The 57671-nt window shown below is 53.4% G+C and carries 38 protein-coding genes and 2 riboswitches (2 of these 40 cut by a window edge); of the genes, 25 read left to right on the top strand and 13 right to left on the bottom strand.

The features are described 5' to 3' along the window. From Q4E40_RS01575 to Q4E40_RS01585, 3 genes are all read left to right on the top strand, one after another. A protein-coding gene (locus Q4E40_RS01575) for a helix-turn-helix transcriptional regulator (RefSeq protein WP_303409648.1) crosses the window boundary here: on the top strand, positions 1 to 454 show its 3' portion. 236 nt of this gene lie to the left of the window's left edge; the window shows 454 of its 690 coding nt (coding positions 237-690); its start codon lies off the left edge, out of view; the stop codon is at positions 452 to 454. 98 nt (positions 455 to 552) lie between these two features. Continuing rightward, positions 553 to 1050: a DinB family protein gene (locus Q4E40_RS01580; RefSeq protein ID WP_303410147.1), complete on the top strand. Its 498-nt coding sequence runs from the start codon at positions 553 to 555 to the stop codon at positions 1048 to 1050. Positions 1051 to 1193: 143 nt separating this feature from the next. Continuing rightward, on the top strand, positions 1194 to 1829 hold the full coding sequence (locus tag Q4E40_RS01585) for a hypothetical protein (protein WP_303409649.1): 636 nt from the start codon (positions 1194 to 1196) through the stop codon (positions 1827 to 1829). Positions 1830 to 1906: 77 nt separating this feature from the next. On the opposite strand, the gene Q4E40_RS01590 is transcribed toward Q4E40_RS01585, so the two are convergent. From Q4E40_RS01590 to Q4E40_RS01610, 5 genes are all read right to left on the bottom strand, one after another. Then, positions 1907 to 6874 (bottom strand): DNA repair ATPase, encoded by a 4968-nt coding sequence (locus Q4E40_RS01590; RefSeq protein ID WP_303409650.1) that lies wholly within the window; start codon positions 6872 to 6874, stop codon positions 1907 to 1909. 257 nt (positions 6875 to 7131) lie between these two features. Then, entirely contained in the window at positions 7132 to 7551 is a 420-nt protein-coding gene (locus Q4E40_RS01595; RefSeq protein ID WP_303409651.1) for a DUF3997 domain-containing protein, read from the bottom strand. A gap of 37 nt (positions 7552 to 7588) precedes the next feature. Beyond that, positions 7589 to 8218 (bottom strand): DMP19 family protein, encoded by a 630-nt coding sequence (locus Q4E40_RS01600; protein ID WP_303409652.1) that lies wholly within the window; start codon positions 8216 to 8218, stop codon positions 7589 to 7591. Positions 8219 to 8343: 125 nt separating this feature from the next. Next, a complete protein-coding gene (locus Q4E40_RS01605) occupies positions 8344 to 10479 on the bottom strand; it encodes a flotillin family protein (RefSeq protein WP_303409653.1) in 2136 nt (711 codons plus the stop codon). Positions 10480 to 10484: 5 nt separating this feature from the next. Continuing rightward, a complete protein-coding gene (locus Q4E40_RS01610; protein WP_303409654.1) occupies positions 10485 to 11111 on the bottom strand; it encodes an OB-fold-containig protein in 627 nt (208 codons plus the stop codon). Positions 11112 to 11282: 171 nt separating this feature from the next. On the opposite strand from Q4E40_RS01610, the gene Q4E40_RS01615 reads away from it, so the two are divergent. Both Q4E40_RS01615 and Q4E40_RS01620 read left to right on the top strand, forming a co-directional pair. Next, complete coding sequence (locus Q4E40_RS01615) at positions 11283 to 11927, top strand: CatA-like O-acetyltransferase (RefSeq protein ID WP_303409655.1); 645 nt, start codon at positions 11283 to 11285, stop codon at positions 11925 to 11927. Positions 11928 to 12097: 170 nt separating this feature from the next. Beyond that, a complete protein-coding gene (locus tag Q4E40_RS01620; RefSeq protein WP_303409656.1) occupies positions 12098 to 13171 on the top strand; it encodes a 3-oxoacyl-ACP synthase III family protein in 1074 nt (357 codons plus the stop codon). A gap of 66 nt (positions 13172 to 13237) precedes the next feature. Here Q4E40_RS01620 and Q4E40_RS01625 read toward each other — a convergent pair whose 3' ends face one another. Together Q4E40_RS01625 and Q4E40_RS01630 are read right to left on the bottom strand one after the other, a co-directional pair. Further along, entirely contained in the window at positions 13238 to 13966 is a 729-nt protein-coding gene (locus Q4E40_RS01625) for a Mut7-C RNAse domain-containing protein (RefSeq protein WP_303409657.1), read from the bottom strand. Between the two features lie 114 nt (positions 13967 to 14080). Continuing rightward, on the bottom strand, positions 14081 to 16546 hold the full coding sequence (locus Q4E40_RS01630; RefSeq protein ID WP_303409658.1) for a TonB-dependent receptor: 2466 nt from the start codon (positions 16544 to 16546) through the stop codon (positions 14081 to 14083). A 322-nt stretch (positions 16547 to 16868) separates the two neighbouring features. Between Q4E40_RS01630 and Q4E40_RS01635 the strand changes: the two genes are divergently transcribed. Beyond that, positions 16869 to 18179, top strand: a complete 1311-nt coding sequence (locus tag Q4E40_RS01635) for an NCS2 family permease (RefSeq protein ID WP_303409659.1) — start codon at positions 16869 to 16871, stop codon at positions 18177 to 18179. A 63-nt stretch (positions 18180 to 18242) separates the two neighbouring features. Next, a complete protein-coding gene (locus Q4E40_RS01640; protein WP_303409660.1) occupies positions 18243 to 21512 on the top strand; it encodes a S41 family peptidase in 3270 nt (1089 codons plus the stop codon). 161 nt (positions 21513 to 21673) lie between these two features. On the opposite strand, the gene Q4E40_RS01645 is transcribed toward Q4E40_RS01640, so the two are convergent. Next, positions 21674 to 21838 carry a hypothetical protein gene (locus Q4E40_RS01645; RefSeq protein ID WP_303409661.1) on the bottom strand — a complete coding sequence of 55 codons (165 nt, stop codon included), beginning with the start codon at positions 21836 to 21838 and terminating at the stop codon, positions 21674 to 21676. Between the two features lie 556 nt (positions 21839 to 22394). Here Q4E40_RS01645 and Q4E40_RS01650 point away from each other — a divergent pair. Beyond that, the gene (locus Q4E40_RS01650) at positions 22395 to 23453 is read left to right on the top strand and encodes an ArsO family NAD(P)H-dependent flavin-containing monooxygenase (RefSeq protein WP_303409662.1); all 1059 of its coding nucleotides are present in this window, start codon (positions 22395 to 22397) and stop codon (positions 23451 to 23453) included. 63 nt (positions 23454 to 23516) lie between these two features. Here Q4E40_RS01650 and Q4E40_RS01655 read toward each other — a convergent pair whose 3' ends face one another. Beyond that, positions 23517 to 24281 carry an oxygenase MpaB family protein gene (locus Q4E40_RS01655; protein WP_303409663.1) on the bottom strand — a complete coding sequence of 255 codons (765 nt, stop codon included), beginning with the start codon at positions 24279 to 24281 and terminating at the stop codon, positions 23517 to 23519. A 252-nt stretch (positions 24282 to 24533) separates the two neighbouring features. Here Q4E40_RS01655 and Q4E40_RS01660 point away from each other — a divergent pair, with 252 nt between their 5' ends. Both Q4E40_RS01660 and Q4E40_RS01665 read left to right on the top strand, forming a co-directional pair. Next, positions 24534 to 25394: a bestrophin family protein gene (locus tag Q4E40_RS01660; RefSeq protein WP_303409664.1), complete on the top strand. Its 861-nt coding sequence runs from the start codon at positions 24534 to 24536 to the stop codon at positions 25392 to 25394. Between the two features lie 94 nt (positions 25395 to 25488). Further along, complete coding sequence (locus Q4E40_RS01665) at positions 25489 to 25719, top strand: DUF3820 family protein (protein WP_303409665.1); 231 nt, start codon at positions 25489 to 25491, stop codon at positions 25717 to 25719. Between the two features lie 8 nt (positions 25720 to 25727). Here Q4E40_RS01665 and Q4E40_RS01670 read toward each other — a convergent pair whose 3' ends face one another. Then, a complete protein-coding gene (locus Q4E40_RS01670; RefSeq protein WP_303409666.1) occupies positions 25728 to 26189 on the bottom strand; it encodes a DUF4268 domain-containing protein in 462 nt (153 codons plus the stop codon). Positions 26190 to 26302: 113 nt separating this feature from the next. On the opposite strand from Q4E40_RS01670, the gene Q4E40_RS01675 reads away from it, so the two are divergent. Further along, entirely contained in the window at positions 26303 to 26950 is a 648-nt protein-coding gene (locus tag Q4E40_RS01675; RefSeq protein WP_303409667.1) for a dioxygenase family protein, read from the top strand. A gap of 130 nt (positions 26951 to 27080) precedes the next feature. After that, on the top strand, positions 27081 to 28547 hold the full coding sequence (locus tag Q4E40_RS01680; protein WP_303409668.1) for a M48 family metalloprotease: 1467 nt from the start codon (positions 27081 to 27083) through the stop codon (positions 28545 to 28547). A gap of 84 nt (positions 28548 to 28631) precedes the next feature. On the opposite strand, the gene Q4E40_RS01685 is transcribed toward Q4E40_RS01680, so the two are convergent. Continuing rightward, the gene (locus Q4E40_RS01685; RefSeq protein ID WP_303409669.1) at positions 28632 to 31451 is read right to left on the bottom strand and encodes an alpha-amylase family glycosyl hydrolase; all 2820 of its coding nucleotides are present in this window, start codon (positions 31449 to 31451) and stop codon (positions 28632 to 28634) included. A 221-nt stretch (positions 31452 to 31672) separates the two neighbouring features. On the opposite strand from Q4E40_RS01685, the gene Q4E40_RS01690 reads away from it, so the two are divergent. From Q4E40_RS01690 to Q4E40_RS01745, 12 genes are all read left to right on the top strand, one after another. Further along, positions 31673 to 32236: an RNA polymerase sigma factor gene (locus Q4E40_RS01690; protein WP_303409670.1), complete on the top strand. Its 564-nt coding sequence runs from the start codon at positions 31673 to 31675 to the stop codon at positions 32234 to 32236. A 144-nt stretch (positions 32237 to 32380) separates the two neighbouring features. Beyond that, entirely contained in the window at positions 32381 to 33415 is a 1035-nt protein-coding gene (locus Q4E40_RS01695) for a FecR domain-containing protein (RefSeq protein WP_303409671.1), read from the top strand. A 17-nt stretch (positions 33416 to 33432) separates the two neighbouring features. After that, positions 33433 to 36726, top strand: a complete 3294-nt coding sequence (locus Q4E40_RS01700; protein WP_303409672.1) for a SusC/RagA family TonB-linked outer membrane protein — start codon at positions 33433 to 33435, stop codon at positions 36724 to 36726. Positions 36727 to 36737: 11 nt separating this feature from the next. After that, complete coding sequence (locus Q4E40_RS01705) at positions 36738 to 38363, top strand: RagB/SusD family nutrient uptake outer membrane protein (protein WP_303409673.1); 1626 nt, start codon at positions 36738 to 36740, stop codon at positions 38361 to 38363. A 75-nt stretch (positions 38364 to 38438) separates the two neighbouring features. Beyond that, entirely contained in the window at positions 38439 to 39479 is a 1041-nt protein-coding gene (locus tag Q4E40_RS01710) for a SusE domain-containing protein (protein WP_303409674.1), read from the top strand. Positions 39480 to 39688: 209 nt separating this feature from the next. Then, complete coding sequence (locus Q4E40_RS01715) at positions 39689 to 41263, top strand: alpha-amylase family glycosyl hydrolase (protein ID WP_303409675.1); 1575 nt, start codon at positions 39689 to 39691, stop codon at positions 41261 to 41263. A gap of 19 nt (positions 41264 to 41282) precedes the next feature. After that, complete coding sequence (locus tag Q4E40_RS01720; RefSeq protein ID WP_303409676.1) at positions 41283 to 42461, top strand: aldose epimerase family protein; 1179 nt, start codon at positions 41283 to 41285, stop codon at positions 42459 to 42461. Positions 42462 to 43208: 747 nt separating this feature from the next. Further along, entirely contained in the window at positions 43209 to 45959 is a 2751-nt protein-coding gene (locus Q4E40_RS01725) for an alpha-L-rhamnosidase-related protein (protein ID WP_303409677.1), read from the top strand. A gap of 116 nt (positions 45960 to 46075) precedes the next feature. After that, positions 46076 to 46321, top strand: coding sequence for a hypothetical protein (locus Q4E40_RS01730; RefSeq protein WP_303409678.1), 246 nt, complete (start codon positions 46076 to 46078; stop codon positions 46319 to 46321). 61 nt (positions 46322 to 46382) lie between these two features. Next, positions 46383 to 47663 (top strand): metal-dependent hydrolase family protein, encoded by a 1281-nt coding sequence (locus Q4E40_RS01735; protein WP_303409679.1) that lies wholly within the window; start codon positions 46383 to 46385, stop codon positions 47661 to 47663. A gap of 62 nt (positions 47664 to 47725) precedes the next feature. After that, positions 47726 to 48631, top strand: a complete 906-nt coding sequence (locus tag Q4E40_RS01740; RefSeq protein WP_303409680.1) for a LysR family transcriptional regulator — start codon at positions 47726 to 47728, stop codon at positions 48629 to 48631. Positions 48632 to 48693: 62 nt separating this feature from the next. Beyond that, on the top strand, positions 48694 to 49896 hold the full coding sequence (locus Q4E40_RS01745; RefSeq protein WP_303409681.1) for a threonine synthase: 1203 nt from the start codon (positions 48694 to 48696) through the stop codon (positions 49894 to 49896). Positions 49897 to 50155: 259 nt separating this feature from the next. Here Q4E40_RS01745 and Q4E40_RS01750 read toward each other — a convergent pair whose 3' ends face one another. After that, positions 50156 to 51517, bottom strand: coding sequence for a RagB/SusD family nutrient uptake outer membrane protein (locus tag Q4E40_RS01750; RefSeq protein ID WP_303409682.1), 1362 nt, complete (start codon positions 51515 to 51517; stop codon positions 50156 to 50158). Positions 51518 to 51530: 13 nt separating this feature from the next. Then, the gene (locus Q4E40_RS01755) at positions 51531 to 54515 is read right to left on the bottom strand and encodes a SusC/RagA family TonB-linked outer membrane protein (protein ID WP_303409683.1); all 2985 of its coding nucleotides are present in this window, start codon (positions 54513 to 54515) and stop codon (positions 51531 to 51533) included. A 474-nt stretch (positions 54516 to 54989) separates the two neighbouring features. Continuing rightward, a riboswitch (SAM riboswitch) is annotated at positions 54990 to 55095 on the bottom strand. 313 nt (positions 55096 to 55408) lie between these two features. Then, positions 55409 to 55507, top strand: a riboswitch (SAM riboswitch). 316 nt (positions 55508 to 55823) lie between these two features. Here Q4E40_RS01755 and Q4E40_RS01760 point away from each other — a divergent pair. Further along, positions 55824 to 57671, top strand: the 5' portion of a protein-coding gene (locus Q4E40_RS01760; protein ID WP_303409684.1) for a M14 metallopeptidase family protein. Its footprint extends 756 nt past the window's final position; the window shows 1848 of its 2604 coding nt (coding positions 1-1848); it begins with the start codon at positions 55824 to 55826; its stop codon lies off the right edge, out of view.

Here is a 57671-nt window from a genome sequence, read left to right on the forward strand (position 1 = left end):
GCTCCTGATGGAGGCCATGGTCTACGGGTTTGCCGACAGGTCGATCCAGGAGCATTATTCCAGTGCCCTGACCAAGGTCAAGAACGTGCTGAAGGCCTCGCAGAAGGAAAAGCTCGAAGCGCTGACCAACAATATCCGGCTACAAATCCCGGCCTGCTTCCAACTCAACTCCGATTACCTGGCCGCCCTGCAGCATGCCATTGCCGCAAAGGTGATGGTGGAACTGGCCTACAAGAACAACAAAGAGGAAGTAAGCGCCCGGTTGGTAGAGCCGATCGGGCTGGTGTTCTACGCGATGAATTGGCATCTGATCGCCTGGTGCCACCTGCGGCACGAGTACCGCGACTTCCGGGTGTCGCGCATCCTGAAGATCAGAAGTACCGAACAGCCTTTTGAGAAGAAAGACCATATCGTGCTGGGCGATTACATGAAGCTGCTGCCGGTCGATTACTAAAAATATTTTCAGCTTCGAAAGTACACTGCCATAGGGTTGTCAGTGGGGCATGGTTTCTTTGTCCTAAACTAAAAGATAAAACTATGACCGTAACCACCATGACCCTAATTGAACTGTTCTCGAAAGAACTGGAACAGGAAGCTCAAACTACCCGCAAAATGCTCGAGCGCGTGCCCGCAGACAAGTACGACTGGCAGCCTCACCCCAAAAGTATGAGCATGATCCGGTTGGCAACACACGTAGCCGAACTGCCTGCCTGGATTAAAATGGCCCTGACGACCGACGAACTGGATTTTGCCCAAAACCCTTACCAACCCGTGAAAATAGCCAACACAGAAGAACTGGTGGCCTATTTCGAAAAATCACAGGCCGAAGGAAAAGCTGCCCTGGCCGAAGCCCAGGAAGAGCAACTGGACCAACCGTGGACCCTCCGGGAAGGCGACCAGATCTACAGCACATCTTCCAAAGCCGACGTCATCCGCATGTCTATTTCGCAGATCATCCACCACCGCGCACAGTTGGGCGTGTACCTCCGTCTGCTCGACATTCCCATACCGGGTAGCTACGGCCCGAGCGCCGATGAAATGGGTTTTTAAAGCATGACTTATAGTATTAGGAAGGCTGGTTCTGTAGCAAGGCCAGCCTTTTGTTTTTTGCTTCATGTATACTTTCAATAATATATAAAATCCAGTATATTCGACTAAATGCTTTCCCAGATTTTTGACGCTTGATTTGCTTGATGATGCAAACTCTACAGAGGCCCCGAATTAAACTTGTACCTGCTAAATGGATCTTTATCAGTGCCCTGCTGATCATGACCGGCACGATCCTCACAGTTTACCTGACAGGATTTAACTCCAGCAGAAGTCTGGTAGAAAATGCGGCCATTTCACTTTCTATACTATCTACTATATGCTTTGGCTTCCTGACTGCAAGCCTGTACTATGGCTTAAAACTGAAGGATGATGTAGGAGACCTGACCAGGAAAGTAAAGTGGTTGAGTAATTCGGCGACGGAGGCCGTAGCGGATGTACCTGATGTGGCTGGCAAATCAGGAGGCAAAGGAAGTATTTTGCCTGACTTAGATATTGGTGATGGTGCAGATGAAATTGCCGCCGCAGTCTTTGCCTGGATAGCAGTAACTATTGCATTCATTGCCTTCCTTTTCCTATTCGAAACAGTTATCTGGGCCTTTGTTCTGTTGATAGCCGCTATGCTGTACTGGGTTTTCTTCAGAGCCGTACGACTGGTGCTGAAGAACAGCCCCAAATGCAGAGGCAATTTCTCTAAAGCTGCCTTATATGGCCTTGGTTATACCTTGCTCTACTCCTCCTGGATGTATGCTATCTTGCTTTGTGTTAAATACCTGAAGTAAGCATAGACCTGAAAATTACTGAAGTGACAGTCCCTGCAGGTTTATACCTGCAGGGACTTTTTTGTAAATGCTATACCTTACAGCTCCTCCGCCGCTTCCAGTCTGCTCGGCTTAAACTGACTCAGCACCTCTTTTATACCTGCCAGTCCGCCGGAGATGTTCTCCATTTCAGACAGCACCTGCCCGACCTGGTTGTTGCCGCCGAAGCCTTTGAGCTTGTTGTTGCGGACGAAGGTGGCCTTGATATCCTCCCAGCGTCGTGCTTCTGTTTCGGTCATGATGCCGATCTGCTGCTTGAACTTGAGCATGTTGGCCTCGGCCCCGGAAGTGAGTGTCTGCGACTCGGCCTCGTAGTGCGACAAAATCAGCGTCTGCAGCTCCTGGTCGTTCATGATCGGCATCACCTTTTCGGCCAGCTTGTTCATGTTGCGGTAAGAGCCCTGCAGCTTAAAAGCCGGCTCGGTGCGGTACTCGTCTGCCTGCGCGGCCGAACGGATGTACTCCAGGTTCACCTTCAGAATTACGTCCTGAATCTTGAGCAATTTCTTCAGCACCAGCACATACTCGTTCAGCTCGGCTGCCGAGTGGTTGCCTTCGAACTCCAACCCTTCGCTGTTGTCGGTTTCGGCGAGTTGTAACAAGGTATAAATGTCTTTCTGACTCTTCGCCGCCAGCTTCGCCAGCACCGTGTTGGAGGTAAGGGAATTTTCAATATAGCTCAGCTTGAACACATCTTCCGTATCGCCGATGATGTCGCCCAGGTTGTAGATATCAGCGCGGTTGGCGAGCATGTCAGGTATGCGGAACTTCTCGCCTGTTTCGGTATAAGGGTTGCCGGCCATCACCACACAGACCTTCTTGCCCCGGAAGTCATAGGTTTTGCTGCGTCCTTTGTACACGCCCTCGATCTTGCGCTGCGCGTCGCAAAGCGAGATGAACTTCTGCAGGAACTCCGGGTTACAGTGCTGAATGTCATCGAGGTAGATCATCACGTTGTCGCCCATCTCAAAAGACAGATTCAGCTTCTCCAGCTCTTCGCGGGCAGCGGCATTAGGAGCCTCTTTCGGGTCCAGCGCCGTCACCTGGTGGCCAATGGCCGGGCCGTTGATCTTCATGAAGATAATGCCCAACCGGTTGGCAATGTACTCCATGATGGTCGTCTTGCCATAACCCGGCGGCGAAAGCAGGAGTAGCATGCCCATCAGGTCGGTACGCTTGCTCTCCCCTGCCGAACCGATCTGCTTAGCCAGGTTCGCCCCGATCAGCGGCAGGTATACCTGGTCGATCAGTTTGTTGCGCACAAACGAAGACAGCACCCGTGGTTTGAACTCACTCAGACGGAGCGCCTGCTCGGCCTGCTGCGTCATGTTCTTTTTGAGCTCCGTGAAAGCTGTAAAAGCGGTCGCTGTGCCGGAGGTATAAGCACGCAGCCGGTGTAGGAAATGGTGGTAGTTCAACTGATAGCTTTGGCCCTGCACCTGCTGGTGCGCGCCCTGCATCCCTTGCAGATTCTCCTTCAGGACCGTGTGCACCACGTGCAGCGGATTATGACTATTGGTAAGCAACAGCGTCGCCACTTCAGCTACATACTCGGCTTTATCGTGCTGACCAGCCTGCGCGATGTAGGCTTTCAGCCAATGCTGAATCAGTTCGAACTGATGAACCACATTTTCCTGCAGTGCTTTTACCGATTCCTCAAAGGTATGGAGCACCTTTCGCTCTGTCAGGAAATGCCTGAAACCGTCATAGAGCACATCTGCCTGGCTATCGATGACGAAGTGGTTGCCACGGGTGAGTTCGTAGAACAGATAGGCACCTGCCTCCGCTGCATTGGCCTCTTGGCATAGCCCCGTCTCCTGCTGGAAGGTATGGAGCTCCTGCTGCAGATCGGCTTTTACGTCGTCAAACTCGTGCGTATCGGGGAACACCTGCAGGATGGTGCTTATCCCTTTGAGCTGGTGGTTGAGTGTTTTCTTTTTCGCTTCCGGCACAAATACTTGCCAGTACAGCTGCGCACAGGCCCTGTCAATGGAGGTATAGCGGAGCAAATCGGCTGTCTTGATCAGGCGAATCAGGGCGCTCAAAATCAATGCTGCGTCATGATCGTGCACGCCTTTCATGTAGCCTTCGTTGAAGCGCACGGCCATGAATTTGTTCACGTACTCGGTCAGCTCCGTTGCGGTGAGTTTGTGCAATTCGTCGACGGTCAGGAGTTTGAGGTTGTTCTCTGATTGCTGGCTTGCTATAGCTGCGTCTTGTGCAGCCTCCAATATTTTAAAGGCCAGGTATTCTGCACGGTATACCTGGTTGTTCTCCGATACCAGCGACTGCTCCCACACCGGGCGGTAGCTTAGGAAAGATTCATCCGTGATCTTCTCGAAGAAGTTAGTACCGGTCAGGTGGTAGTACATGGCGTCGTCGCGGTGCACTACGCTTAGCTCCAATGGCTGGGTGTTGACCGTGAACTGGTGCTTACCGAATTTGAGGATGTTGGCGCCTTCCACAAACAGCTCCTGCTTGTCCTTGAGCTGGCGCACGGCATCTTCCTTCAGCGTTTTGAGACGGCTCTGAATGGTGTCGGCTTTTACCGTGTCACCGATCCTGAGCAACTCCTCCACCGTGCTCCGTACCTTTTCGATCATCAGGTCGGAGGCGAAGTAGCCGTTGATCTCATTCACAGAGGTCAGTTTGCCGGCACGGTTCTGCACGGCTTTCAGGATACGATCGGCTGCCTGTTGCAGACTGTTGGCGCGCTTGTTCTGTGCCTCCTGCAGCTGTACCTTCTTCGATTCGAAGGCGCTGTAGATCTCTTCCCGCTTGACGGTGAGCTGCTCAATAAACTCGTCGAAATCCGGGAAGCGGCCTTCCAGTTCTTCCAACTGCACCATCAACTTGGCCAGGTACTCTTCGCACTTCTGGGGCGAGTCCGACACGTCGAGGTAATTCACCACACTCTGGCTGATCAGCTTGATCTGGGAGTTGAACTCGGCCTTCCCTTCCTGACTCAACAGCTCTTTACGCTTGCGGCGCAGGGTGGCTTTGGTCTGGTTGAAAGTGGCGTAAATAGCCGAAATGGTATCGATGATGCGGGTAGTCTGGGTAGCGTCTTCTATCTTGAGGTTACTCACCACATCGATCAGCATTTCCAGCTCCGCCGAAACCGCTGTGATTTCCTTGTCGGTCGCATCGGCCTCAACTACTTTTGCTATACCTTCGATGGCCGTGTTTATCTCCTTTACCTTTTTCTCGTAAGGTGCGAGTGCATTGGGCTGCAGTAAAAACTCAACGGCTCCGTTGGCTGTCTCCTGGGCAAAAGTCTGCAGCAGCGCTTCATATTTTTCAATGGTTGGCAGGTCGGTATACCGCAATTCTTTGAGCGAGATCACCTCCCCACGTATACCGCGCAGGTGGGACAGGTATAGCACGTAGTCGTTGATGCTCTCTGCCTTCTTGTGCTTCAGCGTCTGGATCAGCGCGTCGGCCTGCCCCAGCACCTGGCTGATCTGCGCCTGCGTGTTCTTCTTGATGCTGAGCACTTTTTCGTACTCCTCTACCGCCGCGGTAGCCGTTTGCCGGATAGCCGAAATAGGGGCTGCCAGGTTGTACGTTTCGGCACGGTTCAGCCAGTGGTAGGCATCCAGTACATCTGTCGTTTTCTTGATCAGATCCAGGTATAGGTTGGCATAGGAATCATCCTTGTGCAGGAGCGACAGCACTTCGTTGCTCTCGGCCATGGCCCGCACAATGTCCTTGTTGCCAATCTTGTAGAGGTAGGACTCCTGCGTAACAGGTATAACAAAGTTTGGCCCGATGTAGGGCGTCTGCCAGATCTGGATGGCGTGGTGCTTCTGCGCCTCTTCGTCCGCCCGGAAATAGCACAGTTCGCCGTTTTCGTAGATGGCGTAGCCGTGGCAGACAATGGGCACTTCGATCTGCTGCGTGATCAGGTTGTAGGACAGCAACAGGTATACGCTGGACTCTTTGTTGTAGAACACATACAGGAAATCCTCGCCGTTCGGGGAGGCGATGCGCTTCTCAAAGAGCATGTCCTGCAGGTTGTTGTCGAATTGCTTGGACTCGCCTGTCTGCAGGTAATAGCCATAGGCATAGATGATGCCCTGTCCGTCCGGCAACAGCACGCAGCTGTGCTCCAGCGCATCGATGCGGCGGGCCTCCTGCAGCTTGATGTTGTAAACGAAGTAACGGTAATTGTTTTCCCGGTAGGGTCGTATTTTGAGGAGAATAATATTGCCCAGGACGGCGTAGTAGATCTCCGAATCGTCCAGTGTCTGGTCCTTGTCTTCGACTTCCTCCGAATAAATGCCCCGGCCGGAATCGGTGTTGTCTTCTACCTTGATGGTGAGGTCGCCGCCCACCGTTTCCACGAACACTTTGTCCTCGATGGACACATGCGGGTGCTTGCCTTTGCGCTGCGCCTCGCGGGTAGTACGCTTCCAGCTGAAATCATGCTGGTTGGGGAACACGTACTCATGGTCGCTGCGATTGTCGACGTAGGTGATCGTATCGCCTTTGAGCAACCACTTAAAGGTCTTGATATCGTTCAGGCCCTTGCCCACCCGGAACACCATATAGAGGTAGTTGCCGATGTGCGCAAACTTAACGAACTGGGTATTCTTGTAGTATTTGTAGAGCTTCTGAAAATCGTCCTGAAAGGTCTTGTCCTGCAGCATGTCGAGCGACTGCTGGTGGAAGCTGTGCCCCTCGTAGATATAGACGCCAAACACATCCGTCAGCTCCACCTCCGACTTCAGCCCAAGGTATACGTTGTAGCCAAACAGCAAGGTATAGCCCACCGGCACCATGTCCCAGGGCACACAGTTGTTCTCGGTCGTAATGCGCTCGGTCGTGATCAGCTGCGTCTCAATGGCTCCGAACACACTCTTCCGTTCCTGGTTCAGCTGCTCGAGCTGCGCACGCAGCTCGGCTCCGCTTTTCTGTAGACGGTTGCGTAGAATTTCATAAGTGCCTCCCTCCAACTGCACGTTTTCGGCAGTTGCGGTAGTGGCGGTATTGGTATCTTCCATGTGGGTGGAGGATTAAGAATTTAAGATTGGATAAAAGTCCGTGTGCTTGTGTATACACTTGGCAAAGTATAACTATGCTAAATCAGCGCCTATCTCGCAACCGTAATTTTACTTCGTAATAGATTATTCTAATATATTTAAGCTTAAACCTCCACAAAAAGACTGCTTTATGGAGGTCATTAACTTTTCCTTTGCTCTAATTGATCATTTAGTACAGCCTCTAATATCTTGCTATAAGTTTCCTTAGGCCGAGATCATTAAAGTTTTAGGTCTATCCCTAATTCCCCCCGTTTTTCTAGAAACTTTTCCTTTGTGAATGGGCCATACCTCTTATCCTGTTTTTTATCAATTATCCAGAATTGCCGAAAGGTACTTTGTTCGAAAATTTTATCTTCTTCAGGTAAAGTGATATTAAGTTTACGATATGTATCTCTTAAAATTACATGCCTCGGCTTTTGCTCAGCGACTATGAAAGTCGAATCAAAATTATACCCTGTAACATGTCCTTCAACAGCATAGACATTTTCATCAGGCCCAAAAATGGCATCATCGCGACTTATGACAGGGTCATAATCAAACCTATATCCATTGCCCAAATCCACAGCACTGCCTTGCGAACAAGAGTATATTAAGAGCATCGTAAATACTCCAATAGCGAGAATAACTTTGTTTTTCATGCTTTGGTTTTAAGCTAACGAGCTGGCAATAACAGTACTACTTCGTGATGAATTGATCAATATTCTCCCTAATATATCTCACCTTTAAATTCGTTAAAGATTCTGATTCTCCTAGTTTATAAAATTTATCATCTAGGTCATTAAGAGGGTTTTCTTTATAGGATGCGCTAAAACTCTCCAGTGTGCCGTCATCAAATTTTTCAAGGTCTTTTTCAATGGAGGCATATACTGTATTTGCTTCTTTCATCAGTTCAGCGAATTTTACTGCCCCAACAGTTTCAAACCCATCAACAGCCATATTTGCGTACTGTCCGCTTGAATTGAAGTAGAATTGGTTGAAACCCCCATTATTTACTTCCGCCTCGACCATCCAAGTAGAGAAAATTGCCTGTTGGCCTTTTGTTAATTTCTGGACTTTCTCGAGTTCATTTTCATAGTCGTCACCAATAATTGCATAAATATTATCAAAAACTGTTTGCTCTAAATCATGATCCGGTACGGATTTTAATATATCCTCTGTCAGTTCCTTATATATAGTCCTATTTATAAATGCTTCAATAGAAGCATCTATAGCTTCCACATCTGATTTTTTGCGCTCTTGTCCGTTGCAACCTAATAGAGATGTTAATCCTAACACTAAGAGTGTCACTGAAAATATTTTCTTCATCTATTATTTTAAATCATACCATTTGCTCAAAATTCAAATTGATTTCATAGCTAGATTCTGTCCTAATGGCCTGAGCGAGTATAAAAACCCCTCTCCTGCTTTCAGAAGAGGGGTTTAGGGTGAGGTTAGTTCAAGGAAACATAAGGCTTGTCCGCTATACCCATGGCCGTAGCCGCAGAAGTCAGCTGCTTCAGGGTATTCAGCGTGCCTTCGTCGGCGCTGCTTTGCATCATCTTCAGCAGGATGGCCGAAACGCTCAGGTTGCGCACGTCGTCGGAGGTCATGCCGAACTGGTTGATGAACTGCTGCAGGTTTTCTCTGAAGTCCACGTGGCCGCTGCCGTTTGCGTGGAAGAAGGTGTCCTTCACCGTGTTCAGCACTTCGCTGTTGCTTACCAGGCGGTCTACCTGCTTTCCTTTAGTGATAGAGCCCACGATCTGGTCGAAGAACATGGTCTCGCCACCCACGATGTCGATCTTCGCTGACTTCAGGGCCTCGGAGATCACTTCAGCCTGCGAGGCAGCAATGTCTTTCTGAATATTGATCTGGGCCAGTTCGATGGCCTTGTCTTTCTCCAGGCGCAGCTTGAACTCTTCGTGCTCTTTGCCCACGCCATCGAGTTTGCGCATGGCATCGGCTTTCTCCTCTATACCTTTGGCATCCACGGTGAACTTCTCTCCGATCACACGGGCCTCTGCCAGACCGCGTTTCTCTTCGGCTGCGGCCAGATTTTCTACCACGGTGGCATTGGCTATACCTTGCTCTTTGGTCACTTTGGCGGTTACCATACCCAGTTTCTCGTCGGCTTCGGCTTGCGCGTTGGCTTTGGCTTTGATCACCAGCGCCTCCGCTTCTCCTTCCTTCTGACGGGCATGGGCTTTGGCTTCCATCACCTGTGCTTCTGACAATCCGATGGCTGCTGCCTGTGCTGCCTCGGCTTCGGCCATGGTCTTGATGGCCTGTGCCCGGTTGTTCGAAGACACCTGCTCTGCCTCGGCATCGATCAGCATCTGCTTGGCACGGAATTCCGCTGCCTGACGGGCTGCTTCGGCACTCTTGATCTCTTTCACTAGTGATTCTTCCGCTTCCTTCTCAGCGTTCTTTATCGCTACTGCTTTCACACGATCTGCTTCAGCAAATGCCTTGGTGTCCTTGATCTTTTCTTCTTCCTCCACTACGGCTTTCTCCACGGTCACGCGCTCGCGGATGATGCCCTGGATGTTCTTGCGCTCTTCTTCGATGGCTTTTTCCTTCTCGATCTGCGCCAGTGCCACGATGCGTTCTTTCTCGTTCGCCTCCAGCAATCTCGCCTGCTCTACGCGTTCTGTTTCAATGGCATCCGTACGCTCTTTGCTGCGCTCAGCTACTAAAATCTGGCGGTCACGGTTCTGCTCGGCAATCTTCACTTCTTCGTCCGTGGCAATGCGGGCTTTCTCTGCTTTCAGGCGCTCTTCGTGGCGCACTTTTTCCATCTCGGCAAACTCACGCGACTTAATGTTGGCAATCTCACGCTTCTGCTTTTCTTCGTTTTCAGCCAGTTGTTTTTCGAGCTCCAGGATCGTTTCCTGCGCCTCCACGTCCTGCTTCTTAATCGTCTTCTGCTTCTCGCGCTCGATCAGGTTGGCCTGTACTTTCTGCCTGGCCGTCAGGTCGATGATCTTCTTGATACCCTCGGCGTCGAGGATGTTGTTTTCGTTCAGGTGGGTCAGGGGCGTTTGCTCCAGGTAGTCGATCGCGCAGTCGTCCAGCACATAGCCGTTCAGGTCAGTACCAATCGTCTGCAGAATCTGGCGCTTGAAATCGTCGCGGCTCTGGTAGAGGTCCACAAAATCAAAGTGCTTGCCCACCGTCTTCAAGGCTTCGGAGAACTTGGCGTCAAACAGGCTTTCCAGCGCCGAGTGGTCAGAGGCACGCTTACAGCCGATGGACTGCGCCACCTGGATCACGTCTTCCGGCGTTTTGTTCACGCGCAAAAAGAAGTTCACTTTGATGTCGGCGCGCAGGTTGTCTTTACAGATCAACCCTTCGGAACCTGTTCTGGAGATCACGATCGTTTTGAGCGTAATGTCCATCACCTCTAGTTTATGGATAACGGGCACCACAAAAATGCCCGAGAACGACACTTTCGTATCGCCCAGGCCGGTGCGCACCATGGCCTCGCCCTGGATGGCTTTCTGATACATTTTGATGACGATGGCGATAAAGCCGATCGCGAATACCGCCAGTATAATGACGATAGACAAGGATAAAGATTCTAGCATGCGAATTAAATGGTTTGGTAAGGTTCTATGAGGTAAAATTTGTTTTCAGCATTGTACTCGAGCACGAGCGCGGTCTCCCCTTTCTGCACGGCGGAGCCCTGGGTCGTTCTGACGTTCAGCAAAAGTGGCGCTCCCGTTGTCTTCACAGCGGCCTGCCCCAGTTCATAGCCGCTGGCCGGCAGGGTAACCGTACAGATCTGCCCGATGACATTGGCGGCCGATTCGTGCTCTTTTTCCATGGCGGCAAATACGCGCACGAAGGGCATGGTCAGGAACTTGGCAACGAACAGCGCGGCCACAAAAGACGGGATCAGGTATAGCCACCCGAGCAGGGTATAGCCGTCGTTGAGGTAGTGGTTGGCCAAGATCGAGAGCACCCAGAAAGGCAGCGCCAGGAAAGTGAGGAACACCATGAAAGGCACCTTGCCGAGGTTGAAGAAGGCCAAAACATTGTTGAGCCAGCTGACGGCCGACACGCCATCGGCATCCACCTCAGGTTCAACGTCCACATCAAAAAAGTCGAGGTCCAGCAAGCCGAAGATAACAGCCAGCCAGTAGAGCAGCACGAAGGCCAGCAGAGCGGTGGGAATGATGTTGACGGCAGAAAAAGTAGCTTGTAAAAGTTCGTTCATAGGCAAAGTGGGTTGGAAAAAGTATTGTGCTATAAATATAAAAGAATATTCATAACAAAGCATATACTTTTGCATTTCGCACCCAGAAAAAATGAGAAATGCGCACCATCTGCTATCTTTGCGTTGTTGTTTACAAATGGCAGTCCACCGATAAACTGCCCTACTTTATACATGCAGAGCCGCTACAGCAAAGAAATTATACCAGTCGAAGGATGGGATCGCGAAGAAACATTCCGGTTTTTCAGCACCTTCACCCAACCGTTTTTCAACGTACACACAGAGGCTGAAATCACCCCGCTTTATCGATATTGCAAACAGCACGGCCTGTCGGTATCGCTCGCTTACATGCACGCCACCGTGCTGGCTGCCCGGCAGGTAGAGAACTTTCTGCTGCGCATCGAAAACGGGCAGGTGGTCCGATATAGCGGACTGGACCTGTCTACTACTATTCTCAAAGACAACAAGCAGATCGCTTTCACCCATTTCCCTTTCCACGAAAAGCTGGCCGATTTCTGTGCCGAGGGTGCCCGCATCATAGCTGCCGTCAAGCAAAGCACGAAGCTTTTCAACGGTCACCAGGGCGTCGACCTGCTGCACATGACCACGCTGCCCTGGTTTACCTTCAAAGGGATGGAGCATGCGTCTACGACCGGCTTCGAAGATCCGGGCGTGCCTAAAATAGGCTATGGCAAACTCGAGATGCGCGGCGACAAGGTATACCTGCCCATCAGCATCGGCCTGCACCACGCCTTGGCCGACGGCTACCACATGCACCTGTTTCTGGAGGAGCTGGCCCATGTGATTGAAAGCTATTGATAGTAGAAAATGGCGTATTAATTGCGCTATACCTGGCAGGGCAACCGAAGCACTCGGTGTCCCAACGTTTTTCGTAAATTTATCTTGCCGTATATAGTGATAACCAATATATTGGGTGGCATTAGGGTCCCGAATCCGAATGATCTATCTTACCTTTAACTCTACCTACTATGTGGCGATCAGTTATCACTGGAACCGGCAGTTATATCCCAACCGAAGTAAAAACCAACCAGGACTTTACCTCTCATAATTTTTACACCGATCAGAACGAGCCAATCGGGGTTTGTCCGAACATAGTCGTTGAGAAATTTCAGAAAATAACAGGTATAGCGGAGCGCCGCTATGTGGCTTCGCACCTCACGACTTCCGACATCGCTACCCTCGCCGCTGAAGAAGCTATCCGCAGCAGTGGCATCGATCCCGAAACGCTCGACATGATCATTGTGGCGCACAACTTTGGCAACGTGATCGAAGGCACCATACAGTCGGACGCCGTGCCAGCACTGGCCAGTCGCGTGAAGCACAACCTCAAGATCAAAAGCCCGAACTGCGTGGCCTACGACATCCTGTTTGGTTGTCCGGGCTGGGTGCAGGGCATGATTCAGGCCGATGCTTTTTTTAAGGCAGGTATGGCCAGGAAGGCGCTCGTGATCGGAGCCGAAACCCTCTCCCGCGTGATCGACCTCTACGACCGCGACAGCATGATCTTCAGCGACGGCGCCGGTGCCTCGGTGGTGGAGTACCAGCAGGTGCCCGAAGACGGCAGCGGTATACTGGCCAGTTGTGCCCGCAGCCACAGTGTGGATGAGGCCTATTATATCAACATGAACAAGTCCTACATGCCGGACGGCGACCCGCGCGTGCGTTACATCAAAATGAAAGGCCGCAAGGTATACGAATACGCCATCAAGCTGGTGCCGGAAGCCATGAAGGAATGCCTGGATCTGTGTGGCGTGGATATCAAAGACGTGAAGAAGGTGTTCATCCACCAGGCCAATGAGAAAATGGACGAAGGCATGATACAGGCGTTATTCAAACTCTACGGCAGACGTGACATTCCGGAGGACATCATGCCGATGAGCATCCATTACTTGGGCAACAGTTCTGTGGCCACCGTGCCGACGCTGTACGACATTGTGCGCAAAGGGCAGGATGAGAAGCACGAACTCAACGATGGCGACATCATTCTGTTCGCTTCCGTGGGGGCCGGTATGAACATTAACGCGATCTGCTACCGGGTATAGTTTAAAGTTATGCACCTTAATAGCAAGGCCTCCCTACAGGTAGGGAGGCCTTGCTGTTTTATTCGGCTATACCTGCGCCTTTATTCGCCGGATCAACTCCTGCATCCGCTCATAATGCGAGCCTTTCCAGTACACCCGTTTGCATTGCCGGCATTGGTAAAACTCGTCGAAGTAGAGCTGTGTGTTCGGCGGCAGCTGCTCCAGCACTTCCTGCTTTTCAACCGGCACAATGTGGCCGTTGCAGACCATGCAGCGGGTGAAAGGCTGGAGCTGATCGCCTAACCGATACCTGCTGATCACTTCCTTCAGCTGCTCCTCGGTTTGCTGGGAGCGCAGCCAGTAGCCGGCAAGTATAGCCTTGTGCTTGAGCAGGTTCACATCCCGCGTGAGCAGAATGCGTTTCTCTTCGCTGGAAATCTGAACGAGCTCCGGGTCGTGCAGGTGCTGCCCGTATACCGTGTCAAAGCCCAGCAGGTGCAGGAATCGGGCCAGCGAACCGAGGTGCACATCCAGCACAAAACGCCGCTCCGCTACACCTGTCAGCAACTCCTCCTCCCCTCCCTCATAAGGATATATTTCTACCTGATCATTTGGCTCAAGCCGATAACTGAAATCTACTTTTTCCCCGTTCACGAGTACTGCATGCACCTCCACATGGGGCACGCCCATGGCCTCGATCATGTCCTTGACCGTTTGGTGTGCCGCGAAGGTATAGGGGATAACGGTATGGCGCTGGCGGGGCCGCAGAAAGTCATTCAGGGAGCCGTAAAACCGGAAAAAGGCGCTATGGGACATAAGGCGACAGGTATAGCCAAACAGGTATACGCACCCAAATGTAAAAGCGCCCGGGCAAAACCCGGGCGCTTTATCAATTAACAAAAACCAGTCTTAATACACTTACACTCTAACTCAATTTGCTCTTCTTGTCTCCTCTTCAGCACTGCCGGTACGGCGGCGTGACGGACCAGACTGCGCCTGGCCGAAACGGTAGTTGAAGCTCAGGGTCGCCACCTGCGTATCGCGGCGCTGGAAGAAATTCTCTTCGTAGCGGGCCAGGGCGGTATAGCCGTTGACTTTATTGGTATAAAACACATCCGCTACGTTCAGCTTCAGGCTCGCTTTTCTGTCCCAGAACTGCTTCTGCACACCCACCGACATAAACCACAGCGGGTCTACCTCCAGGAAGCCGTATACCTCGCGGCCGCGGTACACGCCTACCAGTTCCGCCGACCAGTCGTTTGGCAGCTTGATCGTGTTGTTCGAGTTCAGGTTAAAGGTCGGGATGCCATTGCTCAGGTCGGTGTCCGCCACAAAGCCTTTGTAGTGCCCATAGTAGAGGGTACCGTTGTTCACGCTGTTGAACCAGTTGCCGATCGAGAAGGGCGCCGTCACGGTCAGGCCATAATAGTCGAGCGAGGCCAGGTTGCGGAAGGTTTGCACCACCAGCTTTTCCCCTTCCTCGGCCGGCGAGAGCACCTGCACCATCACATCGGCGGTACGGCTGTAACTCAGCTTGGTGATGAAGCGCTGGTCGAAGGTATGGGTCAGCTCAAAGGAGTAGGATAGCTCCGGCTTCAGGAAAGGGTTGCCCGCCGAGTAAGTGCTGGGGTCCAGGAAGTTCTTGAACGGGTTAAGCTGGTTGTAGGAAGGCCGGTTGATGCGTCGGCTCACCGACATGCCTAGGTCATGCTTTTTGTTCAGGCTGTAGTTAACGGCTGCACTCGGAAACAGCTGGGTATAGTTGCGGTCAAATTTCTGCCCGTCCGTCAGCTGCCTGCCCTTCGCGATGGTGTTCTCCGCCCGGAGCCCCAGCTGCAACCCTGCTTTTTTCCACTTTTTGTTTGCATTCACATAAGCGGCATTGATGTTCTCGTCATACAGAAAATGGTCACTTTTATCGGTGTCCGGCACGTTGCCACCGTTGCTGCGGTCGTAGAAGGCCAGGTCGTTGTCGGCTGTCACCAGACTGCTTTTAAGACCCGCTTCAAAGTTGCCTCCGATGCTAGCCAGCGGTTGACGGTAGTCGACGCGGGCAGACTTAATGGTCAGGTCACCGTCCAGGGTGCCGTACAGCAGGTAAGGGTCGCGGATCTGCTCGTTGCTCAGGTTATAGTAGTTGGTGGTGAAGTTCTGCTCGTCGGTGTTGCGGTACGAAATGTAATCGACGTCAGCGGTGATCTCCCGGCCCAGGCTGTCGATCGTGTGCTTCAGGTTAAAGTTGTAGGCCTGGTTGCGACGGCCGTGCTCCACATCAGCGTCCGTCACGAAGGAGGATTCCGCCTGACCGCCTGCGTTGATCACACTGGAGCGGTTGTTCGTGCCACGGTCTATATCCGACGCAAAGCCGCTGGCCACCACGCCCAGCACCGTTTTAGGTGACAGAAAGTAATCGGCCCCCACCCTGCCGCTGTGGTTGTTAAACAAAAAGTCGAACCTGTTCTGCTGGTCATAAGCACCGGTGAAGGCACCGTTTTCGTCCAGGAAGCGGCGGTAAATGTCCAGGTCGTTGAAGTCTTTGCGCAACACATAGTTGTAGCTGCCGAAGAGGTTAAATATCTTCGTGCGGTGATTCAGTTGCACGCCCTGGTTTGATTTGGCAAAGCGGCCCTGTCCGTAAGAGGCGCTGAGCGTTCCATTCGTGCCCATGCTTTTGTCACGCTTCAGGCGGATGTCGATAATACCGGAGTTACCGGCCGCGTCATACTTGGCCGAAGGATTGGTGATCAGCTCGATCTTCTCCACGCTGCTGGCCGACATCCCGCGCAGCATATTGGCGAGCTCCGAGCCCGACATCGGCACCGGCTTCCCGTCCACCATCACGATCACACCCTGTCGGCCGCGCATGCTGATGTTGTCGTTCTGGTCGATCACCACGCCCGGTGCCTTCTCCAGCACTTCCAGCGCCGTGTTGCCCGCCGACACAATGCTGTTCTCTACATTCAAAACCGTTTTGTCGAGGTGCTGCTCGATCAGCGGCTTCTGTGCTTCGACCACCACCTCTTTGAGCGCCGTAGCGGACTGGCTCATCAGGATCGGATTCAATTTTAGCGCCTCTGCTGCGGAGCTTACGTTCACTTCCGCGGGTTTTGACTTACCGAAACCGACCATGCTCGCCACCACTTTATACCTGCCCACGGCTATACCTTCAAACAGGAAAGCGCCACTTTCGTCGGAGAGCGTCCCCTTCACAAGAGAGGAGTCTGCTGCCTTGAGCAGGAGCACGTTGGCATAGCCCATGGGCTTGTCAGCCGTTTCCATCACCTTGCCTGCAATGGTGGCCTGCTGCGCCGAAGCGGAAGAGTAAACAAAGAGAAAAAAAAGCAGCAGGTATACCTTGCCGCTGCATGGAGACTGGAGAGTTAGCGTTTTTTTCATGTGCCCCTGGTATTTATTTTTTCATAGAATTATTTTGCTTATCCTAGTTGTGTGCCAGATTGTCAAACAACTGATTAATAGCCATTTACAAACATTTTTCAGTCCTTTCTCATTCTATAAGTGTCTGGAAATGAGCACCCTGATTTGATTCCGAACACACGCCTGGCAACAGGTATAAGCAAAAGAGAAAGACGGCAGGTGGATGGTTGCTTTGCGGCAGAAAAAACTAACAGGAGAAGCGGGACTTTAACATATTTTTAACGCTTGCCCGTATAAATTGCCTAATATTAAGCCGCCATCCCATTCAAACCCACGTCCAAGCATGGAGTCCTACTTTGAGCTCAAAAAGAACAACACAACCATCCGAACGGAGGTCCTGGCCGGTCTCACCTCTTTTCTGGCCACAGCCTATATCATTGCGGTGAACCCGGCCATCCTGAGCCAGGCGGGCATGCCTTTTTCGGGCGCGCTGACCGCCACGGTGCTGGTGTCCTTTTTCAGCAGCCTGCTGATGGGGCTCTATGCCCGCAACCCGATCATTGTGGCGCCAGGTATGGGACTCAATGCCTTCTTTACCTATTCGGCCGTGCTGGGGATGGGCATTACGTGGCAGGTGGCGCTGGGGGCCGTTTTCTGGTCAGGCATCGTATTCCTGATGCTCTCCGTGTTTAAGGTGCGTATCCTCATCGTGAAGGCCATTCCCCGTCCGTTGCGCTACGCCATCGCCGCAGGTATAGGCCTGTTCATCACCATCATCGGTTTTGCCAACGCCGGGTTTATTGTGCCGGATGAGGCGACCACTACTGGCCTGGGCCCACTCTCTCCCGCTGTGCTTACATTTTTGGGTGGACTGTTTTTGATGGCCATTCTGATTGCCCGCAACGTGACGGGAGCCATACTGGTAGGTATAGCGCTTACCACGCTGGCCGCCTACCCGCTGGGGCGGTGGTGGGCGCTGGATGCCGCTCCTGTCATCAGTTGGCAGGGTTTGTTCGCTGCACCTGACTTTAGCCTGGTCTTGCAGCTGGATCTGATTAATTCCCTGCAGTTTGCAGTGTTTCCTGTCATCTTCGCCTTTGTATTCACCGATCTGTTCGATAGCCTCTCTACCTTCGTAGGCCTGGCTGAAGCCGCCAACCTGACAGATGAGCACGGGGAGCCCCGAAACGTAGGCCGCTCGCTGACCGCCGATGCGGTGTCCACCACCATTTCGGGCCTGTTAGGTTCCAGCCCCGGCACGGCCTACGTGGAGTCGGCGGTAGGTATAGAAGCAGGTGGTCGCACTGGACTGACGGCGGTTGTAGCCGGTTTGCTGTTCCTGCCCTTCCTGTTCCTGGCGCCGCTACTCTCCATGGTTCCGGCCATTGCCACCGCGCCGGCCCTGGTGCTGGTGGGCGCCTTTATGGTGCGCCCGATCGTCCGGATCAACTGGCTGAAAATGGATGAAGCGATCCCCGCCTTTCTGGCTATGGTGCTGATTCCCTTCACCCACTCTATCTCGCAGGGCATCATCTGGGGCTTCCTCAGCTGGGCTGTTTTGAAAGTGGCGACCGGCCAGAGCCGAAGCATCCCGGTCACTTTATGGGTCATCGTTGCCTTTTGCGTACTGGCGCTCATTATGCAGACGCATTAAGTAATTTGCCTATATTATATTAATAGCATCTTTCTTATCTTAGGGGCTTTCAATCCGAACCCTATGATCAAAAAGTTTGCTCTAGCAGCATTGCTGGCCGCCGGATCGGCGCTGCCAATGGCTGCGCAGGACGCACCCTCCTGGATGCGTTACCCGGCCATCTCTCCTGATGGTAAGACCATCGTCTTCACTTACAAAGGAGACCTCTATACCGTACCGGCAGCGGGTGGCAACGCCACGCCGCTCACGCTGCACGAGGCGCACGACTTTATGCCGGTGTGGAGCCACGACGGCATGTCGATCGCTTTTGCCAGCGACCGCTACGGCAACTTCGATATTTTTGTGATGCCCGCTACCGGTGGCGCCGCCCAGCGCATCACTTTCCATTCGGCCCACGAGTACCCGTATGAGTTCAGCCACGACAACAAAACCGTGTACTTCGGCTCTACCCGTCACGACGCAGCCAGCAACCGGCAGTTCCCGACAGCCTACCAGCCGGAACTGTACCAGGTAGCAGTATCGGGCGGTCGTGTGAAGCAAGTGCTGACTACGCCGGCCGAAGAGGTAAAGCTCAGTCGTGATGGCGGCAAAATGCTGTACCAGGACCGTAAAGGCGGTGAGAACCAGTGGCGCAAGCACCACGTGTCCTCCGTTACCCGGGACATCTGGGAGTACGACACCAAAACCGGCAAGCATACCAAACTGACCAGCTACGAAGGCGAAGACCGCAGCCCGGTGTTTGCTGAAAACGACAAATCGATCTATTACCTGAGCGAGGCCAGCGGCACCCTGAACGTGCACAAAATGGCAGCGCAGGGTCCTGCTAAATCGGAGCAGGTGACCAACTTCGAAAAGCACCCGGTGCGCTTCCTGACGGCTGCGCAGGACGGTACCCTGAGCTTCAGCCAGAACGGCGAGCTCTATACCAAGAAGCCAAACGGCCAGGCCCAGAAAGTGAACGTGCGTATCGCAACGGATGCCAAGACCAACAACGAAAGCATCCTGAAAGTGAATGGCGGCCTCCGTGACCTGGCCGTATCACCCAACGGCAAAGAGGTGGCTTTCATTTACCGCGGTGAGGTGTTTGTGAGTGCCGTGGAAGGATCGGTGACCAAGCGCATTACCAACACGCCGGAGCAGGAGCGCAACGTGAGCTTCTCGCCTGACGGCAAGTCGCTGCTCTACGCCAGTGAGCGTGGCAAAAACTGGAAGATCTACAAGACGGACATCGTGCGCAAGGAAGAGCCTTATTTCTACGCCTCTACCCTGCTGAAAGAGACGCCTCTGATCGAAAACGAAAAGGAGAACTACGACCCGCAGTTTTCACCGGACGGTAAAGAGATCGCTTTCCTCGAAGACCGTGCTGTGCTGAAAGTGATGAACCTGGCTAGCAAGCAGGTGCGCACGCTGCTCAACACCAACGAGCTGTTCTCGATGCGCGACAACGACCAGTACTTCACCTGGAGCCCGGACAGCAAGTGGATCCTGTTTGAATACTCGGAGCCGGGTTTTGCCAATGGCGAAGTAGGCATTATAGCGGCTGACGGCAAGGGCAAAAAGATCAACCTGACGGAGAGCGGCTACAGCGACTACGCTCCCAAGTGGATGATGGGCGGTGAGATGCTGATCTGGAACAGCACCCGCGACGGCATGCGCGCCCAGGCCAACAGCGGCGGTGCCCAGTCCGACATTTACGCCATGTTCTTCACCCAGGACGCTTTCGATAAGTACAGACTGAGCAAAGAAGACTATGCTCTGGTGAAAGAGCAGGAAGAGAAAATCGCCAAAGAGAAGGAGAAGGCAAAAGAGCAGGAGAAGAATAAGAAGAAAGCCAAGAAGGACGAGCCGAAGAAAGAGTTTCAGATTGACTGGGATGGCCTGACCAACCGCAAAGCCAAACTCACGCTGCACTCTTCCAGCCTGTCCGACGCCCTGGTGTCAAAGGACGGTGAGACACTCTACTACCTGGCTAAGTTTGAGAAAGGATTCAACCTGTGGTCCACGAACCTGCGCAGCAAAGAAACCAAAATGCTGGTGACGCTGAACGCCAACCGTGCCCGCATGCTGTGGGACAAAGAGCAGAAAAACCTGTTCCTGGAATCGGATGGCAAGATCGTGAAGCTGGACCCAAGCAACAGCAAGCAGGAAACCGTGAAAGTGGACGGCGAGATGAACCTGGATGCTGCTGCTGAGCGTGCCTTTATGTTCGAGCACGTCTGGCGCCGCACCAAGCAGACCTTCTACACCGCGAACCTGCACGGCACGAAGTGGGACGAGCTGAAAGCAGATTACGAAGCCTACCTGCCGCACATCAGCAATGACTACGAGTTTTCTGAAATGCTCAGCGAACTGTTGGGCGAGCTGAACGTGTCGCACTCTGGCGCCAGTTATAGCAACAATGACCCGAACGGTGACGCGACGGCTACTCTCGGCATCTTCTACGACCAGACCTATACCGGCAACGGCATTAAGCTGGACGAAGTGATCGTAGGTGGTCCGCTCGATAAAGCTGGTCTGAACCTGAAACCAGGTATGATCATCGAGAAAATCGACGGTGAGACAATTACCCAGGACAAAGACCTGGCGCAGTTCCTGAACCGCAAGGCAGGCAAGAACACCCTGCTGACCGTGACGGACGCCAATGGCAAAAACAGCAGAGATATCACCGTGAAGCCGATTGCGCAGAACGAAGAGAACCCGCTGCTTTACAAGCGCTGGGTGCGCCGCAACGCGGAGGAAGTGGATCGCCTGAGCAACGGACAACTGGGCTACGTGCACATACCGGGCATGAACGACCCGAGCTACCGCACCGTGTACGAAGAAGTGATGGGTAAATATGCCAACCGCAAAGGTATGGTGGTTGACACGCGCAACAACGGCGGCGGCGACCTGGTGGCGGATCTTGCCATGTTCCTGAGCGGACAGAAGTTCCTGGACTACACCACCGACACCCGCTCGACTGGTTTTGAGCCGTCATTCCGCTGGACAAAGCCGAGCATTGCGCTGGCCAACGAAGCCAACTACAGCGACGGCCACTGCTTCGCCTACAGCTACATCGACTTGAAACTGGGCAAACTGGTGGGTATGCCGGTGCCGGGCACCTGTACGTTTGGTGGCTGGGAAATGCTGCAGAACGGCAGTGTGCGCTGGGGCGTGCCGCCACTGGGTGTGAAGGATATTAAAGGCCAGTACCTGGAGAACCTGCAGACCGAACCCGATGTGAAAGTAGCCAACGCCTACGAATTGGTGAGCAAAGGCAAAGACCAGCAGCTGGAAGCAGCTGTGAAGGAACTGCTCAAAGACATAGAAGCACAAGGACAGGCCCAGAAATAAGCCTTCCTAAGGTATAAGCAAAAAGCCCCGGCAATAGTCGGGGCTTTTTGGTTTAAGGATTTGTTGGTCACATTACCACCAGTTTCAATAAGAATATGTCATTTCGACTGGGGGTAGGGGCCCTCGTTTTGGGAGAAATCTGGAATATTGTGAGCAGTGGATTAATCCAGATCTCTCCATTCTTTCGAGATGACAGCGGAGAGGCACATCGCTCTTTCGGATTTATCAATCCGAAAGTTGACTGTTGGGGATTTTTCAATCCCCATTTCGCTATTCATGCGGGTCAGCAGACCCGCGTATACCTGCAAGTGGCAAGGTCGCTTCATGCTCCTTTATTGTCACCCTAAAAGTATCTTAGTAGCAGGCAGTAAAGGCTTAACTTCCGGGGCATAACCCTCTATTTCCACCGACATTCGATATAGAATGACAGAGAGTTGAAGCCTGTTTTCTTAGAAAGAAACGACCTGGTGAAAAAGTGACCATGGATCGTGAAATCGCAGGAAAGAGAGCGATGCTGATTCGGACATCCTTGTCCGAATCTAAAACTGCTGCGGACATCCATGTCCGCGTACTACACCAATACGGGGATAAGGATATCCCCAACTTTTACTTCCGGACAAGGATGGACGGAAGAGCCTTTGGTAGAATTGTCTTCAAGGAGGCAATGTTAAGTAGATATTTACAGCATTACCCCTAACCCAAGAGCCCAAGCCAGCGCAGCTCGCTACCAAGATCCTTTCAGGATGACAAAAATAGATAGCGCCATATCTTACGCCTTCTCCTCTGGAACAACCGGAACTACTGCCTATCTTTAAGGTATAGAACAGCTGATTTTCATTCCTTTTCAATTAACTTACTCACGCCTACAGCAGAACAAGTTATATGCAGAAAATCTATGACACCATTGTGATCGGCGGCGGACAAAGTGCTTTGGCCTGTGGCTATTACCTGCGCAGAGCCAAGGTTAACTACATCATGCTGGATGATCAGGAAGCACCCGGTGCTTCGTGGCGCAACTACTGGGATTCCCTCACCCTCTTCTCCCCTGCCGCCTTCAGCAGTCTGCCCGGCTGGCTAATGCCGGAGAGCCAGGAGACCTATCCATCGCGCGTGGAAGTGATCGACTACCTGACCAGGTATGAGCAGCGCTACAATTTTCCTGTTGAGCGTCCGGTACAGGTGCAGGAAGTGTGCTTTCGCGACGGACTTTTCGAGGTAAAGAGCACACACAAAACTTATTTAGCCCGTACCGTCATCAGCGCAACAGGCACTTTCCGGAAACCCTTTATACCTGCCTACCCTGGTGCCGAAACATTCCGAAACCTGCAGCTACATTCCTCTAATTACAAAAATCCAGAACCGCTCAAAAATAAGCGTGTACTCATAGTGGGTGGTGGGAATTCTGGCGTTCAGATTCTGGCGGAGGTATCCAAAGTGGCAAATACGACCTGGGTTACGCCGGACGAAGTGACCTTCCTGCCCGATGATTTGGACGGCCGGGTACTTTTTGATCAGGCATCAGCCCGTTACTATGCCATCCAGCACGGGCTGGAAGTAAACCCCTCCCAGTTCGATGTAGGCAATATTGTGATGGTACCGGCTGTGAAAGAGGCCCGCAATCGCGGGGTGTTGCATACGGTACGGCCATTCCTACGCTTTTATGAAGACGGCGTGGTATGGCCGAACGGACAGCAAGAGCCGGTGGATGCGGTAATCTGGTGCACCGGCTTCGGGTATGCCCTTGACCATCTGGACTGCTTAAACTTAGAAGACCAAAAAGGCAGAATAGAAGTGGAAGGCACAAAAGCCAAAGCACAAGCAGGCCTGTGGCTCGTTGGTTACGGCAATTGGACCGGCTTCGCCTCCGCTACCCTGATCGGTGTTGGCCGCAGTGCCCGGCAGACCGTGACTGAGATCCAAAACTATCTGGAGCAGGTATAACGGGCCTCAGGTATAGATACTTTTATTTAACATAAATACGCAACTAAAAAAAGAAGCAGTTGCTCAGGCAGGGTGCACATCCAGTTCCTTGATCTCGTTTCTATAAGCCGGCGGCAGGATCAGGGATTTGATCAACCAGTCGGCCCGCAAATGGCGGCTGAGTTTATACACGCGAAGCACTGGTTTCAGCGCCGACCATTTAACAAGGCCAAGCTGTTCGCGCACGGTGGTGGGCACGATCAATTTCTGGCCTTCCAGCAACAGCCTATACCTGACAGGCCCCAGGTGCTTGCGGTACTGCTTGTACAAATCGGTCGTGAAGTGGCTGGACGCCAGGTTTTCTTCTAAGTGGCTTTGCCGCATCTGCAGCCAAGCCTGGTAGTTGTCCGGTAGCCCCCGCAGCCCCATGCGTATACCTACCCGCCAGAACACCTCGAACACATTTTCCTTCTCGGGCTCTGTTAGCGCTCGCTCCAGTAACTCGAAAGAGCGGATGGAATAGTCGATCAGCATGAACAGCACATCCCGGTAGGCCCAGTCAGGTATAGCCATGCCGCGCTTCGACTCCACCCCGGCGTGTATCTTCGCCATGGTATCGATGGCCTTGTGGGCACCTTCCATACTCGAGAACACGATCTGACGGGCATAGCCCACCGTCGAGAACAAGCGCCCCAGCGGGTCGGCGGGCAGCCGTCCCGTGAAATAGAGCCAGTCTACTGCCTTGTTAAGGGCAAATTCGGCCGAGGCGCCCGCGAAAATAAACAGGATGGTGTCGCCTTTCCCCCATATTTCGCGCACCACACTGCCTTGCTTTACAAAGTATTCCATAATGAAAGAACAAAGGTAAGGTCCAAAATGTGCTGCTCAGGATGCTACTTCAGTGACTTAACACCCCGCGTTGCCTACGATCACTTTATACCACTGATAATCAAATACATAAATAAAACAATATACTTATTTTCGATAACAGAGCTTGCACGCTAAAAAATTTTGTGCTTATCTTTAGGATCAACTTTTAGCCAAATTGAACCCCGCTTAGCCTGCCCACTCACTTAGGGACGGGCTAAGCGGATTTTTTTTATGATCAACTACAACCCCAAGGACTGGTTCGTCTTTATCTTCCAGCTTTCGAAGGCGGATACCTTTCGGAAGCTGTTGCCCCTTATGTTTGGTGTCGGCATTTACGCCGGAATAGTTGCCTACGTAGAGCTGAATTTCCTGAACCTTTCCGAAACGCAGTACATTCGCAATGTAGGGATGATGCATAACGTGCTGGGGTTTGTGATCTCGCTCCTGCTTGTGTTTCGTACCAATACCGCTTACGACCGCTGGTGGGAAGGCCGCAAGATATGGGGTGGCGTCACCAACAGTTCGCGCAACCTGGCCATTAAGCTGCAGGCCATTGCCACCGACAAAGACGACCGCCGCTTTTTCAGGCTAATGATCCCCAACTACGCCTTCGCCCTGAAATGCCTGCTGCGCGAGAACGAAGACTTCCGCGAACTGGACCCGGTGCTGGACCTGAAAAAAGAAAAACACCTCCCCAACCAAGTAGCAAGCGGTATGTACGCCCGCCTGAACACTATGTACACGCAGGGCAGAATTGACACGGGGCAGCTGCTGGTGCTCAACGAAGAACTGAAAGCCCTGACGGAACACTGTGGTGCCTGCGAGCGCATCAAGAACACGCCTATACCCTATACCTACAGTGTCTTTATCAAGAAGTTTATTTTCTTCTATGTGATGACGCTTCCTTTTGGATGGGTGTTCAGCCTGGGCTATTATGTAATTCCAGTCGTTATCCTGATTCTGTATGCGCTGGCCAGTTTGGAGCTGATTGCCGAGGAAATCGAGAACCCCTTCGGCACCGATCCCAACGACCTGCCCGTTGACCAGATCTGCCACAACATCCGCAAACATGTGAGCGAGGTAATGGACTGAGACTCAAATCAGGCCAGAAAAACTTAGCTGCCCGTTAGCGAAGGATTCTTTATGCTTGCCGTCTATACCTTATCTTTGGGAAAATAACCCGCCTATGCAACCGGACTCCTCCATGCTCACCGAACTGGTGCGAATGAAAATGCCCTTCGGCAAGTACAAAGACACGGTGCTGTGCTATTTGCCCGTCTCATACCTGGAGTGGTTTGCCCGCGAAGGCTTTCCGCCGGGCAGGCTCGGCATGCTGCTGGCCACCCTTTACGAGATCAGGCTCAACGGACTGGAGTATTTGCTGGAGCCACTCAAGCGCCAGGCCCGAAAGCGCTAACGCTATACCTAGCGCAGCTCGTCAAAACTGTATTTGGCGTCGCTCCAAAACGCATCCAGGGCAATCATCCGGGGCTTGAAAAAAGAGATCAGCGCAGGCCAGTCGTCCTGGTTGAAGACGTTCACCCCTTTCAGCTCGATGTAGATGCGGCTGACTTCTTTTCCGTATTCGTCTGTGGTGTGCAGTTCCCAGGTCCACTCCTCTCCTACCGTGCTGTGCAGCAATTCCTTCATGGCCCCAAACTGCTCAAAGAACATTTGCTGTATCTCCAGGTCCGGCTGCGTCATCTCGATGGCAATGGAAGCCAGTTTTTTGTCGGCCCGCATGCGGAAGTACACATTCTTCAGACCCGTTTTATAGTTGATCCAGTTGGTGGGCATCCCTTCTGCCGACAGCACAGGGGCCATGTACTGCCCGAATGCTGTCCAGAATGCCTGTCTGAGTTTAGAAGCCTGTTCCCGTGTATACATGCAGTAAAATTGGTGAATGTAGCGTTAATAACAAAGTAAGCAGCGAAGCGCGCTAATCGCCTTATATGGCCTTTAGTACGTAAAAAGGACGGTATACCACTTTCGCGACATCCATGAAAAAATCGATTATCCTATACCTGCTGCTCATCGCTGTGGTAAGCTGCCAGGCACAGGACAAGCAGGAAACCCGGCAGCCTGCCCGCCACGTAGGAGGCCCCTGCGAAGGTTGCGAGGCGCTGCATGAGTACGGCGGCAAGAAGCTCAGCCCGACTGACACGCTACCCGACTTTCGCCCGGATGCGAAGAGCAAGCTCAAACTGACGGGTACCGTATACCTGCCGGATGGCAAAACCCCGGCCCCGGATGTGATCCTGTACATCTACCACACCGACAGCACAGGTATATACCCCACCAGAGGAGATGAAAAAGGCTGGGCCAGACGACACGGTTATCTGCGGGGCTGGATCAGGACAGGGCCTGACGGCAGGTATACGTTCTACACGACCAGGCCCGGTACCTACCCTTCCCGAAATGAGCCTGCCCACATACACGTCACCGTCAAGGAACCTGACAAAAACGAATACTACCTGGATGATTTCCTCTTCGAAGACGATCCGCTCCTGACTCCACAGGTACGCAGAGAAAGACCTGAACGCGGTGGCTCCGGCATTGTATCCCTGCAAGGTCAGGGCGACCTCCTTGTCGCCAACCGGGATATTATACTGGGGCTCCATATACCGGACTATCACCCTCAGCGATAACGGGCCTGGCAGGGCGTTTCAGGGGCATGCTGCAACTTAAAAATTGCATTATCGTTGCTTGTTACATATTCAGCCTCTGCGATATACCCAGCTTTTTGGAGTAGTCAGGGAGGCTTAAAAAGATAAAACAATGAGAAAGAACATTATATCCGGATTAGTGGCATCCGTGTTCCTGATAAGCAGTTCCTGCCAGACCAACCCGGTAACGGGCAAAAAAGACGTGATGTTCATGTCGGAGAGTCAGGAAATAGCCCTTGGCAAGGAAGCAGACCCACAGATTGTAGCGGAGTTTGGACTTTACGAGGACCCAAAACTACAAAGCTTCATCAAAGAAAAAGGCCAGCAGATGGCCAAAGTCTCCCACCGCAGCAACCTTAGCTACGAGTTCAAGATCGTGGACTCCCCAATCATCAATGCCTTTGCCGTGCCGGGGGGCTACGTCTACTTCACACGCGGCATCATGGCCCACTTCAACAACGAAGCGCAGTTTGCCGGGGTGCTCGGTCACGAGATCGGCCACATCACGGCACGCCACTCTGCGCAGCAGCAGAGCAAGTCCATTCTGGCGCAGGGCGGCCTGCTGCTTGGCATGATCCTCTCGCCTACTATAGCGCAGTACGGACAGGAAGTATCGCAGGGGCTTGGTCTGCTGATGCTCAAGTATAGCCGCGATGCGGAACGGGAGTCGGACAAGTTAGGCGTGGAGTACTCGACCAAAATCGGCTACGATGCTTCCGAAATGGCCGACTTCTTCACCACCCTGCAGCGCAAGCAGGAAGAAGGCGGGCAAGCGATCCCCTCCCTCCTGTCATCACACCCTGATCCGGGCGACCGTCACAATACCGTGCACCAGCTGGCGGATGCGGAACAAAGAAAGCAGAACCTGACTGACCCGAAGGTGGGCCGTAACAGTTACCTCAAAATGATTGACGGCCTGGTCTATGGAGAGGATCCGAAACAGGGATTTGTCGAGAACCAGGTTTTCTACCACCCCGTGCTGAAGTTCCAGTTTAACATTCCGAACAACTGGGGCTACCTGAACTCCCCACAGCAGGTGCAGATGGGTCCGAAGGACGGAAGCGCCGTGATGGCACTAACCCTTGCCCCAGGCGCCAGCCTGCAGGAAGCCGCCCAGCAATTTCTGCAAGGCAATGGTCTGCAAGCCGTTGAAAGCAAGCAGGTAACCGTGAATGGACTACCTGCCCTGGCGGTAGTAGCTGATCCACAACAGCAGCAGCAGCAGCAACAACAACAGCAGCAACAGCAACAGCCTTTGCGCACGCTCACGTACTTTATCCAGCACGGAGAAAACATATATAGCCTGATGGGCATTACCACGGCACAGAACTTCAACAACTATTTCGAGGTTTTCAGCAGCAGCATGCAGAGCTTCAAGGTGTTGACAGACCCTGAAAAGCTGAACCGGAAGCCGGAGCGCATCAGCATTGTAACGGTGCCGAAGGCCACTACGCTGGCCCAGGCGCTGCGCAGCCACAACATGCCCGACGCCCGCCACAACGAACTGGCCGTGCTGAACGGCATGCAGCTAAGCGATCAGCTGCCCGCCGGCACCCTGATTAAAGTGGTGAAAAAGTAGGTATAACCAATGTATGCAAAAAGCCCTGCCTCCAGCATAGGAAGCAGGGCTTTTTGCTTTGAGCTATACCTGTCAGAGCGACGCCTATTCGTTTGCCTTGAGCAGTTTGTGCACCGACTTCTTTCCTCCCTGCTCTACCTGCAGGTAGTAAATACCGGCAGGCACCCGCTGTAATCGGAGCTGCTCCTGGTGATTTTGCTGGTGTTTGAGAAAACGAACCTGTTGCAACTGGCGTCCGGTCATATCGACCAGCTGCAGCAGTACCGGACCGCGGTATTCGCCTTCCAGGTGCAGCACGGTGGCCTCCTGCATTGGGTTCGGGTATACGCTCACGCCTCTTTCGGCTAGTTCCTCCTCCGCTGAGAGCACCAGTCCCTGCCAGGGCACCAGACCAGCTTGTGGTGTTTTGAGCTTTTTGGTGGTGTAGAGGTGAAATTCGCCCGGCTGCAGCTCCATTGCCTGACCTGGGTCCTCGATGTTGTTTTCCCTGCCCGTAAAGTAATCGTACCATACCCCGGTGCTTGGGAAATTGGCGTTCACCTGCTGCGCCCGCACATCAAAATTCCCGAGTATGAACACATCCATGTCTTCATGAAAAAGGAAGATGCGCTTTACCTGGCCATTTAGCTGGAGGTCGAAATCGTTGGTTGTGAAAGCCGGTTCGTTTAGTTTGAGCTTGATCAGTTCGGCATATACCTGATACAACTTCTGCCGGTCAGGCTGCTGCTGGTACTCCCAACGGATCGGTTTCTGGCCGGTGCGGCCGTTCTGGTCGATCGACACATCATACCCCAGCTCTCCGAACTGCCAGATCAACTTTGGACCAGGTATAGGCAGGAAGAAGGCGGCAGCCAGTTTGGCGCGGTCGAGGGCGGTGGCCAGCGTACGCGTGTTGTAGCTGCCGTTACGGTTGCCGTTGGTGAGCACATCATACAGCAGGCGCTCTTCATCGTGGCTTTCCATGTACCCGATCAGGTATGGGTTTTCCCAGGTACGGTTTTTATAGGAGATCCCCTGCGGATTGGCCAGCATGCCTTTGGCCATGCTGCGATAGTCGTGGTTATGGTTGCCCCAGAACAGCATGCCGTAATTAGATAGTTCTTTTTCTTCCTGGTTGTCGGCAAAGTGCTCCAGTATCACATAGGCCGATTCGTCGTAGCTTCTGATCTCGTCGTAAATGCGCTTCCAGGTGGCAACGCGGCCGGCATCATAGGCACTCCAGGCGCCCACATTCTCGCCGGTGTTTTTCTGTGTGAAGCCTTTGGAAAGGTCATAGCGGTAGCCGTCAATGTTATACTCTTCCAGCCAATGGCGGCTCGCGCGCGCGACAAGAGCCTTAGTAGACTCGCTCTCGTGGTTAAAGTCGAAGAAGACGCTGAAAGGGTGTGTAGCCCGCTGGTTGAAGAACGGGTTGTTGGCCGCCGGTTGATTGCCATCCCAGTACATTTTCACATAAGGGTATACATAGTCCGCCTGGTTGAGCACAATATCCAGGATGACGGCGATACCCATTTCGTGCGCCTTGTCTATAAAGGCTTTCAGGTCGTTTTTGGTACCGTAGGCTTTGTCGGGCGCAAAAAAGAAGATCGGGTTGTAGCCCCATGAGTCGTTGCCGGAGAACTCCATGACCGGCATCAGCTCAATGGCATTCACGCCGAGGCGCTTCAGGTAGGTGAGCGTATCGGCCAGCACCTTGTAATTGCGGGCCTCGATGAAATCGCGCACGTGCAGTTCGTAGATCACCAGGTTCTCCGGGTCCGGCCTTTCGAAGTCGGTCACTTTCCAGGTATAGGCGGGCTGATTCGTCTGCAGGATAGACACGATTCCTGTCGCACCCTGCGGATAGGCTTTCAGATTAGGGTAGGTGCTGGCCGGTATGTACTGGTCCATGCCCGGGTCGAGGATCTTCTCGGTGTAGGGATCCGCCACGGCCAGCGTGCCATCCACCAGGTACTGGTAGGCCACCTCCTGCCCCGCCGGCAGGTTGTTCAGCTCGATCCAGTAGCGGTTGCCGTCAGGCGTGCGTTTCATCAGGTATTCCGGTGCGCTCTGCCAGTTGTTAAACTCCCCAATGGCGTACACGAATTGCTTGTGCGGCGCAAAGAGCACCAGGGTGGCCGTGGTGGCGCCGGTATAGTTCACGCCATCGCGTATACCTGCCGGAAGCTCTGCCACCACCGGTTGCGGCCTCACCCGAAAGGTGAAGGTTTGGGTAATGTTTTCGGTGCCGCGTTTCGCTTCGATTGTGACGGAGCGCAGCACACCCTGCTGGTTGCCGGCATTCACGCTGGTCTGTACCTGATCGGTGTTGGTGGCGCTGTACACTACGGTATTGTCCAGCTTCACCGTGACATCGGCTTTGGCTGAAATGGTAGCCCGCACAGGTATAGCACTGTTGGCCGCCACGAAAAAATTCTGCTGCTCGGGTTCCTGCAGGGCTATTTGCAGACTGCCGTCGTAGATTTTGATAACAAAGTCTTCGGTCTGGGCCGAACCGCTGCCATTTTTGAGCAGCAGGCCCAGTTTGTCGATGGTCTGCCCGGCCGGCACCCCAAAGTAAGTGCGTGGCGTGAGTTTGATCTGCCAGCGGTCGTTGCCCAGCGCGGTCATCTTGCCCGGATTGAATGGCTGGTTGAAACTCGTCTGCCCGGCCGGCTGGTACTGGAAAGCATTGGGATTGCCTGCAACGCCCGCGCCCGACCACAGGTATACATCGTCGGTTTTGCCCAGCAGTCCGGCGGCGCGCCCGTCCTTGGCCTGCTTTACATCGATGATGATGGTGATTTCCTGATCGCCGTTAGGGAACTCAGGTATAGTTTGAACTGCCTGCGCCTTTGCCTGCCAGGCTAAACCTGCCAGGAAAACAAAAAGCACCAGCAACCGGTTGAGGTATTTGTTGGCCATAATGTGAATATTGTAAATGAAAGGGAATCAGGGATAAAGTAGCAAGCAGGCAAATTTCTGTCTGTACAAACACGCACCCGCCAAGACAAATACGCCCGTGCTTTGAATTACGTGTTATAACACCAGATACGATTGTATATTTTTCAGAGCCTAAAGGTATGATATCCGATTAAATTCTAATATAATTGTTGTAATCCGTTTCGAAAACGGTGCAATCGCGCATGGACGAGCTGGAAGTTTGGGGCAGGTTTAAAGCAGGAAGCGAAGATGATTTTTCGCTGCTGTACCGTCATTTTGCTCCCATCATGCTGCGTTATGGCAACCGGATCACGTCTGACAAAGAGCTTATACGCGATTGTCTGCAACAGGTGTTTTTTTCGCTCTGGAAAAGCCGTGCCACAGTAGGCACCCCTGCCAGCGTGCAGCATTACCTGCTCAAAGCTATCCGCAACGAGCTCATCAAAAAAGGCAACCGCGCCAAACTGCACGAAGCCCTGCCCGAAAACTACCACTTTGAACTAGAGGACTCCCACGAGCAGACCCTGATCCAGCTGCAGACGGCCGAGCTGACGCGCCAGCGGATCACGGAGCTGCTCTCACAGCTTCCGGCCCGTCAGCGGGAAGTCATCTTCTTGAAATACTACGCCAACTTCAAGTACGATGAGATCGCCGCCATCATGGACATCGGGCAGGACTCCGTGTACAAGACCACCTACAAAGCCATTGCCCGTCTGCAGCAACTGCTCCATAACAGCGCCCTCCTGCTCCTCACTCTCTTCTTTTAGCGAAAACCTATCCTGCTTACCCACAATATTTTAGCAAATCTTTTATTTTTTTCTTCCAACAGGAGGGATAATTTCTGAGGTTGTCGGCTATTGTAAATAGTATGTACCTATAAGCTGAAACCGCACAACAAACAGATGCCTGACATGAACAACGCAACAGCCACTGCAGCTGAACTGGCAGCCGACCATGACTTTATACAATGGGTCAAATACCCTACGCGGGAAAGCACCATGTATTGGTCACAGTTTGCTGAGCAGTACCCCGAAAAGGCGCAGGAAATGGCGGAGGCACGCCGTTTGGTATTACTGCTGTCGCAGGAACAGGCTGAGGACCATAGCTCCGACGAAGATGCGGACCTGGTTTGGGAGCAACTGCAGGAAGCGATACAGCAGGACCGGGAGCACGGAAGGGATGACGGGCCCGTGTTCTCGCTCTGGGGGTACACCCGCAGAACCTGGCTGTCTGCAGCGGCCGTCATCATTCTGCTGCTTGCTACTTCCGCCCTCCTTTTCACCCGCCAAAGCGCCGAGCCGGTTACCTATGCCACCGCTTACGGAGAGAAGCGCATTATCCAACTTTCGGACAAATCCGTAATAGTACTTAACGCCAATTCAAGTATAACTATTCCTGAAAAATGGGAAAAGGATGAGCCCAGGACCGTTCAGTTGCGCGGCGAGGCTTTTTTCTCGGTAACACAGCAGCCTAACAGACAGCAGTTTATCGTAAAAACCAGCAAAGGCACTGAAATAAACGTACTGGGGACGGAATTTAACGTATATGACCGCGGCCAGGAAGACCGGGTTGTGCTGGCAAACGGCAAAGTAAGGCTGAGCGCCACCCAAAACGGTAAAACCAGGCAACTGGAAATGCAGCCCGGCGACCTGGTAACAGTATCTGCAGCAGGCGACCTTCGCCACCGCCGCGTTGACCCGGACCTATACACTGCCTGGCAGCATAACAAGGTATATTTTGACGACTACACCCTGCGTGAAGTAGGTGTGCTGATCGAGCAGCAGTATGGCTATAAAGTAGAATTCAGTGGCAAAGAGCTTTCCGGGCAGCGCATCACCGCCTTTCTGGAAGTAAAGAACCCCGAAGACATCCTGCACACACTGGCTGAGACCTTTGAACTCAAGATTACCCAACAAGAGAACACTATATACATTAGCTCATTATAAAAACTAACGCATAATCCATGTCAAATAAATCTACTAAGAGACTAGGGTCCTTTGGTTTGGCAGTAGCCCTGTGCTGCTTTCAGGTACCGGGGACCGCTCAGGGTTATCCGGGCCCGGGTCCGAACCTTGCAGTGAACCACACCTCCGGACAGGCCCTGACGGCCAAGTCCCTCAAGGATTTGCTCAACGATCTCAAAAACTCACACGGCATACAGTTCTCTTACCAGGCCAGCCTGGCTGACGATGTGCAGCTGATCGTGCCGGAGCCGAAAGGCGGCGTGCAGAACGTAGACGAATTCCTGGGCACCACCCTGGCTAGCAACAACCTGGCGTATAAAAAAGTAAGAGGCGTGTACATCATCTCGAAGGCACGCCCTGCCGCAGCCACCAACACCACCGTTGTAGCCAAGCCCCGCGCAGCGGTACAACAGGATGTAACCGTTAGCGGCCGCGTGCTGGACGAGAACGGCGAAACGCTGCCAGGCGTAACGGTGGTGCTGAAAGGTACGACCCGTGGTACGTCCACCAACGCAAACGGAGAGTTTACGCTGCCTGTGCCAGCTTCTGGTGGTACGCTTGTATTTTCATTCATCGGATATACCACGCAGGAGGTAGCCATCAACAACCAGGCAACTGTGAGTGTAACGATGCGCCCCGACGCGCAGGCGCTGCAGGAAGTGGTCGTGGTTGGTTATGGTACGCAGCGTAAATCCGATATTTCGGGCGCTGTAACAGCGATCTCCTCCGAAGACTTCGTGCAGGGCCAGATCACCACGCCAGAGCAGTTGATACAGGGTAAAGTGGCCGGTGTTCAGATTACACCAAACGGTGGTGCGCCGGGCTCTGGTAGCCGCATCCGCATCCGTGGTGGTGGCTCCCTCAACGCCAGCAACGATCCGCTCATCGTGATCGACGGTGTGCCGCTCGATAACTCAGGTGTATCAGGTGCAGCAAACCCACTCAACTTCCTCAACCCGAATGACATCGAGACTTTCAATATTCTGAAAGATGCTTCGGCAACTGCCATCTACGGTTCGCGCGCTTCAAACGGCGTGATCATCATCACGACCAAAAAAGGCACTGCCGGGCAGAAGCTCGCGGTGACGTTTACAACACAGCACTCGCTCTCCAAAGTGGGTGAAACAGTGGATGTGCTGGGTGCTGACGAGTTCCGCCGGGTAGTGAACGAGCAGGGTACGCCTTCGCAGATCGCACTGCTCGGCAACGCCAACACCAACTGGCAGGATCAGATCTTTCAGACCGCTTATACCACAGACAACAACCTGAGCATAGGCGGCTCAGTGGGCAAACTGCCCTACCGCGTGTCGCTGGGCTACCTGAACCAGGACGGGGTGCTGCGCACTGGTAATTTTGAGCGTGGCTCCATTGGTGTCAACCTGAACCCAAGCTTCCTCGATGACCACCTGACCGTTAACCTGAACTACAAAGGAGCAATCACCGACAGTAAATTTGCTGACGTGGGCGCCATTGGGGCGGCCGTTGCCATGGACCCGACACAGCCTGTGATGTCTGGCAGCGACGCGTTTGGCGGCTACTTCCAGTGGCTGGATGCCAACGGACGCTACAACCCGCTGGCTACACGCAACCCGGTAAGTATGTTGGAGCAGCGCGACGACCGCGGCGAGGTGAAACGCCACATCGGTAACGTGCAGTTCGACTACAAACTTCATTTCCTGCCCGACCTGAGAGCCAACCTCAATCTGGGTTTTGACCGCTCCAACAGCAACGGCACCACTTTCTACCCGGCCGCCTTTGCGCCCGAGGCGCCAAACAACGGCAGAAGAACCCAGTTCGAGCAGGAGAAGAAAAACAGCCTGGTTGACTTCTACCTGAACTATGTGAAAGACCTGACCGGCATTAACAGCCGCGTCGACGCGACAGCCGGTTACTCCTTCCAGGAGTTTGAGAACGAGAGTCCGCAGTTTATACCAGCTGACGCAGAGGGCACGCCGCTGAGCGACCTGGAGCCAGGGCTTCCTACAAACGATTTCTACCGCCTGCGCTCTTACTTTGGCCGATTGAACTACGTGCTCCTCGACCGCTATATCCTGACAGCTACCGTGCGCCGTGACGGTACATCACGCTTTAGTGATGACGTTCGCTGGGGCACATTCCCGGCGCTGGCACTGGCCTGGAGAATCAACGAAGAGGCATTCCTGAAAAACTCACCGACTGTATCTGAATTGAAGCTCCGCTTGGGCGTAGGTGTTACAGGGCAGCAGGATATCGGTCCTTTCTTCCCGTACCTGGCACGCTATACCATTAGCGACAACACAGCGCAATACCAGTTTGGCAACCAGTTCTACAACCTGCTCCGTCCGGAGGGTTATGATGCCGGTATTAAGTGGGAGGAAACAACCACCTACAACGCAGGTATAGACTTTGGCTTTGCCAATAACCGAGTGAATGGTAGCCTCGACTACTTCTTCAAAGACACCCGCGACCTGCTGGCCCTCGTATCGGTTCCTGCGGGCACCAACTTGGTAAATGAGCTGATCACAAACGTGGGCAACCTGGAGACAAGAGGACTGGAAGCAGCCCTGAACTACGTGGCCATCAGCAACGAAAAGCTGACCTGGAGCATTGGGGTCAACGGCACATACCAGAAGCGCGAGATCACCAATTTAAGCAAGGTCGAAGATCCTGACTTTGAAGGCTACCCGGTTGGCACCATTGCCGGTGGCGTGGGTAACAACATCCAGATCAGAACGGTTGGCTATGCGCCGGATGTGTTCTATGTCTACAAGCAGGTGTATGATGAGCAGGGCAAGCCGATCGAAGGCCTGTATGCTGACCTGAACAAAGACGGTGTGATCAGTGAAGCTGACCGCTACCGCTACAAGAAGCCGGAGCCGGATTTCTTCCTGGGCTTTAACTCTAACCTGACTTACGGCAACTTTGATTTCGGCTTTGTGATGCGCGGCAGCGTGGGCAACTACATGTATAACAACATATACTCAAACAACGGTGCCTACCGCTCATTCATGTTCCCGGGCTACCTTACCAACGTGTCGCCCAACGTGCTGGAGACCAACTTCATGAACTACCAACTGTTCTCTGACTACTACATGGAGAACGCTTCATTCCTGCGTATGGAGAACATCAACTTCGGTTACAATGTGGGTGGTATCTTCAACGAGAAAGCGAACCTACGCCTGAATGCCAACATCCAGAACCTGTTTGTAATCACGAAATACAACGGTCTTGATCCTGAGATTGCCAGCGGTATAGACAATAATTTTTACCCGAGGCCGCGTGTTTATACCTTAGGTCTGACAGTTAATCTTTAATTCATCCCATCATGAGAACTCTGAATTTCAGAAATATAAGAAACATAGCACTGGCAGGCGTTATTTCCCTGTCTGCAGCCTCCTGTGACCACGACCTGGACATAGAGCCGAAGTACGATGTGGTGTCGGCCAACGTATACCGTGACTTCGGCAACTACAAGAGCATCCTGGCCAAAATGTACGCCGGCTATGCCGTGACAGGTCAGCAGGGTCCTGCAGGTCGACCCGACATCAGCGGCATCGACGAAGGTTTCTCGAACTACCTGCGCCAGTATTGGCAGGCACAGGAGTTGCCGACCGACGAGGCGATCATCGCCTGGAACGACGGCAACCTGCGTGACCTGCATGACATGGACTGGACTCCGGGCAACGAATTCTTGCGTGCGCTTTACAACCGGATCTTCTACCAGGTGTCGCTCACAAACGAGTTCATCCGCGAAACACAGGACGGCCTGCTGAGCGAGCGTGGCATCACGGGAGCCAACCTGGAAGAAGCCAAGCGTTTCCGGGCCGAGGCTCGTTTCCTGCGCGCCCTGAGTTACTGGCATGCGCTTGACCTGTATGGCAACGTGCCTTTTGTGACAGAAGAAGACCGGGTAGGCTCTTTCTTACCGGAGCAAACTACTCGCACCGAACTGTTCAGCTATGTGGAGAGCGAACTGCTGGCCATCGAAAATGAGCTGGGTGAGCCGGGCTTCGAGTACGGAAGGGCTGATAAGGCTGCCGCCTGGACGCTGCTTGCCAAGCTATACCTAAACGCGGAGGTATACACCGGCCAGGGCCGATACGCCGATGCCGTGACCTACTCACGCAAAGTAATTGACTCAGGACGTTTCCAATTGGAGGCAGAGTACAGTCATCTATTCCTGGCCGATAACCATACCACAAGCGAGATCATATTCCCGATCACCTTTGATGGGATGCGAACCACTACCTGGGGTGGAATGACTTACCTGGTGCACGCTCCGGTGGGAGGCAGCATGGACGCAGCTGCCTTTGGCATCAACGGTGGCTGGGGTGGTCTACGCACTACCAAAAACATTGTGGAGCTTTTCCCAAGTACCAATGCAACCCCGGATGAGCGTGCCATGTTCCATACCGACGGACAGAGCCTCGAGATTGCCGATATCTTCACCTTTACGGAAGGCTACCCGATCACGAAATATAAGAACGTGAACAGAGCGGGTCAGGCGGGTTCTGATCCAAGCGGTAACCACCCGGACACAGACTTCCCGATGTTCCGACTGGCTGACGTGTACCTGATGTATGCGGAGGCGGTGCTGCGCGGTGGAGGTGGTTCTGTCGCTGATGCGCTGGGCTACGTGAACCAACTGCGCCGACGTGCCTACTCCAATGCAGCAGGTACTATGCGAGACAACGGAGGTGCGATCAACCAGGGACAGCTTACGCTTGACTTCATTATCAACGAGCGTGCGCGCGAGCTGAAATGGGAAGGCCACCGCAGAACAGACCTGATCCGCTTCAACAGGTTTACATCGGCTACCTATGTATGGCCGTGGAAAGGTGGGGTTCCGGAGGGCAGAGGTGTGGAGGAATTCCGCAGACTGTACCCGATCCCAAGCACAGACCTGACCGCCAACCCGAACCTGACGCAGAACCCGGGCTATACGCGATAATCTGAAAAAACCGGAAGCCGGCTGCATTAGTAGTAGGCTTCCGGGTAGATAAATCACATTTTGAAATCATCAAATATGAAAAGCACGATAAATAAGTTATTCACCTTGTGCCTGATATCGCTGGTACTATTCTCCTGTGAGAAAGAGGAAGAGCGGCTGGTACTGCGCCCGGGCGCTGTCCCTACCCTTGCTTCCACAGCCAACAGTGTGGAACTGGCTGCTGAAAACAAAGCCGAGGACGCGATTACCCTGAACTGGACCGCCGCTGACTACGGCTTCCAGGCGGCAGTTACCTATACCTTGCAGTTTATTGCTGAAGGCGGCGATTTTGCGGAAGCCAGGGAGGTAGAAACTACGCCCGGCATGCTGAGCAAAACCCTTACCGTGGCAGAACTGAATACCCTGGCTACGCAGCTGGGTCTGGCTCCGAACAACGAAGGCACGATGCAGGTACGTGTAAAATCCTCTGTAGCAGAAAGTGTTACACCAACTCACTCCAATGTGGTGTCAATTAAAGTGACGCCATTCCTCGACATCATTGAGTACGTGTCGCTTTGGGTGCCGGGCAGCCACCAGGGCTGGGACCCCGCCAAAGCGCCCAAGGTGTCGTCAGTGAATGACAACGGGGTGTATGAAGGCTATGTGAACTTCCCCGATGCCAAGACGAACTTCAAGTTAAACCCCGCACCCAACTGGGACAATGACTTTGGAGGCACCAGCAGCGGCAACAAAGGTACACTGGTTGCAAAAGGCACTGACCTGCAAGTAGACGGCGCAGGCTATTACCTGCTCAAAGCCAACACCAACCAGTTGACCTGGGAGGCCGTCAAGACAACATGGGGTGTAATAGGCGACGCCACCGGCAGCTGGGATAACGACCAGGACATGACTTACGATGCGACTGCTCAGGTATGGAAGGCCACGCTCCAATTGTCTGTTGGAGAAATTAAGTTCAGAGCCAATGACAAATGGGACATTAACTTCGGTGATGACAATGCCGATGCCAGCCTGGAGTATGGCGCTGCCAACATCAAGGTAACAGAGGCGGGTCGGTATGAAGTGGTGTTGAATCTGGCGAACCCAGGTAACTATACCTACACACTGACCAAGCTTTAAGATGCTACACTCGCACATGGCCTTTACGAAAGTATCCTGCTGCGAAGTGCTATTTTAAACTCAGCAAACCCGGCAGGCTACAAAGCTTGGCCGGGTTTGCTTTATAAAGCCATCCTGATTATTAGCAACATAAACACCAGGCATGAGCATTTAAATCAAGCCAAGCCATGAGTCTGCCAACGCTGGCCGAATGGGATACACTAACAACCATGAAACAACGAAACCTGCATTACCTGTTGCTTCTACCTGCGCTATACCTTGCGACGGGCTGTAGCACACCAGCACAACTCGACCAACAGCCCACCGCCAAAGCCAGCGAATGGCCGCGCAGCGTGAGCTACGAGATCTTTGTGCAGTCCTTCTGCGACTCCGACAACAACGGCATCGGCGACATCAAAGGCATGACCTCCAAACTCGATTATCTGGCTGAGCTAGGTATAGAGGGCGTCTGGCTTATGCCGATGAGCCCCTCTCCTTCCTACCACAAATACGACGTGACCGACTATACCGGCATTCACCCCGACTACGGCACCATGGAGGATTTTAAGACCTTTGTGGAGGAGGCGCACAAGCGCAACATCAAGGTGGTGATCGACCTGGTGGTGAACCACTCCAGCAACCAGCATCCCTGGTTTCTGGAGGCGGCCAAAGACGAGAAAAGCCCTTATCGTGACTACTACGTATGGGCACACAAAGACGATCCGCAAACCAAAGGCGAAGGTAAGACCACCGGCGACGACTCCCACAACGTGCAGCATTGGCATGAGGTGAAAGGCAGCGACTACAAATACTTCGGCTACTTCTGGGGCGGCATGCCCGACCTCAATTTTGACAATCCGAAAGTTCGCGAGGAGGTATACAAGGTAGGTCGCTACTGGCTCGAGGAAGTGGGTGTGGATGGCTTCCGACTGGATGCGGCCCGCCACATTTTCCCGGATGACAGACCGGCCGACAACCATGCTTTCTGGGAGGAGTTCAGAGCCGAGATGCAGCAAGTGAAGCCGGACGTATACCTGGTGGGCGAGGTATGGGCCGAAGCTGATGTGGTAGCACCCTATACCAAAGGACTCCCGGCGCTTTTCAATTTTGAGATGAGCTGGAAAATACTCGATGCCCTGAAGACAGGAAACGGCGACTCACTGGCCATCCACCATGACCGCATCATCAACACCTATCAGCAGGTGAATCCAGACTTTGTGGACGCCACCATTCTGAGCAACCACGACCAGAACCGCATCATGAGTGAGGTGAACGGGGACCTGAACAAAGCTAAAGTAGCGGCGGCCCTGCTGTTTACGTTACCCGGCGCCCCCTACGTGTACTACGGCGAGGAGATCGGGATGCTCGGCAAGAAGCCGGACGAGATGATCCGGGAACCCTTCCTGTGGGATACCAAAGCAAAAGACGATTGCCGCACCACCTGGGTGACACCGGAGTTCAGCACTGAGCAGAACGTGAAGCCGATGGCGCAGCAGGCGCAGGATCCGAACTCACTCCTCAATCATTACAAAGCTTACATCCGGTTGCGCAACAGCAGCAAAGCGTTAACCCATGGCGAATTGGAGCCGGTGAACATGGGCAACCGGGCAGTGAGCGGCTTTATGCGCACCATGGCCGGTGAATCGGTTCTGGTACTGCATAACCTGTCGGGCAAAGAGGTGAGCGTTCCTATACCTGCCAGCCTGCAGGAGCACAAGCAGCTTTTGCATCAGCATAACGCTGCCAAACTGAATGGCACTACGGCGCAGCTTCCACCCTTCAGCTCCCTTATCCTTAGAAAATAAAACATACCGAAAAGAGTTTATGAAAAAACGTAAAGTCCGCTATACCTTGCGCGCCCTGGTGCTGTTCGGGTGTCTGGGTCTCGCAACCATATCAGGCTGCGGTGGCAAGCCGGGCCAGCCCGGACAGAGTTTGAGTAAACAAGAAGTGAACACCATGGAAATAAAAACCGCGCCTTTTGGCACTGCCCCCAACGGCCAGCAGGTGCAGCTCTATACCCTGACCAACGCCAACGGCATGACCGTGAAAATCACTAACTACGGCGCCATCGTCACTTCCATCCAAACACCTGACCGGGATGGCAAGCTGGGCGAAGTAGCGCTTGGTTTCGACAGCGTAGACGGTTACGTGCCCAACGATCCGCACTTCGGGGGTATTGTGGGGCGCTACGCCAACCGCATCGCCAACGGGAAATTTACCTTGGACGGGCAGGAGTATACGCTGGCTGTCAACAATGCGCCCAACCACCTGCATGGCGGCATTACGGGTTTCGACAGAGTGGTGTGGCAGGCCGAGCCCCTGCAAAAGCAAAATGCGATCCGGCTGACCTACGTGAGCAAGGACGGCGAAGAGGGCTACCCCGGCAACCTGACCGTTGTCGTAACCTATACCCTGACCGGCTTCAACGACCTGAAGATCGACTACGAAGCCACCACCGACAAAGCCACGCCGGTGAACCTGACCAACCACAGTTACTTCAACCTAAGCGCGGGCAAGGAAAAGGACATCCTCAACCACATCGTCACGATCCACGCCGACCAGTTCACGGCTTCCGACGAGACGCTTATACCTACCGGCGAACTGAAGTCAGTGAAGGGTACACCTTACGACTTTACCAAGCCTACCCGCGTAGGCGACCGCATCGAAAACCTGCAGGGCTACGGCTATGATTTGAACTACGTGGTGCGTAACGGAGGCGACAGATTGGTGCCTGCCGCAACAGTAGAAGATCCGGCAACAGGCCGCGTGATGCAAGTTCAAACTACACAGCCCGGCATCCAGTTCTACACCGCCTACCACCTCGACGGCACCCTGACCGGCCACAACAACACGGTCTACAACCGCTACGCTGGCCTCTGCCTCGAAGCCCAGCACTTCCCCGATTCCCCGAATCAGGAAAGTTTCCCATCGACGATCCTGAGGCCTGGAGAGAAGTACAGCGAAACGACAGTTTATAAGTTTGGGGTGAAAGGGGAATAGCTTGTCTGAATCAGGATTTTCAGGATTTAGGGATTGACAGGATTAAGGGGTTTACAGGATTCCACATACGATTGTCACACCCCTGCCCCTCTCGAGAGGGGAATTTAAGGAAGCTGCCAAACCACAGGTATAAGCATTCTAGCAAAGGTATATCTGTTAAATACTGTCATCCACCTGCCCCCTTCTTTGTAGAGGGCCCCCACCCCCAAGAGGGAGTTTTCTGTAGATGCCAATCAAAAGGTAGAAGCAGTGTTGTTTCTGTTTTGCAAGACCGGGTCCAACCACCCCTAACCCCTCCTTGTCTAAGGCGGGGAACCTAAAGTTGCCATCTCACAGGTATAAGCTTTGAAGGCGCTGGCTTGTGCACGATCACACCCCTCTGCGCTCCCCTCAAGGGGAGAGTTTCTGCTACTGCCAGTTCAAAGGTATAGGCCTGTAGCACACAAACCACTGGCAGGTATAGCAAGACTAACTTGCACGCTGGCAATGAAACAGATAGGCATGCCCGGTGCGCTTTTGACGATTTTTTGTTTGAGCGGTCAGCGAGTTCAAAATCGTCTTGATTTTTTTGCCTACTTTTTTCATCAAGGAAAAAAGTAGGGCCCCGCCGGCTAGGCGAAGCTACAAAGTAAAATAGCTTGAGGTATACCTATAGTGCAGCTACGCCAGTTACAAACTAGCCTCAAGTCCAACCACAAGTTGCGCTGATGCTAAACTTGCGATATACAAACAGCATAAAAATTGACCATGAAAAAACACACTTACATACACGCCATCACCTTAGCAGCACTGCTAACCGCAAGCGCCTGCAAAACCCAGCAGCCTGAAACGGGCAATACTACCGGCACAGCTGCAACCACCACTGCAGTCAGTGCCGAAAAAGCGCTTTGGCAATCGCAAGCATACAGCGTATACCCTGACCGCATCACGCAAGGAGACTACGTAGCCAAGGCGATCTCCCCTACTGAGATCACCTCCGGTTACCAGAGCCCGGCGAACGAATTTCAGTCTCCGGAGGTCCTATTCAAGTTCAGCATCAACAGCAAGGACAACGAGATGCCGCCGGGTATGGACCACCAGTTCATCTGCCTTGCCGAGGAGGGCGGAAGCTGCGAAACCCCGATCATCAAATTCGGGCAGCAGCTGAAAGCCACTGCTCCAGCGCCGCCAAAGGCGTTTCTGCCACCTAACACACCCCTGACGGTGCGAGTGGATATGCGCGAAGTACTGGCCGCTTTTAAGAAAGACGGTTTCTACACTGCTTACAACGGCAGCAAGGTATACAAAGACGATTTCAAGGGAGTTTACATCGCGGGTAACTCTTCTCCGCTCACCTGGGATTTCGATAACCTGGCAAGTCGCGAAGGGATGGAACTGGAGGACCCGGACGGCGATGGCATTTACGAAGTGACGCTCACCATGAACGCCCATCGTGAAGAAAAATTCACGGCCTCGCACTGGAAGCTGAGCGCGCCGATCGACCATTATCCGCAGTATAGCTCCGACTATGTGCTCACCGATGCGCTCTACAACATGACGTTGGAAGAAGTGGTGAAGAACATCGAGGCCGACAGCACTTTCCGGACGGGCAAAGAATGGGCCGGCGTGTGGACGCGCGACATCAGCTACGCGCTGATATTAGGGCTGGCGGCCATTGAGCCGGAGATAGCCCGCAAAAGCCTGATGCGCAAAGTGAAGAACAACCGCATCATTCAGGATACAGGTACGGGCGGCGCTTATCCGGTGTCGACGGACCGGATTGTGTGGGGCATCGCGGCTTGGGAAATCTATACCGTGACCGGCAACCAGAACTGGCTGCGCGAGTCTTACGAGATCATCCGAAACTCAGTGGAAGATGACCTGCTGAATGCTTACGACCAGAACACAAACCTGATGCGCGGAGAGTCCTCGTTCCTGGACTGGCGCGAACAGACCTATCCGAAATGGATGCAGCCGGCCGACATCTATGCTTCGCAGAACCTGGGCACCAATGCGGTGCATTACCAGGCAAATGTACTCTTGAGCCAAATGGCGATGATGCTGAACGACAAGCAGGCGGCCGACAGGTATAGCCAGCTGGCTGAGCAGATCAAGGAAGGTATAAACCAGCACCTGTGGCAGGAAGACCAAGGCTATTATGGGCAATACCTGTATGGCCGCAACTACCTGTCGCTTTCCCCAAGGTCTGAGGCGCTGGGCGAGGCGCTGACTGTGCTGTTTGGCATTGCTGACACCGACCGGGCAAAACGCATCGTGGCCAGCACACCGGTATATGACTTTGGTATCCCAAGCATTTTCCCGCAGATTCCGAACATGCCGCCTTACCACAACAACGGCATCTGGCCCTTTGTGCAGGCTTACTGGACGCTGGCGGCCGCCAAAGCCGGCAACGAAACCGCTACCGTGGAGAGCCTCAACGCTATTTATAGACCGGCTGCTTTGTTCCTCACCAACAAGGAGAATTTTGTGGCCAGCAACGGTGACTACGCCGGCACACAGGTAAACTCCGACCGTCAGCTTTGGAGTGTGGGCGGCTTCCTGGGCATGACTTACAAACTGCTTTTCGGTATGGATTTCCAGGCAGACAAACTGGTGTTCAAGCCCTTTGTGCCGGAGGTATACAAAGGCAAACATCGCCTCACCAACTTCAGGTATAGGAACGCCGTGCTCGACATTGACATACAGGGATTTGGCAACAGCATCCGTAGCATCACACTGGACGGTCAGCCGCTGGAAGGAGCCGCTATACCTGCCAGCCTAACCGGACAGCACAAGGTGCAGATCGTGCTTGCCGATGAAATAAGTGATAAAGGCAGCCAGAATAAAGTAGCCCACCATGTGACGCCAGCCACCCCGGCTACGAGCTATGCAAATGGCAAATTCAGCTGGCAACCGGTGGAAGGCGCCGTGATCTATACCGTGCTCCGGAATGGCAAGCCACTGCAGGAAACCACCGAAACAGGTATAGCCGTGCAACCGGAAGGCTATGCCGAGTACCAGGTAATCGCGACTGATGCGGCAGGTTACAGCTCTTTTGCAAGTGAGCCAATACCGGTATACCCTGCAGTGCTCGAACAGGTATACGAAGCCGAAGCAGCCGCTACGCCAGCCAAACAACCTTACAAAGGATTCACGGGCAAGGGCTTCGTGGAGGTGAGTAAAAAGACGAACACGACCATCCGTTTTAAAGTGACCGCGCCGCAGGCTGGCCTGTATGCCATCGACTTCCGTTATGCCAACGGCAACGGCCCGATCAACACCGACAACAAAGCGGCCATGCGCACCCTTCGCAAAGGCAAGGAAGTGGCAGGTACCATCGTGCTGCCGCAGCGTGGCATTGGCGAGTGGAGTGACTGGGGCTATTCCAACAAGGTATGGGTGCAACTCAGTAAAGGCACAAATCAATTGTCACTCACCTTCGAGCCAGCCAATGAGAACATGAACGGCGAGATCAACCAGGCGATGATCGACCACCTGCGCCTGATTCGGGTACAATAGATTTTTTGTAGAACTTACAGAAAGCCCCGGCCCGATCTAATCTGGCCGGGCTTTTTTGTTATAGTGGCATCTTCTCCTGCCAAAATGAGTATAGGGTATACCTTAAAACACAAATAATGACGCAACGAGAAGTAACCGACTCCGAAAATACCACCTGGACCTGCGTGCAGGCCTATGGCACCCTTTCAAAGGAAAATGCCGACAAGGCCGCTGAGCTGACCGAAGACACAAACGGCGAGGTAACAGTGGTCTGTACCCCGAGCGGCGGCGCCCAGACGGTGCGGCTGCAACTGCCCAAAGACTGGCTAGAGGCTTTGTCTGACGATGAACTGGCGTCGAAAATCTCAGTAGCGAAGAGTTGATTCCTGGAAAAGCATTAACTTGAGCATCCACTAATTTGCTAACGGCCAAAGCTGCTATACCATGCTGAAGTTTCTATACCTGAGTCTTCTCTGTTTTACATTCCTAGTCCACACCTCTCTTTTATTTGCTCAGGCTCCTACACAGGATTCTTATTACCTGCTCAAACCAGACCGTGTGTTTGATGGGGAGCAGCTGCAGGAAGGCTGGCAGGTAATGGTGAAGAACAACAAGATCGAAGCTGTCGGCAGAAACCTGACAGCTCCCGCCACCGCACAGGTAATCGAGTTGAGCGGTACCACCCTACTGCCAGGTCTTATTGAGGGGCACAGCCACTTGTTCCTGCACCCCTACAACGAAACACCCTGGAACGACCAGGTGCTGAAAGAGTCGCGGGTAGAGCGGGTGGCCCGGGCAACAGTGCATGCACAGAATACTCTGTTGGCTGGCTTCACGACGGTGCGCGACCTGGGTACGGAAGGTGCAGGTTATGATGATGTCGGGTTGAAGGCATCTATCGACAAAGGCATTGTACCTGGTCCGCGGATGCTTATTGCCACCGAAGCCATTGTCACCACCGGCAGCTATGGTCCTAAAGAGCTTAGCTATGATATTGAAACACCCCTGGGCGCTGCCGTTGCAGATGGCATGGACGGACTGACCCGGGAGGTTCGGAAGCAGATTGGCAAAGGCGCAGACCTGATCAAGGTATACGCCGACTACCGCTGGGGACTGCATGGTACGGCGCAGCCGACCTTCACGGTAGATGAACTGAAGAAAATTGTGGAAGTAGCCAGCAGCAGCGGCAGACCAGTTGTAGCGCATGCCTCTACTGTAGAAGGTATGCGAAGAGCAACGCTGGCCGGTGTGTCTACCATTGAGCACGGAGATGAAGCCACTCCCGAGATCTTCCGCCTCATGAAGAAACACAACGTAGCCCTCTGCCCTACCCTGGCCGCCGGCGATGCCATTTCGCAGTACCGTGGCTGGCAGAAAGGTATCGCCCAAGAGCCTGATCGTGTAAAAGCCAAGCGCAAAAGTTTTAGGGCTGCACTGGACAGTGGCGTGACTATCGTGATGGGCGGCGATGTGGGCGTATTTACCCATGGCGACAATGCGAGAGAAATGGAAATGATGGTGGACTACGGTATGAAGCCGATCGAGGTGCTACGTGCCGCGACGTCTCTCAATGCTGATGTCTTTGGTATTGGTGACATTGTGGGCAGAATTAAGCCTGGTCTACTGGCTGATATAATCGCTGTGGAAGGCAACCCGGCCAAAAGTATAGCACAAGTGCGGCAGGTCAGACTGGTAATGAAAGATGGCAGTATCTACAAAAAATAAGCTTCCCGATTATTTAATATTGGCAATGAAGCGTTATACTTGAAAGAGAAATAGACCCAGGTATGCTCTCTCACAGGCACGAAATTTTTATGGAAGTGGCCCGGCTGCTGAGTTTTACCAAAGCCAGCCAGACGCTCTTTATCAGCCAGTCCGCCATCAGCAAGCACATCAAAGCGCTGGAGGAGTTCTATAAAACCGGCCTTTTTGAGCGACTCGGCAACAGTGTGGTACTCACGCCTGCCGGCAGGCTGCTGTATGACAAGCTGCTGTCAGCCAAGCAGCTGCAGCACGAGCTATTCCAGGACTTTAAGCAGCTCAGCGAAAACTTCTCGCCGCAGGTGAACATGGTGCTGGGAGCCAGTACCACCATCTCGCTTTACATCTTGCCGCCCGTGCTTTCGGCTTACCTGCAGAAGAACCCGAACGTGCAGCTCGACCTCAAGAACCGCAACAGCGAGAACATCCTCAAAGCCCTCCTCGATCATGAAATAGATTTGGGCATTGTGGAGGGCGTCAATAAGGTGAGCAACGTGACCTACATGCCTTTCCTAACGGACGAAGTGATCGCAGTCTGCTCTTCGCGCAATCCGCTCAAGAAACAGCAACTCGAGATCCGCGATTTGTACGAAATTCCGTTGGCGCTGCGCGAACGTGGTTCGGGCACCCTGGCCGTGTTGGAAATGGCGCTGGAGAAAAAACAAGTGAAGCTGAACGAGTTGCCTATCAAAATAAGACTGGGCGGTACGGAGGCCCTCAAGAACTTTGTGCGGGTAGATACCTGTCTTTCCTTTCTGCCGCGGCAGGCTGTCATCAAAGAGCTGCAGTCTGGCGAACTGGTGCAGGTACCGATCAACGGACTCACGATCAAACGGAGCTTCAACTTCATTCAGCGCAAGGGCACCGAGAACAATTTCCCTTACAAGAATTTCATTCAGTTTACCAAGCGCTATTATTCCAAAATGGAATAGGCTATTCCTTTTAGCTATTTTGTTTGGTCATATCACGGGTGCAATTTGCCGTAGATACTGATATGAAAACGACGCTTCAACCCCTTATAAGTCACCTGAGCACCCTAACCTGCTCCAGCTGTGGCGCACCTTACTCTGCTTTCGAAAAACAGACGGTCTCGGCCTGCTGCCAACTGCCGCTCCTAGCCGGCTATTCTCCTGACGTAGTGCCTGAAAAAGAGGCATTGCTGCATCGGGAAGGTACCATGTGGCGCTACCTCGAGTTGCTGCCCGTGCTGCACAAAGAAAACATCGTGAGTCTGGGTGAGGGCTATACCCCCATTCTTGAATTGAAGAACCTGGCACGGAAGTACGAGCTGCGGAAGTTACTACTAAAGGACGAAGGCCAGAACCCGACCGGTTCGTTTAAGGCACGCGGCCTGAGCATGGCCATTTCCAAAGCCAAAGAGCATGGTGTGGAGGGCTGCATTATACCTACGGCCGGCAATGCCGGAGTGGCCATGGCCGCTTACTGCGCCAAGGCAGGTATGCGCGCCACCGTGGTGATGCCCCGCCATACGCCGAAGGCTTTCCGGGACGAGTGCTATTGGTATGGCGCCGAGGTGGTGCTGGTGGACGGTCTGATCAATGACTGCGCCGCCAAAGTAAGAGAACTCAACAGCAAAGGCGAACTCCTGGACGTGTCGACTTTGAAGGAACCTTACCGCCTTGAAGGCAAAAAAACCATGGGCTATGAGATTGCCGAACAGGGCAACTGGCAACTGCCGGACGTGATCCTATACCCTGCCGGCGGCGGCACCGGACTGATCGGCATCTGGAAGGCCTTTAAGGAAATGAAAAAAATTGGCTGGCTGCCGCAAGGTATAAAACTGCCCCGCATGGTAGCGGTACAGGCCGAAAACTGCCGTCCGCTGGTAGAAACTTTCTACGGCCGGCAGGCCAATGCCCAAAGCTACGTGGGCAAACCGACAATTGCCAACGGACTAGCTGTGCCTCGTCCGTTGGGTGAGCAACTGATGCTGCAGACGCTGCAGGAATCTGGCGGCACGGCCATCAGCATTTCGGAAGAGGAAATGATCACCGGTCTGAGAGAACTGGGCACTAGCGAAGGGCTGTTTGTAGCGCCGGAAGGAGCAGCCGTCTGGATGGCGGCCCGCAAACTGCTGGACACTGGCTTCATTCAGTACGACGAAGAGATCCTGTTACTCAACACCGGCTCTGGGCAGAAGTACATGGAGAACCTGAGCAGTTTTCAGATAGACTAAAGCAATACACAAACAACTGGAATAATTGCCATCTTAATGCAATCGGGATAATTTTAGCCCTCCCACCAGGACTAAAATTCAAAAAACCGGCTGGTTCTAACCAGTCGGTTTTTTTTATGGGTTTAAGACGAAAATCTATGCCGACGCTCTTTCCAAGCTGGTTCATTCCTGCTTATTTTACGAAAGATAATAGTGCCGCAGGAGCGCACAGCAGCATTCCGACTGCCCCTGCACCCCTGCGACACCATATCTATAGCACTTAGTAACCCGGATTCTGATCTTCCGGCCCCAGGTCCGGGTCAGCCAGTATTTCACTGTTCGGGATCGGGAACAGGAACTTGTTAGCGTCCGCTATCCCTAGTACCGCCGCCGCTCTGCCCGTGCGGATCAGGTCGAACCAGCGGTGGCCTTCGAAAGCCAGCTCAACCTTGCGCTCCTGCTCCACAGCCAATAAGGCAGCGTTTAGATCGGCAGTCACGAATGGCTGCAGCTCCGCTCTTTTGCGCACCTCGTTCAAATCTGCCAGGCCACCTGCTAGATTGTTTCGCTTCAGTCTGGCCTCGGCCCGGATCAGGTACTGCTCGGCGATGCGCAGAATGAAAGCGCCATCCTCTCCGGTCGCGACTTTGGTGTATTTCTGCCCATAGACTGTTTCGCTGCCGTTATTCACCTGCGACCCGATCAGGGCGCTTCGCGAGCCACCCACGGCCGGGTTGCGCAGGTCCTGGGTGATGCCGGCCGATGGCTTCCATTCGTAACGCCCGCCCCGGCTGCTGGTTAGCCAGTAATTGGCGTGGGAGTTGCGGTCGGCGTTGTCATACACCAGCTCCAGAATGCTCTCCTCCGTCAGTTTGCCTGTATAGAAGGCACTGTAGGGCTGCACCAGTCGGGACTTGCCGCTGTTGAGCACCAGCGAGGCGAATGCCTCTGCCTTCTCCCAGTTCTGCTGGTACAGGTATAGCCTGGCTTTCAGCGCCCATACGGCTTCCTTCGAAGCCCTGGAGCGAACAGTGAGTGCAGGCAGCAGCAGTTCGGCCTGCTCCAGGTCTGCCAGCACCTGGGCGTAGGTCTGCTCCCGCGATGCACGCTTGATGCCTTTGCCACTGTTCTTGTCAACTGTCGGTTGCAGCACCAGCGGCACCCCACCCCAGGCGCGGCCCAGGTCAAAGTATGCAAGGGCACGCAGGAAGTAGGCTTCCCCCAAAATTTTCTGCCGCTGCACATCCGTCAGGTTGCGGTCCTGTATGGCCGGCACCTTGTCGATCAGGTTGTTCGACACATTGATCACCCGGTAGATCTGGCTCCACACAGACTTGATAGTGCTGTTCTCAGCAGGTATGGCATTGAGGTCGAATTGCTGGTAGAAGTTAAAGGAGCCCGACCAGTCCGCTTCGTCGGCAGACAGGTAAGCCTGTGCCGGGTACTCCAGACCATAGTAATTATTGCTCTGCAGTTCGCTGTAGGCGCCCAGAAGGGCAGCCTCTGCCCCGCGCTTGTCCGTGATGGCGAACTCCGATGAGATGTCCAACCGTGGTTGGGGCTCCAGAATGCTGTCGCAGCTGGAAAGTGACACGACCAGGGCCAGTGCCAGCACTTTATAGTTATTCAGTATATTCTTCATGATGATCCCTATATTAGAAAGTTACATTAAGTCCTGCCTGGAATGTGCGGGGCTGTGGCACCACGGCATGATCGATGCCGCGCACGTTCTGGTTGTCGCCGGCCACATTCACCTCCGGGTCCAGGCCACTGTAGTTGGTGAGCGTCCACAGGTTGGTGCCGGACACATACAGGCGCAGGTTGGCTACCTTATACCTGTTCAGCAATTCGGTTGGCACGGTATAGCCTACGGTTACAGAGCGCAGACGCAGGAAAGAACCGTCTTCTATGTAGAGGCTGCTTGGCAGGTTGTAGTTATTGCCGAACCGGGTCAGGCGTGGAATATCCGTCACATCACCCGGCTGCTGCCATCTGTCCAACTGCCCCGGCAGGAAAGTAATGGAGCCGTTGCGGGTGCCGCCGTGCTCCATAAAGAAGCGGTTCAGGTTCAGGATGTCGTTGCCGTACTCGAAGTAAAAGAGGGCACCAAAATCAAAGCGCTTGTAGTTGACCTGGTTGTTCAAACCACCAAAGAAGTCCGGTGCGGCATTGGCCACGATCTGCCGGTCCGCCACGGTGATCACACCATTCTTGTCCACGTCGTCATACACTGCATCGCCTGTCTGTGGGTCAACATACAGCTGCTTATATACCCAGAAAGCGTATACAGAGCCGCCCTCCTCCATGCGCACCCAGTCACGGGAATGCTGGTTGATCGGGATCGGCAGTTTCTCGATGCGGTTCACGTTGCGGGCCACGTTCAGGCTGGTGGTCCAGGTGAAGTCGTCGCGCTCGATGTTGGTAGAAGCGATGTTCAGCTCCACTCCCTTATTGCTGATCTCGCCCAGGTTTTCAAACACGCTGCTGAAGCCTGTTTTGGCGGCCACCGGCACTTCCAGCAAAAGGTCTTTGGTGTACTTGTTATAATAGTTAGCCTCGAACTTCAACCGGTTCTGCAGCAGCGCCAGGTCCAGGCCGATGTTCCACTGGCGGGTGGTTTCCCATTTCAGATCCGGGTTAGCCAATTGCTGGTGGCTGATGCCCGGCAGGCCATCGTAATTGCGCCCGGCTCTCCACAGGCCCAGCGATGCAAAGTCGTTGATGCCGTTCTGGTTACCGGTCAGACCGATGTTGGCGCGCAGCTTGATCAGGTCGAAAGGCAGGTCCTGCGCAAAGGCCTCCTCCGAAATGATCCACGACGTTCCCAGGGATGGGAAAATACCCCAGCGGTTGGCGGCACCGAAGCGGGAAGAGGCGTCGGCGCGCACGCTGCCGTCCACGCTATACCTGTCTTTATAGGTATAGCCGGCCCGTGAGAAGAAGGAAACCAGGCCATTCTGGCTCGAATTGGTCGATCCGGTTTGCAACGAGGAAGAGGCGATCTCCTGGAAATCGTCGCTCGGGAAATTGCGGCCGGTCAGCGACAGCGTGTTGTATTTGGTCTGCTGCAGAGTGTTACCCAGGAGCACATTCAGGAAATGGTCGTTGCCGAAGCGCTTGTTATAGGTCAGCAACTGCTCGTTGAGCAAACTTACCAGGCGGGTATCCGTGCGGCTGGCGTTTCCGGCCGGCAGGCCCACACTGATCTGCGTGTTGTTGTATACCTTATCAGCGTAGTTGTTGTAGTCCAGGCTCCAGCTTGACTTAAAGGTCAGGCCATCCACTAATTCATACTCTCCATACAGGTTGGTGATCAGGCGGCTGCTTTCCCCTTTTATGTTCAGGTTGTCGATCAGGGCCAGGTGGTTGTCGAAGATGGAATGGCGGGCATAGCTACCATCCTGGTTATACACCGGCAGGTAGGTGGGCACGTACAGGGCTGAGTTGATCACCCCCTGCGCACTGTTGTCGTTGCGGCTCTGGTTGCGCCTGCTGTACGAAACCGTGGTGCTCGTACCGATGGTCAGACGATTGTTCACCAGGTGATCGTAGTTAAAGCGACCGCTGAAGCGCTCGAAAGCGGCCGGCTTCACGATGCCTTCCTGCTTGAAGTAGCCACCCCCCAGGAAAAAGCGGTTCGACTCCCCTCCTCCTGAAGCGGACAGGTCATAGCTTTGGGTAAGCGCTGTCTGGAACACATCCGGGATGCGGGAGTACGTCGTTTGTTCCTCCGGAAGGCCCAGGCCACCTTCACTTTTCGGGCGAAAAGGCACCAGCGTCGGATTGCCGCCGTCGTTGATAAAGGTCTCGTTGATCAGCTCGGCTTCCTGTTGCGCATTCACGGTTTCAAAGATCTTCGGCGCTTTGGCTATACCTGCGTACGTCTGAAAATTGATCTTGGTACCGGCATTGGTCTTACCTCGTTTGGTCGAGATCAGCACCACACCATTGGCACCCCGGGCACCGTAAATAGCGGTAGCATTGGCGTCTTTCAGTATTTCAATACTTTCAATATCAGCCGGGTTCAGGTCAGCCAGCGGGTTGGTGGTCTGTCCACCCAAGCTCAGTCCGGAAAGAGACTGGTTGTTGATGAACACGCCATCCACCACATACAGCGGCTCGTTGCTGGCGTTGATGGAGGTGTTACCCCGGATACGCACAAAGATGCCGCCACCCGGTGTACCGCTGGCCGCCGCGATCTGCACACCCGAGGCCTTGCCCTGCAGCAGCTGATCCGGCGAAGGGGCCGGTATACCTTTCAGTTCGGATGGGTTCACAGAGGTTACAGCACTGGAAACGGCCTTCTGGGACTGCGTGCCGTAGCCTACCACCACTACTTCGCTCAGGGCTTTGGTGTCTTCCTGCAGCGCCACGTTTACCGATTCGCCTGCTACTTTTACTTCTTTCAAGGTATAGCCCAGGCTGGAGATGACAAGCGTCTGCCCCTGCTCCACTGGCAGGTTGAAGCTACCGTCTATACCTGTCACGGTGCCTTTATCGGTGCCTTTTACCTGTACGCGGGCCCCGATCAGCGGCTCGCCGGTCTTAGCATCTTTCACGACACCTTTTGTTAAGGTGCCCTGTGCAATGGCGGCTATACCTGTCACCAGGACCAGGCCTAATGACAGGAGCAATTGCACGAATCTATTTGTTCTAGGTTTTTGCATTTTTATATAAAATATTGGACAAAGTATTCCCACCCTGCAATCGGAGAGATGGCAGCCATGGTGAGCTATAAAATTCAGATTATTGGATTAGTGCAAAGCGCAGCCTTAACAACAGCAGCTGCGCATACGCATTCGCATACAGGCAGGCTTGGTTGCCTTGCCGGACAGGTATAGGTTTTTCATGTTTCCGAAGGCTGCCGAAAGATCATGCAGCACTGGCTGGGGTATAGGATTTCCCATGATCAAGAATGTAAGTATAGAATGGATGTAAATAATCAGGAATGCAGTCTGCCCCTGCACCACAGGGGTGCAAAACAAGGCAAAGCATGTAGAAAAGTGGATTACGAGCAACAGCAGCAACAGCACATGCGTGCAGCGGAGGCTGCAACAGGGGTAATGGCTGTCAATGATAAAGCTGGAGTTGTGTTCGGCGTGTTCATGTGCTTCAATTTATATGTCCCAAAACTGGGCAGGAGTTAGCACCTTTTCCGGCCTGCGCCGATGGTTGCTAGAGGGTCGTGGAGCCTGCTCTCTCACCTCTTCTTTATAAATCTTCGATAAAGATGCCACAAAGGTACGCGCACATTTTTGAGTAATGCAAGCTTTTAAAAAAAATATTTCACATAAAAGTTCAAACAGGCTCCGGACCTGCTCCTATAGCGGTCACTTTTCAAAACACAAATGTTAAGCGTCAGGCTTGTAGTGCTTAACTGCTGTTGTTCGAACAGAGGCCAAAGTCTGCTAACCTAAACGCGTTCGGGACAATTGCTTTGAACGACCTCACCTTAAGGTCTCAGAATTAAACCAAACACTCCTTCTCAAAAAAAATTTGGAACTGTGGATTTCCCGGGCATACCTTTGCAGTGCATTTATACCGAAGAGGTGAGAGAGCAGGCTCCGTGATCCTCTAGCAACCAGTTATTAACCAGGTGCTACTTCCTGCCCAGTTTTGGGACATATAAATCCATACGCATGCTAATATTACACAGCTCCTATCCAGGAAGCACTGGTTTCTTCACCACTTTTCTAAGCATTACCTCCTACTCGCTTTCCTGCTGTTGTAGTAGTTAAGACATTGGATTTCAGCTAACCGACACTGCTGCCTGTGTTGTATCCCTACATTCCGGTTCAGTTGTCACTGCAAATTTCCTTCAGCCCTATCCTGCTTGCCGTGATGCCGCCTCCGCAGCACTGGCACTAAGACCAGCGGGTACTCCAGCCTGAACCTGCTATTGTACCTCGCATCCGGAAATTATCTTTCATCTATACCTTAAATTTCACATGAAGTCTATCTTCAGGAAGTCTGCCAAAGGACTTCTAACTTCGCTCTTACTGTGGGCCCTGCTCGTACTACCTGCGCAGGCGCAGAACAGCTACTACTTCCCAAAGACCAAAAACTTCGACCCAAACATACCGACACCGGAGCAATTTCTGGGCTATGGTATCGGGGAGCGCCAGACCCGCTACGACCGGGTGGTGGCCTACCTGCAGGAGCTGGCCCGGGTATCGGATAAAGCCAAAATCGAAACGATCGGCCATACCTATGAGCACCGTCCGCAGGTCATCCTGAGCATTACATCGCCTCAAAACCATGGCAAAATAGAACAGATCCGGCAGGAGCACCTGCAACTGGCAGACCCGGCCAAGGCAGCTCCTGCGCTGACCAAGATGCCCGTGCTGGTGCACCTGGGCTACAATGTGCACGGCAACGAATCATCGAGCACCGAGGTATCGATGCTGACGGCTTATTACCTGCTTGCCAACCAGGACCCGGAAACGCAGCGGTACCTGCAGGAGGCGGTGGTGTTTATTGACCCGGCCCTCAACCCTGACGGGCGCGACCGCCACACCAACTGGGTAAGCATGCACCAGGGCAACCCGGCCGTGAGCGACCCGGCAGACCGTGAGCACAACGAAGTATGGCCGGGCGGCCGCGGCAACCATTACTGGTTCGACCTGAACCGCGACTGGCTGCCGATCGCACACGTGGAGAGCAGAAACCGCCTGGAGTTTTACCACAAGTGGCTACCCAACGTGGTGATCGATTTCCATGAAATGGGCACCAACTCCACTTATTACTTTGAGCCAAGCAAGCCCTACAGCTCCGAAAACCGACTGATACCACGCAGCACCTACGACGGGCTGAACGTGCTTATGGCGAAGTACCATGCCGAGGCGCTGGACGAGCTGGGCTCCCTTTATTTCACCAAAGAGCAGTACGATAACATCTACCCTGGTTATGGCTCTACCTATCCGGATTTTCAGGGTGGCGTGGGCATTACGTTTGAGCAGGCCAGCTCCCGTGGCAACAAACAGGAGAATTCGCTGGGTGTGCTGACCTTTGCTTTCACGATCCGCAACCATTTGGCCACCGGTTTGGCCACAGTAAAAGCTTCTGTTGAAAACCGCGAAACACTGCTCAGGAATCAGCGTGAGTTCTACCAGTCGGCGCTAACGGATGGCCGCAAGAACGGGGTGCGGGCGTATGTATACGGCGAGAACTTCGATGCTACCCGACTGCGCAAATTCACCGAGCTGCTGCTGGCCCACCGCATCGAGGTATACGAGCTGGACAAATCGCTGTCAGCCGATGGAAAGAAGTTTGAAAAAGGGAAAGCCTATGTCGTGCCGACCGAGCAGCCACAGTACCGCCTGGTGGAATCCATCTTTGCCAAAACCAAAGAGTTTGACGATAGCGTGTTCTATGATGCCTCCACCTGGACACTGGCCCTGGCCTATAACCTGCCACATGCCGGCCTCAAGTCAAAAGCATCGGCAGGCAAAAGAGTAACGGAACTGGCACCTACCAACTATACCCTGCCGGCGCAAAGCCGCTATGCCTACCTGCTCGACTGGGCCGACTACAATGCAGCCGGGGCGCTATACCTGCTGCAGGATAAAGGCGTGATCACCCAAACGGTTTTCAAGCCATTTACCGCCAGTACTTCAACTGGACCAAAAGCTTACCAGCCCGGCTCCATCACGATACCCGTGGCATCACAGAAAATTTCGGCTGATTCGCTTTACAAAGTGATACACTATGTGGCAGCGAAGAAGCAGACCAACTTTGAGTCAGTGAAGACCGGTTTGAGTGTGCAGGGCATTGACCTGGGCAGCAACAACATTCAG

The sequence above is a fragment of the Pontibacter coccineus genome, from assembly GCF_030546575.1.
Lineage (GTDB): Bacteria > Bacteroidota > Bacteroidia > Cytophagales > Hymenobacteraceae > Pontibacter > Pontibacter coccineus.

Excerpts from the sequence above, each read along its gene's own strand:
- Q4E40_RS01580 (WP_303410147.1), top strand. The coding sequence starts at position 553 with ATGACCCTAATTGAACTGTTCTCGAAAGAACTGGAACAGGAAGCTCAA.
- Q4E40_RS01585 (WP_303409649.1), top strand. The coding sequence starts at position 1,194 with ATGATGCAAACTCTACAGAGGCCCCGAATTAAACTTGTACCTGCTAAA.
- Q4E40_RS01590 (WP_303409650.1), bottom strand. The coding sequence starts at position 6,874 with ATGGAAGATACCAATACCGCCACTACCGCAACTGCCGAAAACGTGCAG.
- Q4E40_RS01595 (WP_303409651.1), bottom strand. The coding sequence starts at position 7,551 with ATGAAAAACAAAGTTATTCTCGCTATTGGAGTATTTACGATGCTCTTA.
- Q4E40_RS01600 (WP_303409652.1), bottom strand. The coding sequence starts at position 8,218 with ATGAAGAAAATATTTTCAGTGACACTCTTAGTGTTAGGATTAACATCT.
- Q4E40_RS01605 (WP_303409653.1), bottom strand. The coding sequence starts at position 10,479 with ATGCTAGAATCTTTATCCTTGTCTATCGTCATTATACTGGCGGTATTC.
- Q4E40_RS01610 (WP_303409654.1), bottom strand. The coding sequence starts at position 11,111 with ATGAACGAACTTTTACAAGCTACTTTTTCTGCCGTCAACATCATTCCC.
- Q4E40_RS01615 (WP_303409655.1), top strand. The coding sequence starts at position 11,283 with ATGCAGAGCCGCTACAGCAAAGAAATTATACCAGTCGAAGGATGGGAT.
- Q4E40_RS01620 (WP_303409656.1), top strand. The coding sequence starts at position 12,098 with ATGTGGCGATCAGTTATCACTGGAACCGGCAGTTATATCCCAACCGAA.
- Q4E40_RS01625 (WP_303409657.1), bottom strand. The coding sequence starts at position 13,966 with ATGTCCCATAGCGCCTTTTTCCGGTTTTACGGCTCCCTGAATGACTTT.
- Q4E40_RS01630 (WP_303409658.1), bottom strand. The coding sequence starts at position 16,546 with ATGAAAAAAACGCTAACTCTCCAGTCTCCATGCAGCGGCAAGGTATAC.
- Q4E40_RS01635 (WP_303409659.1), top strand. The coding sequence starts at position 16,869 with ATGGAGTCCTACTTTGAGCTCAAAAAGAACAACACAACCATCCGAACG.
- Q4E40_RS01640 (WP_303409660.1), top strand. The coding sequence starts at position 18,243 with ATGATCAAAAAGTTTGCTCTAGCAGCATTGCTGGCCGCCGGATCGGCG.
- Q4E40_RS01645 (WP_303409661.1), bottom strand. The coding sequence starts at position 21,838 with ATGAAGCGACCTTGCCACTTGCAGGTATACGCGGGTCTGCTGACCCGC.
- Q4E40_RS01650 (WP_303409662.1), top strand. The coding sequence starts at position 22,395 with ATGCAGAAAATCTATGACACCATTGTGATCGGCGGCGGACAAAGTGCT.
- Q4E40_RS01655 (WP_303409663.1), bottom strand. The coding sequence starts at position 24,281 with ATGGAATACTTTGTAAAGCAAGGCAGTGTGGTGCGCGAAATATGGGGG.
- Q4E40_RS01660 (WP_303409664.1), top strand. The coding sequence starts at position 24,534 with ATGATCAACTACAACCCCAAGGACTGGTTCGTCTTTATCTTCCAGCTT.
- Q4E40_RS01665 (WP_303409665.1), top strand. The coding sequence starts at position 25,489 with ATGCAACCGGACTCCTCCATGCTCACCGAACTGGTGCGAATGAAAATG.
- Q4E40_RS01670 (WP_303409666.1), bottom strand. The coding sequence starts at position 26,189 with ATGTATACACGGGAACAGGCTTCTAAACTCAGACAGGCATTCTGGACA.
- Q4E40_RS01675 (WP_303409667.1), top strand. The coding sequence starts at position 26,303 with ATGAAAAAATCGATTATCCTATACCTGCTGCTCATCGCTGTGGTAAGC.
- Q4E40_RS01680 (WP_303409668.1), top strand. The coding sequence starts at position 27,081 with ATGAGAAAGAACATTATATCCGGATTAGTGGCATCCGTGTTCCTGATA.
- Q4E40_RS01685 (WP_303409669.1), bottom strand. The coding sequence starts at position 31,451 with ATGGCCAACAAATACCTCAACCGGTTGCTGGTGCTTTTTGTTTTCCTG.
- Q4E40_RS01690 (WP_303409670.1), top strand. The coding sequence starts at position 31,673 with ATGGACGAGCTGGAAGTTTGGGGCAGGTTTAAAGCAGGAAGCGAAGAT.
- Q4E40_RS01695 (WP_303409671.1), top strand. The coding sequence starts at position 32,381 with ATGAACAACGCAACAGCCACTGCAGCTGAACTGGCAGCCGACCATGAC.
- Q4E40_RS01700 (WP_303409672.1), top strand. The coding sequence starts at position 33,433 with ATGTCAAATAAATCTACTAAGAGACTAGGGTCCTTTGGTTTGGCAGTA.
- Q4E40_RS01705 (WP_303409673.1), top strand. The coding sequence starts at position 36,738 with ATGAGAACTCTGAATTTCAGAAATATAAGAAACATAGCACTGGCAGGC.
- Q4E40_RS01710 (WP_303409674.1), top strand. The coding sequence starts at position 38,439 with ATGAAAAGCACGATAAATAAGTTATTCACCTTGTGCCTGATATCGCTG.
- Q4E40_RS01715 (WP_303409675.1), top strand. The coding sequence starts at position 39,689 with ATGAAACAACGAAACCTGCATTACCTGTTGCTTCTACCTGCGCTATAC.
- Q4E40_RS01720 (WP_303409676.1), top strand. The coding sequence starts at position 41,283 with ATGAAAAAACGTAAAGTCCGCTATACCTTGCGCGCCCTGGTGCTGTTC.
- Q4E40_RS01725 (WP_303409677.1), top strand. The coding sequence starts at position 43,209 with ATGAAAAAACACACTTACATACACGCCATCACCTTAGCAGCACTGCTA.
- Q4E40_RS01730 (WP_303409678.1), top strand. The coding sequence starts at position 46,076 with ATGACGCAACGAGAAGTAACCGACTCCGAAAATACCACCTGGACCTGC.
- Q4E40_RS01735 (WP_303409679.1), top strand. The coding sequence starts at position 46,383 with ATGCTGAAGTTTCTATACCTGAGTCTTCTCTGTTTTACATTCCTAGTC.
- Q4E40_RS01740 (WP_303409680.1), top strand. The coding sequence starts at position 47,726 with ATGCTCTCTCACAGGCACGAAATTTTTATGGAAGTGGCCCGGCTGCTG.
- Q4E40_RS01745 (WP_303409681.1), top strand. The coding sequence starts at position 48,694 with ATGAAAACGACGCTTCAACCCCTTATAAGTCACCTGAGCACCCTAACC.
- Q4E40_RS01750 (WP_303409682.1), bottom strand. The coding sequence starts at position 51,517 with ATGAAGAATATACTGAATAACTATAAAGTGCTGGCACTGGCCCTGGTC.